This window comes from Lentzea sp. NPDC036955, assembly GCF_055608005.1.
This window is the reverse complement of the sequence record NZ_JBVJRC010000008.1, coordinates 397,520-452,854: the sequence shown is the minus strand read 5'-3', so window position 1 is coordinate 452,854 and position 55,335 is coordinate 397,520. Positions and strand designations below refer to the sequence as shown.

Sequence of the window (55,335 nt, the reverse complement as noted above, 5' to 3'; positions counted from 1 at the left end):
CGCACGGACCGCGGAGGAGTCGGTGCCGAACGAACCGCCGCGCAGCACCTTGTAGTCGGGTCCGAAGAAGACCTCCGAGTACTCGGGGTACGGGAAGACCTCGAAGCCCGGGTAGCCGTGGAAGTCCGTCGAGGTCCACTCCCAGACGTCACCGATCAGCTGGTGCACGCCGTGCGCGGAGACCCCGTCCGGGTACGCGCCGGCCGGTGCGGGGCGCAGGTGTCGCTGACCGAGGTTCGCGTGCCGTTCGTCCGGTGCCGCGTCACCCCACGGGTAGCGGCGGCTGGTACCGGTCGCCGGGTCGTGCCGTGCGGCCTTCTCCCACTCGGCCTCGGTCGGCAGCCGCTTGCCCGCCCACGTCGCGTAGGCCTGGGCCTCGTGGAAGCACACGTGCACAACGGGTTCGTCCGGCACGATCGGCTCCGTCACACCGAACGCGGTGCGGCTGAAGCTCGTGCCCTCGCGGTGCCAGAACCGGGGTGCGGTGAGCTTGGCGCGCGTGCGGTGCACCCACCCCTCGTCCGTCCACAACCGACGGTCGGAGTACCCGCCGGCGAGGACGAACTCGGCGTACTCGCCGTTGGTGACCGGGGTGGTGTCGATGAAGAACGGGTCGACGTGGACGGTGTGCGCGGGGCGTTCGTTGTCCAGGGCCCACGGTTCGTCCGAGGTGCCCATCTCGAACGGTCCGCCCGGGATGAACGCCTCCGTCGCGGCGACGAGGTTCCCCTTCGGCGGAGGGGGCGCGTGCAGCACCGGTTCGCCGGTGCGCAGCTGGTGGGTGGCGAGCATCGTCTCGTCGTGCTGCTGCTCGTGCTGCACGATCATGCCGAACGCGAAGGCGTTCTCGACGAGCCTGCGGCCCTCGAGCGGGACCTCCTCCAGCACGTCGAACACCTTGCCGCGCACGTCACCGACGTACCGGCGGGCCTCGGCGGGGTTGAGCAGCGGCAGCTCCGGCCGCACGCTGCGCCCGTACTTGAACGCGTCGTAGTACTCGTCGATGTCGCTGCGCACCGGTTCACGCCCGCCGACGTCGCGGACGAGCCAGAGCTCCTCCTGGTTGCCGATGTGCGCGAGGTCCCAGACCAGCGGCGACATGAGCTTGGAGTGCTGCCGCACGAGGTCGTGCTCGTCGACGGCATCGGTCAGGGCGGTGGAACGCGCGCGAGAACGCAACAGTTCCTCCGCCACCCGCTCGCGGAGTTCTTCGGTCACAGCTTCCCCTCCAGCTCCCGGCTGATGGTGCTGATCTGCTCGTCGGAGAGACCGGTGCGGGGCAACGCCTCGATGCCGAGGGCGACGACGTCCTTCGCCGCCCGCGCGATGCGGTCGTCCGCCATCCCGTGCCGTGCGGCGACGAGCCACCGCCCGGCCGCCCGTTCCGTCGCCGCCAGCACACCGTCCACAACGGACTGGTCGCTGAACAGCGCGACGAGCAGCGCACTCGGCGCGATCCAGCCGCCCGGCGGCGGCGTGTCCAGGTACCGGATCTCGATGTACCCGCGCGGCCGCACCGGCGGGAACATCAACGACATGTGGTAGTCGAGGTCGTCGCTGGTGGGGCTGCGGTCGAGCGCCCCGTCGATCCAGTCGGCGAACGTGAGCCTCCTGGGCGGGACCCAGTTCGGACCCGGTCCCCTGACGACGATGACGGGCGTGTCGACCACCCGCCGCGCGTAGGCCGCGGCCGGATCGGCGCACACGGCACTCGGCCTGGTGCGCACGGGATCCGTGCCGTACAACGTCCGCATCCGCGCGGAGGCCCAGTCCTGCCGCTGCCCGCCGAGCCCCGGTGAGTTCGCGAACAACGCGACCATCACCGGCCCGAGCTGGTGCACGGCGGCCCACCTGGCCCGCAGGTCCTGCTGTTCGCCGAAGTCGAGGCACACCTGCAGCCCGGCGGTGCTGCACATCATGGAGATGCCGTCGTGGCCGAGGCGGCCGAACTCGTGCTCCATCGCGGCGTAGCGCGGCACCCGCAGCACCCGGCTCGGCGTCCGGTGCGCGTCGGCACCCCTGTCGCCGAGGACGAGGCCCTGGTCCGCGAGCAACGCGGTGAGCTGCTCGACGTCCGTTTCGACGGTGGTGAAGAGCGTGGGGAGGGAGGTGCAGGGAGGTGTGGAGATCTCGACCTGCCCGCCCGGTTCGACGGTCAGCGGCGTGCCGCTGGGAAGCGGCCTCTGCGGGCTGTCCGGAACGAGGGTCGGCGGCGCGTGGTCTCCGAGCGCCGCGGCCAACCTTCGCTGGTCCAGGGGTAACGCGGGGTCTTCTGCGTGGTGGACGGTGAACTCCAGTTCCACGCCGAACAACCTCGGAGGCCCGTGCTTGAAGCAGACCGAGGCGACGTAAGCCTCGGCCTCGGCGCGGTCAGCGAACCTGACCGGCGCCGGTTGGTCACGCAGCGCAGTCGTCACTACACACTCCCCGTGATCGGATAAGCGCATTCGACGCTACACGCGGGCATTGCGGCTCGCACGCTCTCGCGGACGTGCAAATCCTTACAGATCAACGACGTGGCGTGCGCGCACGCGTGTGCCCAGGGGTTTGCGTGGCGGATGTGTCGAGTTGCCCGCTTCGTTCACGTTCACGCCCCGCGCCTCCCCCGCTGCTTCTACTGGCGGTGGAGTCAGCCAGATGTCGACCTCCACCGTGCGCAGGCGGCCGTAGACCTGCTGGTCGACGAGGTGGCGGTGCCGTCCGCGGTCGGCCGAGGTCAGCCGGACCGTTCCCGGTCCCGGTTCTCCGCGAGCGCCGCGATGAGGTCGGTGGTCGTGCGGCTGAGCAGGAGGTCGACCACGTGGACGCCGGTCGAGACGCGCCGCCGCCACCCGAGGCGCTCGGCGAGCGCCGACAGCTTGACGAACTCGTGCGTCTCCATGGCGCAGGAGGATATTGGCGCTCACGCCGCCACCGGGACAGGCCAGGCCGGAGATCCACTCGAAAGGATCACACGGATGGAGCTGTCCAATCCGTACGTACGGATTGGATTTCCGGTCCCCGTCCTGGGACCATCTACCGGTGCCCAGGGTCAGCCAGGACCACCTAGACGCCCGCCGTCGCCAGATCCTCGACGGTGCGCGTGCTTGCTTTGCGCGCCACGGCTACGAGGGTGCCACGGTACGCCGTCTCGAAGAGGCCACGGGACTGTCCCGCGGTGCGATCTTCCACCACTTCCGGGACAAGGAGTCGCTCTTCCTCGCCCTCGCGGAGGACGACGCGCTGCGGATGGCCGACGTCGTGGCCGAGCAGGGCCTGGTCCAGGTCATGCGCGACCTGCTCGACGAGCCGGAGAAGCGCGACGAGGGCCACGCGGCGGACTGGCTGGGCACGCGCCTGGAGGTCTCCCGGCGGCTGCGCACCGACCCCGACTTCCGCGCGCGGTGGGCCGAGCGGTCCGAGCAGTTGACGGCCGCGACCCGGCAGCGCCTGCTCCGGCAGCGGGAGGCCGGCAACCTGCGCGACGACGTCGACGTGACGGTGCTGACGAGCTTCCTGGAGCTGGTGCTGGAGGGCCTGGTGTCGCACCTGGCGATGGGGCTGCCGGCCGACGACATGGAGCCGGTGCTCGACCTCGTCGAAGAAACCGTGCGCCGCCACCGCCGCAGCTCTTGAAGGTTCTTCACGTAAACCCCACTGTGGACGCATGCCGTCCTCGCTGAAGACCACCGTCCAGTTCTTCGCGCTCCGCTCTCTCGTGCGCGGCTATGCGCTGATCGGTGACCCGTACGCCGGTGTCATGGCATCACCGCCGGACCGCGACCCGTACTCGATGTACGAGAAGGTGCGCGCCAAGGGCGACATGGTGCGCAGCAAGATGGGCGCCTACGTCACGCCGTCGCGTGCGTTGTGCGACTCGGTGCTGCGTGACCCGCGGTTCGTCACGGCGACGTTCGACGAGGCGTCGATGATCCCGATCACGCTGGTCAAGGACGGCCACAAGGTCGTGAACCCGGTGCAGGACTCGTTCCTGATGAAGAACCCGCCGGACCACACCCGGCTGCGCAGGCTGGTGCAGCCGTTCTTCACCCCTCGTGCGCTGAAGGACCGCACCGCGTCGATCCAGAAGATCGTCACGGACCACCTCGACCGGCTGGACGACCGGTTCGACGTGGTGGCGGAGTTCGCGTCCCAGGTGCCGATCCAGGTGATCGCGGACCTGCTGGGCGTGCCGGACGACGACAGGGCGCTGTTCGCCCGCTGGGGTTCGTCGCTGGCCGAGACGCTCGACGGCGTCTGGTCGCACAAGCAGCTCAGGGACCTGCACGCCACGATCGTCGAGTACAACGACTTCATCGACGGGCTGATGGACGAGCGGCGGCGCAACCCGCAGGACGACATCGTCAGCCACCTCGTGACCCAGCACGCGGACCTCAGCCGCGAGGACCTGGTCGCCACCACCGGGTTGCTGCTGTTCGCCGGGTTCGAGACGACGGTCAACCTGATCGGCAACGGCGTGCTGAAGGCGTTCGAGAACCCGCACACGGTCGCGCCGCTCGCGCAGAGCCCGGAGTACGCGGAGGGGTTCGTCGAGGAGGTGCTGCGGCTCGACCCGCCGGTGCAGTACACGATCCGCTGGCCGAAGGAACGCCTTGAGCTGGCCGGCGTCTCCCTGCCGAAGGGCATGCCGGTGATGCTGCTGCTCGCGGCGGCCAACCGTGACCCGCGAGTGTTCTCCGACCCGCTCACGTTCGACCCGACGCGGTCCAACGCGCGCGAGCACCTCACGTTCTCCGCGGGCATCCACTACTGCATCGGCGCGGGCCTGTCGCGCATCGAGGGCGCGGTCGCGTTGCACGAGCTCTTCAAGCGCTTCCCGAACCTCGCGCAGGACGGCCCGATGGCGCGGCGCAGGTCGAAGCTCATCCGCGGCGCGTTGCGACTTCCGGTTCGTGCGAACGAGCCCAAACGATCACTGGCGGTGAAGCAGACCTGACGTGGGGCGAAATTCGCGGGCGCACGTGCCCTACTTCACCTGTCCGGAGCAATGTTCGTGCCCCAATGACACATCTCCGTAGTGCATGCTTGAAGGCGAGAGGGAGACCCGCCGCACCGCCGCCGCGACGGGCCTCCCTCTCGCCTTGTGCGCCTCACTCGACGCCCGACATCAGCTTCCTGATGGCAGGGGCCGCCACAGCCAGCGCGATGCCGAAGACCACGGCCGCACCGCCCAGCGTGAGGAAGTACGCCGACGGGCTCGTCGTGTAGAACTTCACGAGCTGCGCGGCCACACCGGTGCCGGCCGAGGTCGCGAGGAACCACAGGCTCATCGTCTGCGAGGCGAACGCGCGCGGCGCCAGCTTCGTCGTCACCGACAGGCCCACCGGCGACAGCATGAGCTCACCGGCGGTCATGATCAGGAACATCAGCACCAGCCACAGCGGCGTCACCTTGCCGTCGGCCGCCGAGTTGCTCGCGAAGTACATGAGCACGAACGACAGGCCGACGAGCACGAGCGCACCGGCGAACTTGCGGGGCGTGGACGGCGCCCGCTTGCCGAGCTTCACCCACAGCAGCGCGAACAGCGGCGCCAAGGCGATGATCATGATCGGGTTGATCGACTGGAACCACGCGACCGGGAACTCCCAGCCGAACACGTGGTTGTCGACGCGGGAGTCGGCGAACTCGGCGATGACCGAGGCGCTCTGCTCGAAGATCAGCCAGAACATGGCGGCGGCGACGAACAGCGGGATGTAGGCGACGACCCGCGGCTTCTCCTCCGGCAGCGTCTTCGGGCTGCGCAGCATGACGGTGAAGTACGCGATCGGCAGGACGATCGACATGATGCTGATCATCAGGATGACGCCCTCGACGTCACCGAGGAGGTAGGAGACCACACCGAGCGCGGCGATGGCGACGGCGACACCGGCGATGAGGCCGTAGACGCGGCCCTTCTCCTGGTGCGGCAGCGGGTTCGGCGCCACGGCCGCGGACCCGCGCAGGTGCTTGCGGCCCAGGCGGTACTGGACGAGGCCCAGCGCCATGCCGACCGCGGCGACGGCGAACCCGGCGTGGAAGCCGATGCCGTCCGCGAGCGCGCCGGTGATCAGCGGCGACACGAAGCCACCGATGTTGATCGCCATGTAGAAGATCGTGAAGCCGGCGTCGCGGCGGGTGTCGGTCTTGTCGTACAGGCCGCCGACGACCGTCGAGATGTTCGGCTTGAGCAGGCCGGTGCCGAACACGATGAAGATCAGGCCGACGTACACGCCGGTGATGCCGATCGGCAGCGCCAGTGCGATGTGGCCGCACATGATCAGGACGCCGCCGTAGAAGGTGGCGCGCTGGCCACCCCACACGCGGTCGGCGAGCCAGCCGCCGGCGACGCCGGACATGTAGACCGCGGTGCCGTAGATGGCCACGACGGACAACGCCAGCGCCTTGTCGACGCCGAGACCGCCCTCGGACACGGCCGTCCACAGGTAGAGGCCGAGGATGGCCTTCATCCCGTAGAACGAGAACCGCTCCCACAGTTCGGTGAAGAAGAGCGTGGACAGGCCTCGGGGGTGGCCGAAGAAGCCCGTGTCCTGCTTGCCGGGGATGCTGGCGCTAGGGGCGCTCACGTCATCGTCCTCTCGTGTCAACGATGTCACGGCGGATCCGGTGCACATTACGCCGAACGCTCGTACTGTTTGCAATCGGGGTTGCGTCCAAGTGGCCCAACTCTCAGGCCGTCGTGCGGGGTCGGGCGGTGTTTGATGCACTGCTGGGGTGGACTTGATCCAGGCGCACGGCCTCGCAATGACGGAGTTCGACCGTCGGGTGCGGGAAATCGCCCCCGACCAGTGGGAGCTGGGTACCCCCTGCCGGGAGTGGTCGGTCAGAGATCTGGTGGGCCATCTGGTCCACGAGCAGCTCTGGGCGCCGGAGCTGCTGGCGGGCTGCACCACCGAGCAGGTCGGTGACCGGTTCGACCACGACAACCTCGGCGACGACCCGCTGGTGTCCTGGGTGGTGGCCGCGGCGGCGGCGCGCGAGGCGTGGCTGGAGCCCGACGCGCTGTCGCGGCCGGTGCACGTGTCGAGCGGGCTGCTGGACGCCGCCGAGTACTGCTGGCAGATGACGACGGACCTCGCGGTGCACGCGTGGGACCTGGCGCGCTCGATCGGCGCCGACGAGCGCATAGACCCGGACCTGGCCGCGACGGTGCTCGCGTACGTGGAGCGCAACGCCGACGAGTGGAGTGCGACGCCGATGTTCGACTCGGCCGTCCCGGTCGCTCGGGACGCGGACGACCAGACCCGCCTGATCGGACTGCTGGGACGCAAGCCGTAGCCCTTCCGGTGTGCAAGCGCCCCGCCCCGCATCCCCCTCGCCTCCTGCGAGGCGGGGCGCTCATCCCCCACTGCGCGGCCGGTGACCCCCCGGTTCCGGCCGCACCGCAAGTTCTACCGCCCGCGGCGTTGTCCGGTGTCGGCGCACGACCACCGGACAACGACCTCCGGACAACCCGCCGCCACGACGCGACGCGCCCCCTGGCACCGGATGTGCCAGGGGGCGCGGGGTGCCGGACGGATCAGCCGACGTGTGATCGACGTCCGCACCGGTGTGTGGTCGTGGGTGGACCGCCCAGGACTCTGCCAGCCGCCCGTGACCGGCACCTGAACCTCAGATGACCTTCCGCTCCAACGTGACGAGTGTGATGCCCAGCCCGTCGACGCGCTCGCTGATCTTCACGAACCCGGCGCTCTCGTACAGCCGGATGTTCTCCTCGCTGCGGGCACCGGTGAACAGCCACAGGACGTCGACCCCGCTCGGCGCGGCACCGGCGGCCGCGTCGAGGAGCTTCCTGCCGGTCCCCCTGCCCTGCTGGTCGGGCGCCACGAACAGGCGGGCGACCTCCATGCGGTCCCCGTCGACGTTGCCGCGCACGCTGCCGACGAGCCGGTGCCCGTCGAACGCGCCGAGCGCGGGCTGCCCGGAGGAGATGTGGTCCCGCACCTGCGCGAGCGTCTCCACCAGCGGCGGCAGGTCCCACGCGCCGTACCGGCGGGCCTCGACCAGGTAGGCGGCCCGCTGCACGGTCATGACCTCACCCGCCCGGTCGGCGTCGAGTGCCCTGATCCGGATGCTCACGGCCCGTTGACCCCCGGCGTCCAGCTCTCCGGCACACCGCTCTCGGTGAGGACGAGCTGGTGGTCGCCGAACCCGGCGGGCGCGTCGGGCTGCCACGGCCAGTGGCCCTGCGGTGTCGGCACGATGATCTGCACGGCGGCGAACTCGGAGCCGTCGTAGAGCAGGTAGGCACTGCCGAGGAACTCCGGGTAGAAGCCCTTGTAGACGCGTTCGAACGTGATCGGCACGCCGTTGAAGAAGTCGAAGTACAGCTGCCCCGGCACGAACCGCTCCCCGGCGCTCGCCCGCTTGACGTACGCGTTGACGAGCGTCTCGCCCATGCCCTGGTCGAGTCCGATCACGACCGCCTCGGCCACCCCGAACCGCCGCCACGCGCCGACCGAGAAGACGTAGCCCGCTCCCTCGGCGTCCGGTGGCACGACGATGGTGGCGTGACCGTGCCGGTCGGCCAGGGAGAGCAGCCGGGCACGCAACTCGATGTCCTCGTCGGAAAGCACGAAACCCACCCTACGCACACGGAACGGGCGGGTGAGCCGTCCGGCCCACCCGCCCGCCCACCGCCGGAAGAGGTCAGCCGACCTCGGCCATGACCTCGTCGGACACGTCGAAGTTCGCGAAGACGTTCTGCACGTCGTCGCAGTCCTCCAGCGCGTCGATCAGCTTGAAGATCTTCTTGGCGCCCTCCGCCTCGAGCGCGACGGACACCGACGGCAGGAAGCTCGACTCGGCCGACTCGTAGTCGATGCCCGCGTCCTGCAGCGCCTTGCGCACCGGGATCAGGTCGCCGGCCTCGGAGACGACCTCGAAGGCCTCCCCCAGGTCGTTGACCTCCTCGGCACCCGCTTCGAGCACCGCCATCATCACGTCGTCCTCGGTCGTGCCCGCCTTCGGCACGATCACGACGCCCTTGCGGCTGAACATGTACGACACCGAGCCGGGGTCGGCCATCGAACCGCCGTTGCGGGTCATGGCCGTGCGGACCTCGGTGGCGGCGCGGTTGCGGTTGTCGGTGAGGCACTCGATGAGCACCGCGACACCGTTGGGCCCGTAGCCCTCGTACATGATGGTCTGCCAGTCGGCGCCGCCGGCCTCCTCGCCGCCGCCGCGCTTGCGGGCCCGTTCGATGTTGTCCAGCGGCACCGAGTTCTTGCGGGCCTTCTGGATCGCGTCGAAGAGCGTCGGGTTGCCGTCGGGGTCGCCACCACCGGTGCGGGCGGCCACCTCGATGTTCTTGATCAGCCGCGCGAACAGCTTGCCGCGCTTGGCGTCAATAGCGGCCTTCTTGTGCTTGGTGGTCGCCCACTTGGAGTGGCCGCTCATTTCTCCTCCGTCGAACTTCGGACCATGTCAACGAACAGTCGGTGAACGCGCTCGTCCCCCGTGAGCTCCGGGTGGAACGCCGTGGCCAGCACGTTGCCCTGCCTGACCGCGACGATCCTACCGGCGGCGTCACCCGCCTCAGCCGTGACGGGCACCGTAGCGAGCACCTCGACGCCGCTGTGCACCGCCTCCACCCAAGGTGCCCGGATGAACACGGCGTGAACCGTCTCGCCCTCCAGGTCCAGGTCGGTCTCGAACGAGTCGGCCTGCCGGCCGAAGGCGTTGCGCCGGACCGTGACGTCCAGGCCGCCGAGCTGGTGCTGGTCCTCGCGGCCGTCCAGGACGGTGTTGGCGAGCAGGATCATGCCCGCGCACGACCCGTACGCGGGGAAGCCCGCCTTGATCTTGGCCCGCAGCGGCTCCAGCAGCTCGAAGTTGTCGAGCAGCTTGCTCATGGTCGTCGACTCGCCACCGGGGAGCACGATCCCGTCCAGCTCGTCCAGCTCCTCGGCGCGCCGCACGGGCCGTGCGGTGACATCGCACTTCGCGAGCGACACGAGGTGTTCCTGGACGTCACCCTGGAGGGCGAGCACGCCGATGACGGGAGGGGCAGCAACCATGCCTGCCAGCTTATTCGAGGTGGTCAGCGCACACCTCGCCGGTCCGCCGCCCGCGTGGGGCAGGATCGGCGCATGACCGGTTCGCACCTCACCGCCGTCGTCGAGGACTGGGTCAGGGGCTGGGCGCTGTCCCGCGGCACCCCTGCGCCCGTCGAGGAGCCCGACGGCTACCGCATCGACGTCGGGCTGCCGGGGCACCGGGTGCGCTACGTCCTGCCGGACCCGGCCGCGGCCGGACCGCGTGCCGCCGGGTTGTCCGAGCCCGGCACGTGGCTGAAGGTCTGCGGTGCGCGCGACCAGGTCGAGCTCGGCCCGGCGTGGGTGGTCGGCGCGCCGGAGCACCTGATGAGCATCGAACTGGGGACGTGGCCGCCGGTGACCCCGCCGGCCCCCTACACCGTGGAGGTGCGCGGCACCGGTGACGTGGCCGAGGCCGTGGTGCTCGCCGGGAGCGAGGTCGCGGCGAAGGGCCGGGTCGCGGTGCACGGGCGCGCCGCCGTGGTCGACGTGGTGGAGACCGGCCCCGCGCACCGCAGGCGTGGCCTGGGCAGCGTGGTCATGTCGGAGCTGACCCGCACCGCCGTGACCCGGGGTGCGACCCGCGCCGTCCTCGTCGCCTCCGAAGCCGGTCGCGCCCTCTACCTGACCCTCGGCTGGACCGCCGTCTCCCCCGTCACAGCGGCCCACCTGCCCGTTCCCTGAAGGCACGCGGGGACCTTTCGTACTCTCAGAGAGTACGAAAGGTCCCCGCGTGCACTGAGCCGAGCAGGAGCTGAGCCGAGGAGGGTCAGTCGACGGGCACGGGCTCCTGCTGCGCCTGCCGCGACTTCACGAACCGCCAGCCGAGGAACAGCACCAGCGCCAGGACGGGGATGGACCAGAACGCGATCCGCTCCGCGTGCCCGGACGAGAACGCCATCTGCCCGACGACGAGCGCGAGGAACCCGAGCGTCAGCCACGACGTGTACGGCGCGCCGGGCATCCGGTAGGAGGGCCGTTCGACCTCACCCCGCAGCGCCTTCTGCCGCAGCTTCATCTGGCAGACGATCAGCGTGGCCCACGTGGACACCACACCGAGCGAGGCGACGGCGATCGCGATGTCGAACGCGTCCTTCGGGACGGTGTAGTTGAGCACCACGCCGAACAGGTAGGCGGCGCCGGTGAACAGGATGCCGCCGTAGGGCACGTGCCGGGAGTTCATCTTGCCGGTGAACGCCGGTGCCTCGCCCTTCTGCGCCAGCGACCGCAGGATGCGGCCGGTGGAGTAGAGGCCGGAGTTGCACGAGGACAGCGCGGCGGTGAGCACCACGGCGTTCATGATGTCGCCGACCGCGGGGATGCCCAGCGCCGAGAACACGGTCACGAACGGCGACTCGGTGCCGGTGTAGTGGTCCCACGGCAGCAGCATCGTCAGCAGCAGCACGGAACCGACGTAGAAGATGGCGATGCGGTAGACCACGCCGTTGATGGCGCGCGGCATGATCTTCTCGGGGTTCTTGGTCTCGCCGGCCGCGATGCCGACCAGCTCGATGGCCGAGTAGGCGAAGATCACGGCCTGCAGGGTCATCAGCGCGACGCCGAACCCAGCGGGGAACAGGCCGCCGTGGCCCAGGGTGTTGGAGACCGAGGCGGTTGTGCCGCCGATGTCCGCGGCGCTGATCACCAGGGCGATGCCGGTGACCAGGAAGACGAGGATCGCCGTCACCTTGATGACGCTGAACCAGAACTCCAGCTCACCGAACAGCTTCACCGACAGCATGTTGATCGCGACGAGGACGACCAGCGCCACCAGCGCGGTGATCCACTGCGGCATGTCCGGGAACCACTTGTGCATGTAGATCGCGACGGCGGTGATCTCGGCGATGCCGGTCATCGCCCAGTTGACCCAGTACATCCAGCCGGAGGTGAAGCCCGCCCACGGGCCGATGAACTCGCGGGCGTACTCCACGAAGCTGCCGGCCACCGGGCGGTGCAGGACGAGCTCGCCCAGCGCGCGCATGACGAAGAACGCCGCGAGGCCGCACACCGCGTAGGACAGGATCAGCGACGGCCCCGCCGCGGCGAGGCGTCCGCCCGCGCCCAGGAAGAGGCCGACGCCGATCGCGCCACCGATTGCGATCATCTGCACCTGGCGCTTGGTCAGCGCCTTGGTGTAGCCGTCCGCATCAGTTTCCACAGAACTCACGAGGAGGTTCCTTCCGAAAACGGAAAATGCCCGCGTCGGAACCTCCCGCGCCCCGACGCGCTGATGCGTCCGGACCTTAGTGAGTGGCGGTCATCACCAAGAAATCAGTTGGGGAAGGCTTAACGTAAGCGACGTCACACAACGCCGCGTCGAGGTCTTCCCAAATGTCCTCGACGTGTTCGAGTCCCACGGAAATGCGCAGCAAATTGTCCGGAACGCCAGAAGCACGCAGTTCTTCTCCCGGAACGAGCCGGTGCGTCAATGCCGAGGGGTGCTCGATCAGGGTGTCGACCGATCCCAGCGAGACGGCGGGCGTGACCAGCTTCAGCCGCCGCACCACCTCGACCGGGTCGCCGTGCACGCCGAACGCGATCATCGCGCCGGTCCCGCGCATCTGCGCCGTCCTGCCGGGGTAGCGCACGAACTCCACCGCGTCGTGCTCGGCCAGCCGCGCGGCGAGGACGGCCGCCGATCGCGACGCCGCCTCGACCCGCAGCGGCAGCGTGGCGAGCCCGCGGTGCAGCAGGTAGCCGCCCAGTGGGTGCAGCACGGCGCCGGTGATGATCCTGACCTGCCGCAACGCCGCCGCGCGCTCCTCGGAGCAGGCCACGACGCCGCCGAGCACGTCACCGTGCCCGCCCAGGTACTTGGTGCCGGAGTGCAGCACGTACGACGCCCCGTGCAGCGCCGGGTTCTGCAGCACGGGCGTGGCGAAGGTGTTGTCGACCATGACCGGGACGGCGCCGGCCTGCCGCACGACGTGCTCGATGTCGACGAGGTCGAGGTTGGGGTTGGCCGGCGTCTCGACAACGACGAGGCCGGTGTCCGGCCGGATCGCAGACGCCACCAGGCCCGCCTCCACGTACGTCGTGGTGACGCCCAGCAGACCCGACGACAGCAGGTGGTCGGTGCCGCCGTAGAGCGGACGCACGGCCACGACGTGCGGTTTTCCCGCCATCACGCAGGCGGCCTGGACGACGGCGGTCACCGCGGCCATGCCACTGCCGAAGGCCACGGCGGCCTCGGTGTGCTCCAGGGCGGCCAGCGCCTGTTCGAACCGCGCCACGGTCGGGTTGTGCAACCGGGCGTACACCGGTGACGCGGCGTGCGCCGCGCCGGTGGCCCACTCCCCCAGCGCCGCCCCGCCGAGCGCCTGGTCGGGCACGGGGTAGGTGGTGGACAGGTCGATGGGAGGAGCGTGCACGCCCAGCTCGGCGAGGTCGTCGCGGCCGCCGTGCACTGCGATGGTCTCCATGCGCGTCATGGCCGGAATGGTGGAGACTTCCTCGGCACAGCGGGCACGGAACCGCACCCGTTTCGGCAGAAGGGCGATTCGCCGTGCTGGATTCGATCGACGAGGCCATCGTGCGGGAGCTGCGGAAGGACGCGCGGCTGCAGAACAAGGACCTGGCCGAACGCGTGAACGTCGCGCAGTCCACGGCCGTGGTCCGGCACCGGGCGCTGCGGGAGCGCGGCGTGATCACCGGCTACCACGCCGAGGTCGACCCGAGCGCGGTCGGGCAGCACGTCCAGGCGATGCTCGCGGTGAAGATCCGGCCGCACACGAAGGAGATCGTCGACCCGTTCATGGCGTACGTGCTGGGCCTGCCGGAAACGCTCGCGCTCTCCCACGTGACGGGTCCGGAGGATTTCCTGGTGCACGTCGCGGTGTCCGACGTCGCTCATCTGCAACGGCTCGTGCTCGACAAGTTCACCAGTCGGCGAGAGGTGACCGAAGTGCACACGAACCTGCTTTTCTCGCACATCAGAAAGCATTAGGCCACGCCGAGCCACCGCAGTCCCGCAGTGGTCGCGGCGGCCAGGACGATTACTGCGACAAAAGGCAGTTTCCGCCACGCCGCGAGACCGCCGACCGCCACTCCGGCGGCGAGCGCCCAGCCGCCGAACTGCTTTCCGCTCGTCAGCGCCGAGATCGCCACCAAGGCGACCAGCAGCACGGTGGCGGAGGCGGACATCAGCTCGCGGACCCGCTCCGGCAGCGTCACTCGGTCGCGCAGCACCGGCCCGGCGAAGCGGATGGCGAAGGTGCCGGCGGCCAGGATCAGGATCGCGGTGACGGGCACGGCTCCTCCTTCGTCGGTGTCTTCTTCTTCGGGGCGCGGAACGCGAAGAGCCCTGCCAGCGCGAGCAGCACGGGCACACCGGCGGGCAGGAACGGCGTCGTCGCCAGCGCGATGACGGCGCCGGCGAGTGCCGCGTTGCGCGTCGCCGCGTCCTTCAGGGCCGGGAGCGTGAGGGCGAGCAGCGCCGCCGGGAAGGCCGCGTCCAGGCCGAACGCCGCCGTGTCCCCGATCGCCTGCCCCACGAGCGCGCCGATGAGCACGCCGGTGTTCCAGCTGAAGAACAACGCCACGCCGCACGCCCAGTAGGCAGCCCGTGCGCGTGCGGGGTCCTTCTGCGCCATGGCGAACGCGGTGGACTCGTCGATCAGCAGGTGGCTGCCGACGACGCGGGCGAGCGGGCTCTTGCCGAGCACGTCCCCGACCGCGAGGCCGAACGGCAGGTGCCGCGCGTTCAGCACGAGACCGGCCAGCACCGCGGCGGCGGGGCTGCCGCCGGCGGCGACCACGCCCACCGCCATGAACTGCGAGCCACCCGCGAAGACCAGCAGCGACATCAGCACCGGCACCCACCACGCCAGGCCGGAGCCCACCGAGATCGCACCGAAGCTGGCGCCGGTCACCGCGGCGCCGAGGGCCACCGCGGTCACGTCGCGCAGGAGGACTGCATCCAGAGTTCGCCAAATCGAACGGACCACCCGATAAGATGAACACCCGGGATCGGTGTTCGTCAAGACGAACGGATGGACTTCTGTGTCGAACGCACCACTCGACCTCATCGCGGCCAACCTCCGGCGGGAGCGCGACCGCAGCGGCATGTCCCTGAGCGAGCTGGCCAAGAAGGCGGGCATCGCGAAGTCGACGCTGTCGCAGCTGGAGTCCGGCGCCGGCAACCCCAGCGTGGAGACCCTGTGGGCGCTCGGCGTCGCGCTGGGCGTGCCGTTCAGCCAGCTCGTCGAACCCGGCGTCCCCCGCGTCCAGGTGATCCGCGCGGGCCAAGGGCCGGTCATCCACTCCGAGCGCGCCCACTACTCCGCGACGCTGCTCGCCGCCTGCCGCCCCGGCACCAAGCACGACCTCTACTGGCTGGCGCTCGAACCGGGCGGCGCCCGCGAGTCGGAGCCGCACGTGCCGGGCAGCGTCGAGCACATGATCGTGGCGACCGGCCGCTGCCTCGCGGGCCTCGCCAGCGACCCGGTCGAGCTCGGGCCGGGCGACTACATCGTGTACCCGGGAGACCTGCCGCACATCTGCAAGGCGCTGGAGCCGGGCACGACGGCCGTGATGGTGATGGAGCACACCGCGTAGCCCGGCAGCGCCGTGGCGGCGCGGTCCGCGAACTACACTCCGCCCCGGAAACCGTCTGGGGGGACACATGTCTGATCCGTTCGCGAGCTTCTCACCCGAGGAACCCGACCTGGCGCCGGAGCGGCGTTCGGCCAGGATCGCCCGCGCCGCACTGGTCGCCGGTGCCGCGCTCGTCGTCGTGCTGGGCGTCGCCTTCTACTACGTGGCAACGAAACCGGCACCCGAGACCCAAGCCGCGCCGACGAGCACGACGCCGTGGACGCCGCCGCAGGACGTGAACGAGCCGCGCCTCGGCGACTGTGCGCGGGTGGCGGGCGGCATGCTCGACTCGACCTACACGCCGGTCGACTGCGCGGCGGGCGCCCACAACTACGTGGTCGGCAGCCTGCAGCGCCAGGGCGAGGACTGCGGTGCGGCGAGCGGCTCGAAGAAGGACAACTACGCGCGGTACCGCTACAGCGGCCGGCTGGGCGTGTGCCTCGTGCCGGTGTTCGCCGACGGCCGGTGCTACGAGTTCTTCACGCTCAAGACCGACCTGGCGGCGGTCGAGTGCACCGGGGTGGGCTTGCGGGTGAGGGTGCTGGCGAACACCGCCGACGGGGCCGCGTGCGGGACGGACGTCCGGCAGGCGCTGGTCTACCCGGAGACCAGGACGACCTACTGCTTCTCCCGGCCCACTTAACCATATAGCAGACAGGGGCCCTTGCCACAAGCCCCCGTTCATCCCTCAAACTCATCGCGCTAAGCCACAACCAGGCGCTTGGGGAACACGTGTCAAACCAGGGGTACGAAGCAGAACTGCAGTCCGAGCGCGCCTACGTTGCTGATCTGTACGCACGGCTGGATGCCGACCGTGCGCGCGTGAAGGGGGCGTTCACCAGCGCGTTGCGCGGCACCGGCGGCACCGTCATGGAGCGCGACCAAGAGGTGCGCGCCCGGCACAAGGAGATGAAGCGGCTGGAGGTGGCCGACGACGGCCTGTGCTTCGGGCGGCTCGACAGCCTCGACGGCGAGGTGTCCTACATCGGCCGCATCGGCATCTTCGACGAGGAGCGCGACTTCGAGCCGGTGCTGCTGGACTGGCGGGCGCCGTCCGCGCGGCCGTTCTACACGGCCACGGGCGCGAACTCCGAGGGCATGCGGCGGCGGCGCCAGTTCCACACGAACCGGCGCGCGCTGGTCGGCTTCACCGACGAGGTCTTCGGCCGGCCCGACGCCGGCGAGCGCGGGGACGCGGCACTGCTGGCGGCGGTCAACGCGCCGCGCGGCGAGGGCATGCGCGACATCGTGGCGACGATCCAGGCCGAGCAGGACGCGATCATCCGGCTCGAGCACCCCGGTGTGCTGGTGATCGAGGGCGGGCCCGGCACCGGCAAGACGGTCGTGGCGCTGCACCGCGTCGCGTACCTGCTCTACACGCAGCGGGAGCGGATGGAACGCCACGGCGTGCTCGTCGTGGGCCCGAACCCGGCGTTCCTCACCCACATCGGGCGGGTGCTGCCGTCGCTGGGCGAGTCCGACGTGGTGTTCATGACCACCGGCGACTTCGTGCCCGGCCTGAAGGTCACCGCGGAGGACCCGGCGGACGCCGCGCGGCTCAAGGGGTCGCTGAAGATGCTCGACGTGCTCGCGGCCGCGATCGCCGGCCGCCAGCGCCTGCCGGAGGAGCCGATCCCCGTCGGCCTGAAGGACGTCACCGTCCACATCAACGCCGAGACCGCCGAGTGGGCCCGCCAGGAGGCCCGCGACACCGGGCTGCCGCACAACGAGGCGCGCGCGACGTTCGTGGAGATCGTCACCTACGTGCTGACCGAGCGCGCGATCGCCCGCATCGGCAAGGGCTGGCTGTCGCGCGAGGACAAGCAGGGCTGGGAGGACATGCGGTCCGGCCTGCTGAAGGACCTGGCGGAGGACGACCGGTTCCTGGCCGCGGTGGACGAGCTGTGGCCGGTGCTGACGCCGCAGTCCCTGCTGTCGTCGCTGCTGTCCTCACCCGACCTGCTGGCCGCGGCCGGCGGCGACCCGGCGCTGCTGCGCGCCGACGGTGCCGCGTGGACGGTCTCGGACGTGCCGCTGCTCGACGAGCTGCACGACCTGCTGGGCCGCGACAAGATCACCGAGATGACCCGCGAGCGGGCGGCGCTGGAGGAGCGCAAGGCCGAGACCGCCTACGCCGAGGCCGTGCTGGACAGCATGACCAACCGCCAGGACCACATGGACGACGAGGACCACCTCTTCGCCACCGACCTGCTGCGGGCGGAGGACCTGGCCGTCCGGTTCGTGGAGCACGACACCCGCACCCTCGCCGAACGCGCCACCGCCGACCGCGACTGGACCTACCGCCACGTCGTCGTCGACGAGGCGCAGGAACTGTCCGAGATGGACTGGCGGGTGCTGATGCGGCGCTGCCCCGGCCGGTCGTTCACCGTCGTCGGCGACCTGGCCCAGCGCCGCACCGCCGCCGGTGCCGTGACGTGGGGCGACATGCTCGACCCGTACGTGAAGGACCGCTGGGTCTACCGCTCGCTGACGGTCAACTACCGCACCCCGGCCGAGATCATGGCCGTCGCCGCCCGCGTGCTCGCCGAGTTCGCACCCGACGTGCAGGCCCCGGAGTCGGTGCGCGCCAACGGTGTCCAGCCGTGGGCCCGCCAGGTGAGCACCGCGGAGCTGCCGGCGGCGATCGAGGAGTTCGTCGCGGCGGAGGCGGCCCTGGAGGGCACGAGCGTCGTGATCGGCCCGCCCGGCGTGCCCGGCACGGTGCCCGCCGCGGAGACGAAGGGCCTGGAGTTCGACTCGGTGCTCGTGGTGGAGCCGGAGCGGATCCTCGCGGACGGCCCGCGCGGGGCGGCGGAGCTGTACGTGGCGCTGACCCGTGCCACGCAACGGCTCGGCGTGCTGCACCACGGCCCGTTGCCGGAGGCGTTGAGCTCGTTGCGGCCGGTGGGCTGACGGACGCGAGGAGGGGCCGCACCCGGAGTGGGTGCGGCCCCTCGGCGTTCCTCGCGGGACCGGTTACCAGCCGCGCTCGGCCAGGCGGTGCGGCTCCGGGACGTCCTCGACGTTGATGCCGACCATGGCCTCGCCCAGGCCGCGCGAGACCTTCGCGATGACGTCGGGGTCGTCGTGGAAGGTGGTGGCCTTCACGATGGCCTCGGCGCGCTGGGCCGGGTTGCCGGACTTGAAGATGCCGGAGCCGACGAACACGCCCTCGGCGCCGAGCTGCATCATCATCGCGGCGTCGGCCGGGGTCGCGATGCCGCCGGCGGTGAACAGCACCACGGGCAGCTTGCCGTTCTGCGCGACCTCCTTCACGAGCTCGTACGGCGCCTGGAGCTCCTTGGCGGCCACGTACAGCTCGTCCTCCGGCAGGTTCTGCAGGCGGCGGATCTCCTGGCGGATCTTGCGCATGTGCGTGGTGGCGTTCGAGACGTCGCCCGTGCCGGCCTCGCCCTTGGAGCGGATCATCGCCGCGCCCTCGGTGATGCGGCGCAGCGCCTCGCCCAGGTTTGTCGCACCGCACACGAAGGGGACGGTGAACGCCCACTTGTCGATGTGGTTGGCGTAGTCGGCCGGCGTGAGCACCTCGGACTCGTCGATGTAGTCGACACCGAGCGACGCGAGCACCTGCGCCTCGACGAAGTGGCCGATGCGGGCCTTGGCCATCACCGGGATCGAGACGGCGTTGATGATGCCGTCGATCAGGTCGGGGTCGCTCATCCTGGCCACGCCGCCCTGCGCGCGGATGTCCGCGGGCACGCGTTCGAGCGCCATGACGGCGACGGCGCCGGCGTCCTCCGCGATCTTCGCCTGGGTGGCGTCGACCACGTCCATGATGACGCCGCCCTTGAGCATCTCGGCCATGCCGCGCTTGACGCGGGCAGTGCCCGTGACCTGGTCAGTGCTCACCCTGGGGACCCTTTCACGAGGGGAAGTCGGTCCCCAGAGGCTACGTCCGACGTGGCCCCCTGACCCAAGCCACTGGAGCCACGAAACAGAAGGCCACTTTCCGGCCAACCGCAGGTGGTGACGCTGCTCACTCCACCGCCGCTGTGAACTGTGTTCGCGCACCGGGCGGCACCCGGTCGGGTTTCCGGGCTTGTGACCACCGGTGAACGGGTGTGAGATCGGACACTACGACTTGACGGAGGTCGCCATGGGAAGCAAGGGCTCCGACAACACCACCTCGGCAGGCGCGGTCGCTGTGGACGACCCGGCCAAGGTCCGCAACGTCGTGCTCGTCGGCCCGTCCGGCTCTGGCAAGACGACGCTCACCGAGGCCCTGCTCGCCGCCACCGGCGTGGTCAGCCGCGCGGGATCGGTCACGGAGGGGACGACGGTCTGCGACCACGACCCGGCGGCGGTGCGGCAACAGCGGTCGGTCGGCCTCGCGGTGGCACCGGTCCGGCACGGGGACATCAAGATCAACCTGATCGACACCCCCGGCTACGTCGACTTCGTGGGGGAGCTCAGGGCAGGACTGCGGGCCGCGGACGCGGCCCTTTTCGTCGTCAACGCCTTCGAGGGGGTGGATGCGGCAACGGTGGCGTTGTGGGAAGAGTGCGCGTCGGTGGGCATGCCGCGTGCGGTCGTCGTCACGCGCACGGACCACCATCGCGCCGATCTCACCACCGAGGTGCTCGCGTGCCAGGCGGCGTTCGGCGCGGGCGTGGTGCCGTTGTACGTGCAGGAGGGCGACCGGCTCGTCGGCCTCCTGACCCAGGGCGGCGACTACCCGGAGGAACGGGCCGCGCTGATCGAGGGGATCATCGCCGAGAGCGAGGACGAGACCCTCATGGACCGGTACCTGGCCGGGGAGGACATCGACCAGGACACGCTGATCGCCGACCTGGAGACCGCCGTCTCGCGCGGGTCGTTCCACCCCGTGATGCCCGTGTGCGCCGCGACCGGCCTGGGCCTGACCGAGCTGCTCGACGGCATCGCGCGGGCGTTCCCGTCACCGCTGGAGCACGCGGTGCCCGACGTGACCTCCGTCGACGGCATCCCGCAGCCCCGCATGGCCGCCGACCCGGACGGGCCACTCGTCGCCGAGGTGGTCCGCACCGCCGTGGACTCCTACGTCGGCCGCGTGTCGCTGGTCCGCGTCTTCTCGGGCACGCTGCGGCCCGAACGGCCGGTGCACGTCTCCGGGCACGGCATGGCCGACCGCGGGCACGAGGACCACGACACCGACGAACGCGTCGCGCACATCTACTCGCCGCTGGGGTCGAACCTGCGCGAGGTGCCGTACTGCGTGGCGGGTGACATGTGCGCGTTGACCAAGCTGACCACCGCCGAGACCGGTGACACCGTGTCCGCGCCCGAGCAGCCGCTGCTCATGGCGCCGTGGGACATGCCGGAACCGTTGCTGCCCGTTGCCGTCGTGCCGCGTACCCGCAGCGACGAGGACAACCTGGCGCGCAACCTCAACCGCCTCGTCGCCGGCGACCCCACGCTGCGGCTGGACCGCAACGCCGAGACGCACCAGCTGGTGCTGTGGTGCATGGGCGAGGCGCACGCGGACGTCGTGCTGGCACGGCTGCGGGCGGGCGGCGCGGAGATCGACACCGAGCCGGTGCGCGTGCCGCTGCGGGAGACCTTCGCGGGACCGGCGAAGGGCCACGGCCGGCACGTCAAGCAGTCCGGGGGGCACGGCCAGTACGCGGTGTGCGACATCGTCGTCGAGCCGCTGCCGCGCGGCTCCGGCTTCGAGTTCGTCGACAAGATCATCGGCGGTGCGGTCCCCCACCAGTTCATCCCCTCCGTCGAGAAGGGCGTGCGCGCGCAGCTGGAGAAGGGCCTGCACGACGGCACGCCGGTGGTGGACGTCCGGGTGACCCTCGTCGACGGCAAGGCGCACTCGGTCGACTCGTCGGACGCGGCGTTCCAGACCGCCGGTGCGCTGGCGTTGAAGGAGGCCGCCGCCACCGGGCGCACGCAGCTGCTCGAACCGATGGACGAGCTCGCGATCCGCTTGCCCGACGAACACCTCGGCACGGTGCTGGGCGACCTGTCCGGGCGGCGCGGGCGGGTGCTCGGCACCGAGGCGGGCGAAGGTGGCCGCACGGTGATCCGCGCGGAGGTGCCGTCGAGCGAGCTGCTGCGCTACGCCGTCGAGCTGCGCGCGCTGACCTCGGGCACCGGCACGTTCACCCGCCGGTTCTCCCGCTACGACCCGGTCCCCGAGGCACTGGCGGCGCGCACGAGCCGGTAGGCCCGGTCGCCCGCGAGCCCGACGCGCAGGTCGGGAGCGCAGCCGAGGCGGGCCGTCTGCACGAGACCCGCCTCCGCCGACGCCGCTGCGTCCCGCGGCTTCCCGCCGGGCTAGGTGTTCTGCGGGAACCCGAGGTTGACCCCGCCGTGCGACGGGTCCAGCCAGCGCGAGGTGACCACCTTGGAGCGGGTGAAGAAGTGCACGCCGTGCGGTCCGTAGGCGTGCGCGTCCCCGAACAGCGACTCCTTCCAGCCGCCGAAGGAGTAGTAGGCGACCGGCACGGGGATCGGCACGTTCACGCCGACCATGCCGACCTCCACCTCGTTCTGGAACCGGCGCGCGGCGCCACCGTCGTTGGTGAAGATGGCGGTGCCGTTGCCGTACCGGTTGGCGTTCACCAGCTCCAGCGCCTCCTCGTAGGTCGAGGTGCGCACGACGGACAGCACCGGGCCGAAGATCTCGTCGGTGTAGACCGACATGTCCGTGCCGACGTGGTCGAACAGGGTCGGGCCGAGCCAGAAACCGCTCGCGTCGCCGTCGATCGGGTGGTCGCGGCCGTCGACCGCGAGCACCGCGCCCGCCTCGACCCCGGCGTCCAGGTAGGACGTCACCTTGTCCCGGTGGGCGCCGGTGACCAGCGGTCCCATCTCGCACGACGGCCCGGAGCCGACCTGGACGTCGGCGATCCTGGACTTGATCTTCTCGACCAGCTCGTCGCCGACCGGGCCGACCGCCACGACCACCGAGACGGCCATGCAGCGCTCCCCCGCCGAGCCGAAGCCCGCCGAGACCGCGGCGTCGGCGGCCAGGTCGAGGTCGGCGTCGGGCAGCACCACCATGTGGTTCTTGGCCCCGCCCAGCGCCTGCACCCGCTTGCCGTGCGCGGTGCCGGTCTCGTAGACGTACTTCGCGATCGGCGTGGAGCCGACGAACGAGATCGCCCTGACCACCGGGTGTTCCAGCAGCCGATCAACGGCCACCTTGTCGCCGTGCACGACGTTCAGCACGCCGTCGGGCAAGCCCGCCTCGGCGAACAGCTCGGCGATGAACACCGAGGCACTCGGGTCCTTTTCGGACGGTTTGAGCACCACCGTGTTGCCGCAAGCGATTGCGGTGGGCACGAACCACAGCGGCACCATCGCGGGGAAGTTGAACGGCGAGATCACGCCGACCACGCCCACCGGCTGCTGGATCGAGTAGACGTCGACCTTCGTGGAGGCGTTCTCGCTGAAACCGCCCCGCAGCAACGTGGGGATGCCGCATGCGTACTCGACGGACTCCAGGGCGCGCTGGACCTCGCCGCCCGCGTCGGACACCACCTTGCCGTGCTCGGAGCTGACGAGCACGGCCAGCTCGCCCTTGCGCGCGTTGAGCAGCTCGCGGAACTTGAACATCACCGTCGAACGCTGCGCCAGCGACGCGTTGCGCCACTGCGCAAACGCTTTCGCGGCCGTGTCGACCGCTGCGTCCACTTCGGACACCGACGCGAACGCGACCTGGTTCGCGACCTTGCCGGTGGCCGGGTCGTAGACGTCACCGGTGCGCTCCGGCGTCTCGGCCCAGCTCTTGCCGCCGATCCAGTGCCTGATCATCCCGGGCCCGGTCATGCGCGCGCCACCGCCTGCGCGAGGATGCCCAGCGCCTCGTCCAGCTCGTCCTCGGTGAGGGTCATCGGCGGGGCGAGGCGGATGACGTTGCCGTAGAGGCCGCCCTTGCCGACGAGCAGGCCCAGCGCCCTGGTCTCGTTCAGCACGGTCGTGGCCGCACCGGGGTTGGGCTCGCCCTCGGGACCGACCAGCTCGACGCCGACCATCAGGCCCTTGCCGCGCACGTCGCCGATCACCGGGTGCCGCTCCGCGAGCTCGCGCAGGCCGCCGATCAGCCGGGAGCCGAGCTTGGCCGCGTTGGCCTGCAGGTCGTGGTCGAGCAGGTAGTTCAGCGTCGCCAGCGCGCCGGCGGTGGAGACCGGGTTGCCGCCGAAGGTGGAGATCGAGTTGGCGGTGATGGTGTCCATCAGGTCGCCGCGGGCGACCACGCCGCCGATCGCGAGGCCGTTGCCGAGACCCTTGGCGAACGTCATCGCGTCCGGCACGACGTCGTGCGCCTGGATGCCCCAGAAGTGCTCGCCGGTGCGGCCCCAGCCGGTCTGCACCTCGTCGGAGACGAAGAGGATCCCGTACTCGTCCAGCACGTCCTTGAACGCGCGGAACAGGCCGTCGGGCGGGGAGGTGAACCCGCCGACGCCCTGGATCGGCTCGGCGATCATGCACGCGACGTCACCGGACGTGGTGGTCTCGATGACCTCGCGCAGGTCGTCGACGCAGGCCTTGACGTAGTCGGCGTCGGACAGCGACCTGAACGGGCTGCGGTAGCGGTAGCCGCCGTGCACCCAGCTGACCTTGATCGGCGACAACGCGGAGGCCGACCAGCCGCGGTTGCCGGTGATCGCGGTCGTGGCGAACGCGCGGCCGTGGTAGCTGTTGCGCAGCGCCAGGACCTGCTCGCTGCGGCGGGCCTGCGTGGCGAGCATGAGCGCCGTCTCGTTGGCCTCGGTGCCGGAGTTCGTGAAGAACACCTTGGCGTCCGGGATGCCGCTCAGCTCCGCGACCTTCTCCGCCAGCTCGACCTGCGACCTGATCAGGTAGAGCGTGGAGCTGTGCAGCACGCCGGTGTCGAGCTGTGAGCGGATCGCGTCGCTGATCTCGGCCACGTCGTAGCCGATGGCGTTGGTCAGGATGCCCGCGAAGAAGTCGAGGTAGGTCGTGCCCTCGCTGTCGGTCACCCGCCGCCCGTCGGCGCTCGCGATCTCGATGGGCTCGTCGTAGTAGAGGGCCAGCCACTTCGGCATCACCGCGCGGTGTCGTGCCAGCAGCTCCTTGTGGGCCATCACGTCCTCCAGGGGTCTCCACCTGCTCGCGAGTCTGCTGGGGTGACGGGTCCGCCGCCATGCACAACCTGTACCCGGATCGGCTGGTTGGCATTACGTTGTGTCCATGTACCCGACGGTCGCCGAAGTCGTCGCCCTCCCGGTGATCCGGCAGGGAAAGCCGCGCCTGGTGGCCGGGTCGGCGGGGTTGTCGCGGCGGGTCCGCTGGGTGCACGTGGCGGAGATCGCGGACATCGCGCCGTTGCTGCGCGGCGGTGAGCTGGTGCTGACGACCGGCGTGATGCTGCCCGACTCGGGCCTCGCCCGCTACGTCGGGGAGCTGGCGGCGGTGGGGTGCGCGGGCCTGGTCGTGGAGCTGGGGCGGCGGTGGCGCGACGACGTGCCCGCCGCCCTGGTCACCGCGGCGGAGCAGCACGGGTTGCCGCTGGTCACCCTCGCCGCCGAGACGCGGTACGTGGCCGTGACGGAGGCGGTGGTGGCGTTGATCGTGGACGCCCAGCTGGCCGAGCTGCGGGCCGCGGAGCAGGTGCACGAGACGTTCACGGCGCTGACGGTCGCGGGTGCCGAGCCGTCCGAGGTGCTGCGCGAGGTGGCGCGCACGTCGGGGCTCGCGGTCGTGCTGGAGACGCTCGGCCACGACGTGCTGGCCTACGACGCGGCCGGGCACGACCCGGTGCTGCTGCTGGACGACTGGGCGGCGCGCTCGCGCGCGGTGGCGGTGGCCGAGCGGACGGCCTACCACGAGGCCTCCGGCTGGCTCGTGACGATCGTCGGCGCGCGCGGCGCGGACTGGGGCCGGCTGGTGCTGGTGTCACCGGAACCGCCCCCGCACCGGCACGTCGTGGTGGCCGAGCGGGCGGCGTCCGCGCTGGCCGTGCACCGCCTGGTGGCACGCGACCGGGAGTCGCTGGAACGCCAGACGCACCGGACGTTGCTGGCGCAGCTGCTGGGCCAGTCCCCCGCCGCACCCGACCTGGGCGCGCGGGCGGCGGCGCTGGGGGTGCCGCTGGAACGCCGGCAGCTGATCGGCGTGGCGGTCCGGCCGGTGTCCGGCGGGCACGGGCAAACGCTTGCGACGCAGGAGGTCCTGCGCGACCTCGCCGAGGCCACGGCGCTGGCGGGGCGGCGGGTGACGGTCGCGGCACTGGTCGGCGTCGTGGACGACACGTCCGTGCGGGCCCTGCTGTCGGTGCCCGTGACCGTCGGGGTGGAAGGTGTGCTGCGCAAGGTCGCACGCGAGGTCCACCGGACGGCGGCGGGCGCGGTGGTGATCGCCGTGGGCACGACCGTGTCGTCCACAACGGACGTTCGCCGCTCGCTGGGCGAGGCAGCACACGTGGCCGGTGCGGCGTTGCGGGCGCCGGGAACCCAGCTGTACCACCGGCTGGACGACGTGCGGTTGCGCGGTCTGCTGCACCTGCTGCGCGAGGACGAACGGGTGCGCGCGTTCGCGGACCGCGAGCTGGGCCCGTTGCTCGCCCGCGACGCGGCGCAGGGCTCACGTTTGGTGGAGCTGCTGCGGTGCCTGTGCGAGAACGGCGGCAACAAGTCGGCGGCCGCCGCGGCGGCCCACCTCTCCCGCACCGCCTACTACCAGCAGCTGGCCCGGATCGAACAGGTGCTCGGGGTCTCGCTGGAGGACCCGGAGTCGGTGCTGTCGCTCCACGTGGCGCTGCTGGTGCACGAAACGGGCCCGTGACGACTCCGGCACGGGCCCGTCCGCTTCGGGCGCTGCTCAGCCGTTGATCGTCGGCAGGATGCCGGACAGCACGGTGTTGGTGGGCAGGTCCGACAGCTGCGGGGTCTGCAGGCCGCCGAACTGCGAACCGGCGAGCAGCGTCTCCGCGCTCGGGGTGCCGGGCAGCGAACCCAGCTCGGGCGCGACCGGGTTCGCGGCGCTGCGCTCCCGCGGAAGGGCCAGCGTCGCCGTCTTCTCGCCCACCGGCGCGCTCACGGTCGGCAGCTTGACGGCCTTGTCCACCTCGAGGATGTCGACGTGCCGCTTGGCGTCGGAGATCAGCTGGTCCGCGCCGACGTCGGGCACACCACCGTCGAGCACGGGGGCCTCGGCCGCGTTGGCCGTACCCGCGAGCAGCGGGGCCGCACCGGCGGCGAGGAGGGCGGCGGCACGGAGGAGTCCGGAACGAGACACAGTTTTCCTCAATCTGGGTTTGGGGACCGATCTTCGATTTCATCGGCTGTTCCGGTTCGGATGTTTAGGCGCTCGATCGTGTGATCCGGGGGTTGAACCTCACCCCACGGGAGGTCCTACCGTCGTCATGTGACCCGCTGGAGCATCGGTGACCTGGCCAGAGCAAGTGGCCTGACCGTCCGCACCCTTCACCACTACGACGAGATCGCCCTGGTCGTCGCCTCGGAGCGCACGCCGTCCGGTCACCGTCGGTACACACCCGCCGACGTCCGCCGCCTCTATCAGGTGAGATCACTGCGCCAGCTCGGTCTCTCCCTGGAGGAGGTGCGGTCCGCACTGTCCTCTTCGGACTCGCTGCGCCCGCTCTTCGAGGCGCAGCTGGCGGCCCTGACGGCCCGGGCGCGGCAGGTGGAGGCATTGCGCTCGCGGATCGCCGGCCTGCTCACCGAGGACTCACCGGAGTCCCTTCTGTCCACTTTGGAGCTGATGTCCGTGTACGAGAGCTACTTCACCGCAGACCAGCTGTCGGACCTGCGTTCCCGTGCCGTCGAGATGGGCGGCGAGGCCGTGGAGGCGCTGAAGGCCTCGTGGCTCGACCTGGTCTCCCGGCTGCGCGACCACCTGGCCGACGGCACCCCCGCGACCGACCCCCGCGTCGTCGAGCTGTCCCGGCAGTGGGACGCGCTGGGCGCGCGGTTCACCGGCGACGACCCGGCGGTCAAGGCGGCGGCGCAGCGGTCGTGGGCGGAGAACCGGGCGGCGACCAGCGCGCAGCTCGGGTGGCCCGCGGACGACGGGCTGCTCGACTACCTGGCACAGGCCCGCGCGGCACGCTGAGCAGGTTGCCAGCTGTTGCGCCTTCGCCGCCCCGAGCTCCCGCTCCTGGCTTCGCTGGCGTCTGCAAGTACCCGGTAGAAAGGTGTCATGTCCGCTGACGACGACACCCGCCGCTTGGCCGCCGCCAACCCCACCGGGTGGTTCGAGGACCTGTACGTGGAGGCCGACGCCGGCACGGCCGCCGTCCCCTGGGACAAGAACACCCCGCAACCGCACCTGGTCGAGTGGGCCGACGGCATCGACGGCAGCGGCCGCACCGCGCTGGTCGTGGGCTGCGGCTACGGCCGCGACTCCGAGTACCTGGCCGCACTCGGCTTCGACGTGACCGCGTTCGACATCTCCCCCAGTGCCATCGCCACGACCCGCGCGCGGTTCCCGCAGACGAAGGTCTCCTACGAGGTGGCCGACCTGCTCGCTCCGCCGGCCGCGTGGCACCGCGCGTTCGACCTGGTCGTGGAGAACATGACCGTGCAGGCGCTGCCGGTGGCGCTGCACGCGCGGGCCACCGGACGCGTCGCCTCGCTCGTGGGGTCGACGCTGCTGGTGCTGGCCGTGGCGCGGGACGAGGGCCCGGAGCCGGACGGCCCACCGTGGCCGTTGACGCCGGCCGAGGTCGAGGCGTTCGCGACGGACGGGCTGAGTGCGCGGTCGATCCGGCGCGCGGACGGGCGGTGGGTGGCCGAGTTCGCGCGCTGAGCATGCGGTCTGGAGCTCACCGCGGCGCATCCGGCGGAGGCGGGCTGCGGCTAAGTGGCCTTGAACTGGCACCTTATGGCCCGTTGCAGGCGCTTAGCGTGAGTCATGCTCGCTCGTCGGCTCACGGCCCGCCTTCTCGACTGGCTCCTCGTGCTGGTCGTGACCTGGCCGCTGGTGCACGAACCGGTGGCCGTGGTGGCCGTCGCCGCTGTCTACGACGCCGCCCTGCTGCGCCTCAACACCCTCGGCAAGGCCCTGACCGGTCTGCGCGTCGTCGGTCCCGCCACGGGCTTCCGGAACAAGAAGGTGCTGGCCCGCGCGCTGATCACGACGGCGTTGCCGGGTGCGGGGGTCGCGCTCGTCCTGACCGGCCTCGGGTGGCGCGAGCCGGCGTTCATGGCGGGGCTGGGGTGGCAGCAGCCGTGGGTCGTGGCCGGTGAGCACCTCGGCACCGGGCAGGCGGGGTGGCTGGGGCCGCTGGTGCTGGTCAGCGGGGTGACGCTGCTGGCGTTATCGGCGGTGGAGAGCCTGGACCTGCGGGGCACGCGGACGTGGCACGACCGGAAGGCGGGCACGGCCGTCGTGCGGGTCAGGGCGGTGCACTCCCACCGAGGCGGTCGCCGATGAACCGCAGCGCCTCCGGCAGCACCCGCCGCCAGTAGTGCACGTCGTGCGCGCCGTGCTCGAACGACCCCACCTGCGCCCGCGCCTTGCGCGCCAGGTCCGCGGCCGCGTCGTGGAACGGGTCCTCCTGCCCGCACCAGATGCCGACGGGCGAGTCGATCGACGTGGCGCGCAGCAGCGGCTCGTTCGCCTCCCACGCCTCGCGTGAGGCGAAGCCGTGGATGCGTTCGGCGTCCTGCCAGGTGGGGAAGACGGCCGGGCTGATCGCCGCCACCGCGCGCAACGGCTGCCTGGTCGCGATGCCGAGCACGCCGAAGCCGCCCATCGAGATGCCCAGCGCGGCGTCGAACGGCACCGGTGGCGTCAGGCCGACCCAGTAGTCGTCGGCGCCGTTGAGGACGGCGAGGCGCAGGCGGAGACCGGAGGCGGCGAGGAACTCGGGCAGGCCCACCTGCTCCCACCACCGCACGCTGCCGCCACGGCCGTGCAGCACGAGCACCACCGGACCGTCACCGCTGCCCATCCACGCACCCCACGGCGCCGGTGTCACGGAAACCGGCGCCACCTCGGGCACCACGCCGTCAGGTCCGGTCCAGCCCAGCAGGCGGCGGCCGCGCGGGGTCAGGGCACCGGCCACTCCGGCGGCTCCGAGCGCGCCGGCTCCCCCGAGCAGCAGCGCGCGGCGCGAGATCCCCATGGGACGAGTCTTCCACGCAACGCACACAATGTGCGCCGATCATGCGAAGCGTGGACACTCTGACACTGCCACGCATACAGCGGTGGACCCAGGATTCCGGGATGGAACCGACCGCGTTCGCGTTGTTTCAGCAGCGTAACAGGGGGTTGAACGATGGCAGTTGAGGCCTCATCGCCCCAGGTCACACCCGATGGCCGCGTCGAGCTCAGCGATGTGCGTCCCATCCAGGACAGCAGGTTCTACAACCCCGAGCTCGCGCCCGTGCCGGTCGAGCAGCGGACGTGGTCGACGTACAACTTCTTCGCGCTGTGGATGGGCATGGCGCACAACATCCCGAGCTACACGCTCGCCGCGAGCCTGATCGCGCTGGGGATGGACTGGGTGCAGGCGTTCCTCACGATCACGCTCGGCAACCTGGTCGTGCTGGTCCCGATGCTGCTGAACAGCCACGCGGGCACGAAGTACGGCATCCCGTTCCCGGTGTTCGCGCGGGCCTTCTACGGCATCCGCGGCGCGAACCTGGTGGCGTTGCTGCGGGCGTTCATCGCGTGCGCGTGGTTCGGCATCCAGACGTGGGTGGGCGGCAAGGCGCTGCACGTCATCATCGGCCGGCTGGCCGGCGAGGGGTGGACGGGAGCGTCCGAAGTGGGCGGTCAGCCGTGGACGCTGTGGTTGTGCTTCCTCGGTTTCTGGGTCGTGCAGATGCTGGTGATCTGGCGCGGCATGGAGGCGATCCGGCGGTTCGAGAACTGGACGGCGCCGCTGGTGAGCGTCGGCTTCCTGGTCCTGCTGGGGTACGTGCTGGTCAAGGCGGGCGGGTTCGGGCCGATCCTGCAGACCGGCAGCAAGCTCGGCTGGGGACCGGACTTCTGGAAGGTGTTCTTCCCCGCGCTGATGGGCATGATCGCGTTCTGGTCGACGCTCAGCCTCAACATGCCGGACTTCACCCGGTTCGGCGGCAGCCAGCGCAAGCAGGTGACCGGGCAGGTCCTCGGGCTGCCGACCACGATGTCGTTCATCGCGATCGTCGCCATCCTCACGACGTCGGGCGCGCAGGCGCTCTACGGCGAGGCGATCTGGGACCCGGCGGATCTCGCGTCCCGGTTCGACAGCACGCCGCTGGTGCTGGTCGCGCTGATCTCGCTGGTGCTCGCGACGATCTCGGCGAACCTCGCGGCGAACGTGGTCAGCCCCTCCTACGACTTCTCGAACGCGTTCCCGCGGCGCATCACGTTCGCGGTCGGCGGCCTGATCACCGGTGTGGTCGGCATCCTGATCCAGCCGTGGCGGCTGATCTCCGACCCGAGCATCTACATCTTCGCGTGGCTCGGGTTCTACGGCGGCCTGCTGGCGAGCGTGGCCGGCGTGTTCGTGGCCGGGTACTGGGTGATCAAGAAGACCCGGTTGCACCTGGAGGACCTCTACCTCGACGGGCGCGGCGCGTACTGGTTCAACGGCGGCTGGAACTGGCGGGCCGTGGTGGCGACGCTGGCCGGCGGCGTGCTCGCGGTCGGCGGCGCCCACGGCGGGCCGTTCCCCGCGGACGGGCTCATCCCGTTCCTCAAGCCGCTCTACGACTACAACTGGGTCGTCGGCTTCGCCGCCGGCTTCCTGGTTTTCCTCGCACTCAAGGACACCAAGGCGAAGGAGACGACCAGGTGAGCAACGTCATCCGGGCGGCGCTCGTCCAGCAGAAGTGGACGGGCGACAAGGAGTCGATGATCGCGAACGCGGTCGAGCACATCCGCACCGCCGCATCGCAGGGCGCACAGGTCCTGTGTCTCCAGGAGCTCTTCTACGGCCCGTACTTCTGCCAGGTGCAGGACGCGGACTTCTACTCCTACACCGAGGAGATCCCGGACGGCCCCACGACGGAGCTGATGAAGGAGGTCGCCGCGCAGAACAACATCGTGCTGATCGTGCCGATGTACGAGGTGGAGCAGCCGGGCGTGTACTACAACACCGCCGCGGTGATCGACGCCGACGGCACCTACCTCGGAAAGTACCGCAAGAACCACATCCCGCAGGTCAAGGGCTTCTGGGAGAAGTTCTACTTCAAGCCGGGCAACCTCGGGTACCCGGTGTTCGACACCGTCGTGGGCCGCATCGGCGTCTACATCTGCTACGAGCGCCACTTCCCCGAGGGCTGGCGCGCGCTCGGCCTCGCTGGCGCGAAGATCGTGTTCAACCCGTCGGCGACGTCGCGGTCGCTGTCGGAGTACCTGTGGAGGCTGGAGCAGCCCGCCGCGGCCGTGGCGAACGAGTACTTCGTCGGCGCCATCAACCGGGTCGGCGTGGAACCGCTGGGCGACAACGAGTTCTACGGCCAGACGTACTTCGTCTCGCCGCGCGGGCAGCTCGTCGGCGAGGCCGCTTCGGACACCGAGGAGGAGCTCGTGGTGCGCGACCTCGACCTCGACCTGCTCACCGAGGTCCGCGACACGTGGGCGTTCTACCGCGACCGCCGCCCGGACACCTACGAGGGCCTGGTGACGCCGTGAGCGTCCTGGTCAAGAACGGCCTGGTGATCAACGCGACCGGTTCGCACGCCGCGGACGTGCTGATCGACGGCGAGCACATCGCCGCCCTCGTGACGCCCGGTTTCCCCGTCCAGGCGGACGAGGTGGTCGACGCGGCCGGGAAGTACGTGATCCCCGGCGGCATCGACGTGCACACGCACATGGAGATGCCGTTCGGCGGCACGCAGTCCGCCGACACGTTCGAGACCGGCACGACCGCGGCGGCGTGGGGCGGCACCACCACGATCGTCGACTTCGCCGTGCAGCCCAAGGGTTCCTCGTTGCTGTCCACACTGGACAGGTGGCATGCCAAGGCCGACGGCAACTGCGCGGTCGACTACGGCTTCCACATGATCATCTCCGACGTGAACGACCAGTCGCTCAAGGAGGTGGAGTCCTGCATCGCTCAGGGCGTGAACAGCTTCAAGATGTTCATGGCCTACCCCGGTGTCTTCTACGCCACCGACGGCGAGATCCTGCGCGCCATGCAGAAGGCCCGCGAGACCGGTGCCACGATCATGATGCACGCGGAGAACGGCATCGCGATCGACCAGCTCGTCGCGCAGGCGCTGGCGAACGGCCTGGGCGACCCGGTGCAGCACGGCCTGACCCGCCCGCCGGAGCTGGAGGGCGAGGCCACGTCGCGTGCCATCCAGCTGGCCCGTGTCACCGGTGCTCCGTTGTACGTCGTGCACCTGTCGGCCGCGCAGGCGCTGGACGCCGTCACGGCCGCGCGGGACACCGGCCAGAACGTGTTCGCCGAGACGTGCCCGCAGTACCTGTACCTGTCGCTGGAGGACATGGCCCGGCCCGGTTTCGAAGGTGCGAAGTACGTGGCGTCGCCGCCGTTGCGCCCCAAGGAGCACCAGTCGTCGCTGTGGCGGGGCCTGCGGACGAACGACCTGTCCGTCGTGAGCACCGACCACTGCCCGTTCTGCTTCAAGGACCAGAAGCAGCTGGGCGTCGGCGACTTCTCCAAGATCCCCAACGGCATGCCCGGCGTCGAGCACCGCGTCGACCTGCTGCACCAGGGCGTGGTGAAGGGCGAGATCACCCGCGAGCGCTGGGTGGAGATCGTGTCGACGACGCCGGCGCGCATGTTCGGCATGTACCCGCGCAAGGGCGTGATCGCACCGGGAGCCGACGCGGACGTGGTGGTCTACGACCCGTCGGCCACGCAGACGATCTCCGCGGAGACCCACCACATGGCCGTGGACTACTCGGCCTACGAGGGCTTCGAGGTCACCGGCCGCGTGGACACGGTGTTCTCCCGCGGCCGCAAGGTGGTTTCGGACGGCGCCTACCGCGGTTCGACGGGCCACGGCCGCTTCGTGTCGCGTGACCTCAACCAGTACCTCGTCTGAGAGGAGTCCGTCGTGGACTTCGGTGTAGTGCTGCAGACCGACCCGCCGGCACGGGACGTGGTGGAGGGCCTCCGCGCGGCCGAGGACTGCGGTTTCCGCTACGGCTGGACGTTCGACTCCTGCGTGCTGTGGCAGGAGCCGTTCGTCATCTACTCGCAGGTCCTGGCCGCCACCCGCGACCTCGTCGTCGGCCCGATGGTCACCAACCCGTCCACCCGCGACTGGTCGGTGACGGCGTCGTTGTTCGCGACCTTGAACGACATGTTCGGCAACCGCACGGTCTGCGGCATCGGCCGCGGCGACTCGGCCCGCCGCGTGATCGGCCAGAAGCCCTCCTCGCTGGCCACCCTGGGCTCCGCGATGCACGTGATCAAGGAACTGGCCGAGGGCCGTTCCGTGGAACACCACGGCACGGCGGTGCAGATCCCGTGGGTGCGCAACGGAAAGCTCGAAGTGTGGATGGCCGCCTACGGTCCGCGCGCGCTGAAGATGGTCGGTGAGCAGGCCGACGGGTTCATCCTGCAGACCGCGGACCCGGACATCGCCCGCTGGACGATCGGCTCGGTGCGCGAGGCGGCGGTCGCGGCGGGCAGGGACTCGTCCGCCATCACGATGTGCGTGGCGGCCCCCGCGTACGTCGGGACGGACCTGGCGCACCAGCGGGACCAGCTGCGGTGGTTCGGCGGGATGGTCGGCAACCACGTCGCGGACCTCGTCGCGCGGTACGGGGACTCGGGCGCGGTGCCGAAGGCGCTGACCGACTACATCAAGGACCGCGAGGGCTACGACTACTCCCACCACGGCAAGGCGGGCAACCGGTCCACGGACTTCGTGCCGGACGCGATCGTGGACCGGTTCTGCCTCGTGGGACCGGAGTCGGCGCACGTGGAACGGTTGCAGGAGCTGAAGGAGATCGGGGTCGACAACTTCGCGCTGTACCTGATGCACGACGAGAAGGACAAGACGCGCGACGCCTACGGGTCGTCGGTGATCCCAGCGGTGTGAGCTGACCTGCGGCGATCCAGAACTGTCAGACCCCGCCGCTACCGTTGCCCCCATGACCACAACGCTGGAAGTCGTGTACTGCGAGGGCTGGGACCCCGACCGGAGGGAGGTCTCGGGCCGGTTGCCGGTGGCGGTCGCACGGGAGCGCGACCGCGCCGGTGAGCAGTACGCGTTCTGCTTGGTGGAGCCGGAAACGGGCCGTGTCACCGTCGTGGCCGAGATCGCGTGGGGCGTCCACTTCGCACGGTGGTGGTTCCTCGACCCGCGGGGCAGACGCCGGCGGATGCACGAGTACCGGGTGCTCGACGGGCGGCTGTTCCTGCTGCGCGGTCGCGAGTGGACCTACTGGGACGACGAGCAGCCCGAGTTCGACGACGGCTGCGGGTTCGCCCAGGTCACCTACTCCCCCGACGGCGACGTGAAGCGGGTGGAGCGCCCGAACGGCAAGCGCGGCGGTTCGCGGAGCGACTGGCAGCAGGAGGACGTCAGCGGGTGCTACGGGGAGGTGCCCGCGTTCTCCGACTGGGCCGGGCTGTCCTCGGCCGATGACGTGGAGCTGGAGCTGGTGCCGGTGGACGTCGCGGAGCAGGAGCCGGCCGATCCGCCGTGGCAGCCCTCGGCACCGCTGCGTCCGCTGGGGATCGACGGCGCGTTCCGGGCGGGGACGCGCTGGACGCTGCCGCGCAGGGACGAGACCGTGGTGGTCGAGCTGGTGGCCGGTGGCACGGTCCGGATGCCGAGCGGTCAGGTGGTCGCGGCTGACCCCTCGTACCTCGGCACGAGCCAGCCGTTCTCGACCGCGGTCGCGCCGGGCGACTACCCGGTCGAGCTGTCGGTGGTGCGGTTCGCGGACCAGCCGGACCACACCCGTGTCGCGGCGGCCAGGCTGGTGGTGTCCCCGGCGCCGGTCGTGTCGTGGGAGTCGGCGCTCAAGGGGGGCCAGGACGTGGTGGTGCTCGGCGAGGGCGAGTTCTACGGGTTCGGCGTCGACGGCGGCGTGGGCTGTTTCACGGACGCAGCGGCGTGCACCGCGCTGGCCGAGCTGATCGAGGAGTCGCAGGAGGCCGAGGACCTGCTGATGACCCCGATGGGCCCGACGACGGCGGTGCTGACCGAGCCGGCGTCGGGCGCCACCCTGGTCGCCTACCACTCGGGCTGGGGCGACGGCACGTACCCGGTGTGGATCGGCCGGTCGGCGGACGGCGAGGTGGCGTGCTTCGTGGCTGACATGCTCGTCCTGCGGCAGGCCACGGAGGCCTTACCCGACGCTGTCGGCGCGGACCGCTAGGCCGCCAGCGGGCCCGCGCGGGTCTGGCGGTCCCGCTCGCTTGCGGCGACGCGACGGGGTTCTTGCCCGACACCGTTGCCGCGGAGCGCCAGACTCTTGGCGGATAGTGCGGACCTGGTGTTCCGCTCGCCCACCGCGAGCGCGGGCAGCACCCGCCAGCTGTGCCGGGCAAACGGCCGTCCGTGGCGGCCACGCTCGTCCCGCGCTGGGCCACGAAGGCCTTGTTCGACGCCACCGCCGCGGATCGCCAGGTGCCGTTGCCGCCGAGCCCCAGGCACAGCCGAGCCGTCAGCGGATCGTGCGGGTTTGGTGTTCCGCTCGCCCGCCGCGGCGCGCGGAACAGCTCCGCCCGACGGACCGGGCAGACGCCCTCCGCAGCAGCGACGCTCGCCCTACGTCCGGCTGCGGAGGCATTGGCCGACGCCGCCGCCCAGCGCCTGGCACGGCCAAGCGGTCAGCGGATCGTGCGGGTCTGGCCGTCCCACTCGCCCGCCGCGAGCGCGGGCAGCAGCTCCGCCAGCTGCACCGGGTAGACGGTGTCCTCAGTGGCGGCCAGCTCCTCCGCAGTCCACCAGCGGAACGCGGAGATGCTGGTCTCCTCGACGTCGTTGAACCCGGACAGGTCCACGGTGAACTCAGGAACGGAGGTGTAGAAGAACCACTCCTCGGCGTCGAACGTCTGCCCGGCGAAGCTGAACACCGCGCGCCGCCGCCACACCGGCCCGACCAGGTCGTCGGCGGCGAGCCGCAGGCCGGTCTCCTCGAACGCCTCGCGCAGTGCCGTGTCGCGCAGCTCCTCGTCCTTCTCGACGCCACCGCCGACCGTGAACCAGAAGAGCTCCTGGGGCCGGGCGGGGTCGAAGCCCTGGAAGAGCAGCACGCGGCCGGCGGGGTCGGTGAGCACGATGCGGGCGGACGGGCGCGGCGTCAGCATCACCGCGTCGGAGGGCGCGGTGGGTTCGGCGATCTCGAAGTAGGACGGCTGCGGTGCGGTGCCGGCCAGACGCAGCCAGCGGACGATGCGCCGGCGGCGCTGCAGCAGCGTGTCGCGGACGGCGTCGTTGTGGACCCGGCGGGCGAGCACGACGCGTTCCTCGGCGTCAGCCAGTTCAGCGAGCGCGGCAGGAGGGAGGGACGAACGGTCGAGCGCACCCAGGAGTCCGGACAGCTCGTTCTCGGCCATCTCGCGGTCGGCACGTGAGGCGGCCTCGGCACGGGAGGCCGCGGCGGACAGCGAGGGGTCGAGCAGGGCACGCGTCACGACGGCGCGGCGGGCCAAGGCGGCGTCGAGGGCGGCCCAGGCGGCATCGGTGCGGACGTGGAGGCGGTCGAGGCGGTTGGCGATCGCCAGGATCCAGGCGGCCAGCACCAGTGCGATGGCGATGGCGACGGCGACGGTGGTCATGAGGCGCTCACCTGGGTGGTGGGGTCCGCGACCGCGCGGCCGGTGCCGTCGCGGCGGAGGCTCGGCGCAGCGGTCGGGAGCACAGCCATCGCACCCGCTGTGCGACGGCAGAGGCGGGGGCTCGGCGCAGCGGTCGAAAGCGCGGCCAACGCAGCCGCGGTACGACGGCAGAGGCGGTGGCCGAGAGCGGGACGGCGGCCGTGTGCACCGGCGGACGCGGCACCCGCCATGGCCGGGACCACGGACGCCACCCGAGCCGTAGCAGCCGGAACCGCGGCAGCCCGAACAGCGGCAGCCCGAGCAGTGGCAGCCCAAGCAGTGACACCCGGAACCGCGGCGGCCGGAGCCGCGGCGGCCGGAACCGCGACCACGCGGGCACCCGGCACCGCGAGCGGGCAGCGGTCGGCGCGGGTCATGCCTCGGCCACCCGGCGCGGGTCGGCGGCGATGGCGGTCTCGTACACGCGCAGGACCTGGCTGGCGACCACGGACCAGTCGAAGGTCTGCACGCGGTCGGAGGCGGCGGCCACGTACTCGGCGCGCAGCGCGGTGTCGCGCAGGACGGAGCGGAGGGCGTCGGCCAGGGCCGCGGCGTCGCCGACCGGGAACAGCGCGCCGGCCTTGCCGTCGTCGAGGACTCGGCGGAAGGCGTCGAGGTCGGAGGCGACGACCGCGGTGCCCGCCGACATGGCTTCGGTGAGGATGATGCCGAAGGACTCGCCGCCGGTGTTCGGGGCGACGTAGACGTCGATGCTGCGCAGCATGCGGGCCTTGTCCTCGTCGCTGACCTGGCCGAGCAGGTCGACGCGGGCGGCGAGGGGGCCGGTGAGCTCGTGTTCGCCGCGGCCGACGACGAGCAGGCGGAGGTCGGGGAACTCGTCGGCGATCAGGCCGAAGGCCTCCCAGAGGATCGGCATGCCCTTGCGGGGTTCGTCGTAGCGGCCGACGAAGCCGATGGTGCCGCCGGGGCGCGGGTAGCCGTCCAAAGTGGAGGCGGAGGCGAAGAAGTCGACGTCGACGCCGTTCGGGATCTCCACGGCGTCGCCGCCGAGGTGTTCGACCTGGACGCGGCGGGCCAGTGCGGAGACGGCGATGCGGGCGGTGACCTTCTCCAGGAACGGCTGCAGCACGCCCTGGAACGCGGCCAGCATCTTCGAGCGCGGGGTGGAGGTGTGGAAGGTGGCGACGATCGGGCCGTCGGCGACCACCAGTGCCAGGAACGACAGGGACGGGGCCGTCGGCTCGTGCAGGTGCAGGACGTCGAAGGAGTGCTCGTCGATCCAGCGGCGCACGCGCGCGTAGGACACCGGGCCGAACGACAGGCGTGCGACGGAGCCGTTGTAGGGGATGCCGACGGCGCGGCCCGCGGAGGTGACGAACGGGGGCAGCGACTGGTCGTCGTCGGCGGGGGCGAGGACGTTCACCTCGTGGCCCAGGCCGATCAGGGCGCGGGCCAGGTCGACGACGTGGGCCTGCACTCCGCCGGGCACGTCCAACGAGTACGGGCAGACGATTCCGATCTTCACCGGGGCACGACCTCCACCTGGGCGGGATCCCGTGGTCTCACCGGACGTGCCGGCGGGCCAGCGCGGCGCGGCGGCTCTCCGGCAGGTCCGCGAGCCAGAGCTTCTGGAGCATGTGCCAGTCGGTGGGGTGCGCGGCGATGTCGGCGGCGAAGACGTCCGCGAGGGCCTGGGTGGCGGCGGGGACGGTGCTCACCTTGATCGGCGGGTGGATGCGGAACTGCCAGCCGTCCTCGGTGTTCCAGCAGCCGACCGGCAGCAGGGCGGCGCCGGTGGTGGCGGCCAGGTGCGCGGGGCCCGCGGGCATCAGGGTCTGCTCGCCGAAGAACGTCACGGGCACGCCGGAGGAGGTCAGGTCGCGGTCGCCGAGCAGGCACACGACCTTGTTGGCGCGCAGGCGTTCGGTCAGCACGGCCGTGGGCGGGCGGTCGCCGCCGGTCAGCGGCAGCACCTCGAAGCCCAGGGTCTCGCGGTACTCCACGAACCGGCGGTACAGCGACTCGGGCTTCAGCCGCTCGGCGACGGTGGTGAACGTGCCGGAGTGGGCGACGAGCCAGACACCGGCCATGTCCCAGTTCCCGCTGTGCGGCAACGCCACCACGGCGCCGGTGCCCTCGCGCAGTGCCGCGTCCAGGTTTTCCGTGCCGGAGATCAGCTGGTCGCACTTCTCGGCCACCGCGCGGTGGTCCATCGTCGGCAGGCGGAACGCCTCGCGCCAGTAGCGCGCGTACGACCGCAGCGACTCCCGCACGAGCTCGTCGAGCTCCTCGTCGCCCGCCCGCGGGACGACCCGGCTCAGGTTCTTGCGCAGCTGCTGCACGCTCGCGCCGCCCCGGCGGGCCGCGTGGTCGGCGCCCGCCTGGAACAGGCCGCGCGCCCACGGCTCCGGCAGCAGCCGGATCAGCTGCCAGCCGGCGGTGTACCCGAGCGTCGCGAGGTTCACGCTGCCTCCCGCGCTGACCTCGACACGGCGAGGACGCGCTGCACCACCGTCGCGACCGTCATGACCGCGAGCAGCCACAACGCCACGTCCAGCAGGTGTGGCACGCCCAGGCCCTGCACACCGGCGCCGACGAGGGCCACGATGAACCGCTCCGCCCGCTCGGCGATGCCGCCGTCGGCGGAGAGCCCGGTGGCCTCCGCCCGCGCCTTCACGTACGAGATGACCTGCGCGGCGACCAGGCAGACGAACCCGGCGGCCGCCGTCCAGCGGGCGCCGGAGTCGAGCGCGTACCAGGTGAGCGCCGCGAACAGGGCGCCGTCGGCGATGCGGTCGCAGGTGGCGTCGAGGACCGCGCCGAACTTCGTCGGGCCGGCCGCGCGGGCCATCGCGCCGTCGATCAGGTCGAGCAGCACGAAGAACGCGACCAGCGCGCTGCCGAGGAACAGCTGCCCGCGGGGGATGAACCACAGCGCGCTCGCGACGGCGCCCACGGTGCCGACGACGGTGACGACGTTGGGTGTGAGGCCACGCGCCAGCAGCCACGCCCCGATCGGATCGGTGACGCGCGAGACGGACGCGCGAGCGAAGATGTTCAGCATGGCGGTTCGCAGCCTAGCTGGACTGCTGAAACGTGCCTCCCGCGGGTGAGCGGGCGCCGGCCGCAGCGGCTGCCGCGGCCCCTCGGCCGCTACGTGAACCTGCGGTGGTCCTCCGCGATCTTCTTCAGCAACCCCTGCAGCTCCTCTCCCCGCACCGCCGTCCGCTCCAGCCGGCCGAACAGCGCGAGGTACTCGCGCACGTCCAGCGGGTCGGTGATGGTGGCGTTGCCGGTCAGCACGCTGACCGTGACGACGCGCTCGTCGTAGATGTGGAAACCGTGCAGCGCCACCACGTTCGTGTCCGCCGACCAGGGCACGACGCCGAGCCGGACGTTGGGCCGGCGCTGGATCGCGGCCAGGTGCTCGACCTGCTCCGCCATCAGCTCCGACGACCCCATCCGCCAGCGCAGCGCGCTCTCGGTGAGCACGAACACGAACTGCTTCGCCAGGTCGTCCATCCGGGACCGCCGCACCCGCAGCGCCGCGACGGCCGCCTCCTGTTCGGACGGCGGCATCGTCGCCAGCACGGTGCGCAGGTAGGCCTCGGACTGCAGCAGCGACGGCACGAGGTTCAGCTGGAAGAACCTCGACGTCGCCGCGCGGGCCTCGACCCGGCTGATCGTCTGCTGGTGGCGGTGCGCACCCCGGTGCAGCACGACGCGGCGGGTCTCCGCCTCCGCGTGCAGCGACCGGGCGAGTTCGACCAGTTCGACCCGCGTCTCCCTCGTCGCGGCGAGCTCCGCGACGAGGCGCTCCACGTCGGTGACGGACGGGAGCAGCATGCCGTTCTCTATCTTCGACAGCTTGGACTGGCTCATCCCGGTGGCACGGGCGGTGGCCGTGCCGGTCATCTTCGCCTCGGTGCGCAACCGGCGTAGTTCACGCGAAAGCCGTTCTCTCGCTAATCGCGAACGCTCAGGTGCGGTCATGTTCGCACCGTAACCATTCGGACACGCTGAGACGATCGGCCATAGGCGGGGACTTGACTTCCAGTTGACACCTCCAGGTGGGTGATCTCACCTACCTGGAATCGCTATGCGCTGGCCGAATGTCTCGATCACCCGACTAAATGCACCCGAAAGTTGCAACGCAACCTATTCCGCACCGCATGGAAACTCCGCCGATTGTCCTACCAGGACAACGGGGGTGCTTTTTGTCACTTTTTTGTCCAAGAAATGGTACGGGTTTCAAGCACGCGCGGCCGCGCGCTCATACCGGCTTTCGCCAGCGCAATACCGCGCGCACACCCAGTCCGATGCCGCCGAACACGAGGGCGAACGCGATGAGCCCGAGCCCCGGCGCGTCGTCGGCCTGGGCGTACAGGAGCGCGCTCACGCCGAGCGCGATGAGCAGGACACAGCCCAGCAGGGGCAGCAGCAGTCGAGGCATAGATCGACTATCACTCAGCAGCTATCGAAAGTCAATAGATAGCGAGTGGTAGTCGATCTATGCCCGCAGCGTCAGTCGAGCGCCCGCCAGCCGTCGGCCAGCAGTTGCCTGGTCTCCCCCAGCAGCTGCGGCAGCACCTTCGTGTGCCCGATGACCGGCATGAAGTTCGCGTCCCCGCCCCACCGCGGCACCACGTGCTGGTGCAAGTGCGCGGCGATCCCGGCACCGGCGACGACGCCCTGGTTCATGCCGATGTTGAACCCGTGCGGCGCGGCCACCCGACGCACCACGCGCATCGCCTTCTGCGTGAACGCGGCGAACTCGGCGGTTTCGGAAACCGTCAGGTCCGCGTAGTCAGGCACGTGCCGATACGGCAGCACCATCAGGTGCCCCGGGTTGTACGGGTAGAGGTTCAGCACCGCGAACACTTCCGACCCGCGGGCGATGATCAGGCCCGATTCGTCGTCCAGTTCGACCACTCGGCAAAACGGACAACCGGCCGGTTCATCGCCGACCGCTTTGCCCTCGCCCTTCACATAGGACAGGCGGTGCGGTGTCCACAACCGCTGCAATGCGTCGTGGACACCGACACCCTCCTGACCGGAAAGTTCCGGCTGCTCGAACTCGGACGTCACGAGAGCAGTTCCGCCGTCGGCGAGGCGTTCTCGCGGCGACCGACCCACTCGACGATCTGCTCGACGGCGCGCTCCACCGGGACGCCGTTGATCTGCGTGCCGTCGCGGAACCGGAACGACACCGCGTTCGCCTCCACGTCCTTGGCGCCGGCCAGGAGCATGAACGGCACCTTCTGCAGGGTGTGGTTGCGGATCTTCTTCTGCATCCGATCGTCCGAGGCGTCGACCTCGACCCGGATGCCCTGGCGCTTGAGGACGTCGCGCACCGCGAACAGGTGGTCGGCGTTCTCGGAGGTCACCGGGATGCCCACGACCTGCACCGGCGCGAGCCACGCCGGGAACGCGCCCGCGTAGTGCTCGGTCATCACGCCGAAGAACCGCTCCACCGACCCGAACAGCGCGCGGTGGATCATGACCGGGCGCACGCGCGAGCCGTCGGGCCCGGTGTACTCCAGCTCGAACCGCTCCGGCAGGTTGAAGTCGAGCTGGATGGTCGACATCTGCCAGGTGCGGCCGAGGGCGTCGCGGCACTGGACGGAGATCTTCGGGCCGTAGAACGCGGCGCCACCGGGGTCGGGCACCAGCTCCAGGCCGGACTCCCGCGCCACCGACGCGAGCGTCTCGGTCGCCTCGTCCCAGATCTCGTCCTCACCCACGTACTTCTCCGGGTTCTTGGTCGAGAGCTCCAGGTAGAAGTCGTCGAGGCCGTAGTCGCGCAGCAGGCCGAGCACGAACTCCAGCAGCGAGGCCAGCTCGTCGCGGACCTGGTCGCGGGTGCAGAAGATGTGCGCGTCGTCCTGCGTCATGCCGCGCACGCGGGTCAGGCCGTGCACCACGCCGGACTTCTCGTACCGGTACACGCCGCCGAACTCGAACATGCGCAGCGGCAGCTCGCGGTACGACCGCCCGCGCGACTTGAAGATCAGGTCGTGGAACGGGCAGTTCATCGGCTTGAGGTAGTAGTCCTGGCCCGGCTTGCGGACGGTGCCGTCCTCGTTCAGCTCGGCGTCGAGGTGCATCGCCGGGTACATGCCGTCCTTGTACCAGTCGAGGTGGCCGGAGACCTCGAACAGGTTGCCCTTGGTGATGTGGGGCGAGTAGACGAACTCGTAGCCCTCTTCGGTGTGCCGCTGGCGGGAGTAGTCCTCCATGGCCTTGCGGATGATGCCGCCCTTGGGGTGGAACACCGCCAGGCCGGAGCCGATCTCGTCAGGGAACGAGAACAGGTCCAGCTCCACGCCGAGCTTGCGGTGGTCGCGGCGCTCGGCCTCGGCCAGGCGCTCCAGGTGGGCGTCCTGGGCCTCCTGCGACTCCCACGCGGTGCCGTAGATGCGCTGCAGCTGCGGGTTGTTCTCGTTGCCGCGCCAGTACGCGGCGGCCACGCGGGTGAGCTTGAACGCCGGGATGTGCTTGGTGGTCGGCACGTGCGGGCCGCGGCACAGGTCGCCCCAGACCTGCTCGCCGGAGCGCGGGTCGAGGTTGTCGTAGATCGTCAGCTCGCCGCCGCCGACCTCCATGACCTCGCTGGTGTCGACGTCGCTCTTGAGGTCGACCAGCTCCAGCTTGAACGGCTCGGACGCCAGCTCGGCCTTCGCGGCGTCGACCGACTCGACGACGCGCCGGGAGAACCGCTGCGAGGACTTGATGATCTGCTTCATGCGCTTCTCGAGCGCCTGCAGGTCCTCGGGGGTGAAGGGCTTCTCGACCTGGAAGTCGTAGTAGAAGCCGTCCTTCACCGGCGGGCCGATGCCGAGCTTGGCCTCGGGGAACTGCTGCTGCACCGCCTGCGCCAGCACGTGCGCGGCGGAGTGGCGGATGACGCTGCGGCCGTCCTCGGTGTCCGCGGCGACCGCTTCGACCTCGACGTCGACCTGCGGGGTCCACGACAGGTCGCGCAGGTGGCCCTCCGCGTCCTTCACGACGACGATCGCGTCGGCGCCCTTGCCGGGCAGACCTGCCTCGCGCACGGCCGTGCCCGCCGTCGTCCCAGCCGGAACCACCACGCGCGGCGGGTTCTGGGCGACTGCTGGGCGCGACTCGGACACGATGACTCCTCGGTGTGACTCTCGGGCTGGAACTTTGTGTTCAGCAGGTCAGATGTTATCGGTGCTCAAAACCGACATGACGATCGCGTCGTGGAAGACGCCGTCCCAGAGCAGCACGTCGCGCAGCCGGCCCTCCTCGCGGAAGCCGCACTTGCGGTAGACGTGCAGCGCCCGCTCGTTGAACTCGTACACCTCCAGGTCCACCCGGTGGAGGTTGCGCTCGGTGAACGCGTGGTGCAGGACGTGCTTGACCGCCGCCGTGCCGTAGCCCTTGCCGAACCCGTCCTGCAGCGCGATCCGCAGCCCGGACTTGCGGTTGACGTCGTCGATCGGGCTGAGCACGACCTCGCCCAGGTACCTGCCGTCCACGGTGATGGCGCGGGTGTAGCGGTTGGGGTCGGCCAGCGTGCGCTCGATGTAGGCCTCGTAGTCCTCCAGGGTGAACGTGCCGTGCGTGCCGGTGAACCGGTTGACCTCGTCGGCGTGCGGCCCGCCGTCGGCCATGGCCTGGGCGAACTCCTTGCGGAGGGGTACGAGTTCCATGCCTTCGATTGAAGCCGGTCGACGCAACCGGTTTGTCATACGCACGCTCGTCTGAGTGGTTTTCCGGATGCGTTCCAGCGGCCGGGGCGGGCACGCTGTGGGCCCGTCCGCCGATGTGAGGAGCGCTGACATGCACGATCCCGTGGTCGAATGCCCCGTCCGCCGCACGGCGTCCAACCGGGACGAGCTGCGCCTGCTCTACGCCGACCTGCGCGACCACTACGCCCGCCGCGACGCCCGGGACGGCACCCGCACCACGCTGCACTTCCTGTGGTCGGGTGTGCTGGACGCCGAGCTGTTCGGCGCCACCTACGCCGACCAGCGCCACGTCTTCGCGGCCTCCCGGCCGATCATGAACTCGCGGCTTCAGGAAACGAACAGGCAGCTGTCAGGCTGTGCTCAGTCGAGCGGCGCATCGTTGGTGCCATGAGCGAGCAGGGACAGGCGCCTCCCCCACCGGAGCCGCCGCGCAACGAACCACCGGAGGACCGGCCCGCCGCGGACCAGCCGACGACGCCCCACCGGGCACCGCCTCAGCCGGACCCGGCCGCGGCCACACCGGCCGCTGCCCCGCCTCCCCCGGCGCCGCCGGTCACGCGGTCCCGGTTGAGGGGGTTCGCGCGCCACCGGGCCACCCAGCTGGTCGCCGTGGGCCTGCTGGGCCTGGTGCTGGGCGGCGGCATCGTCGGCGCGGTGACCGCCAACCGCTTCGACGACCGCGGCGGACCGGGTCACCACCGCGTGCACGACCGCGGCGAACGCGGGCCGGACCGCTTCGACCAGCGCGGCCCGCTCGACCAGCGGGGCGACCGCTTCGAGCGGTGACACCGGCCGAGCGCGCGACTCGCGCACCGAGTCCCCGACCGCGGGTCGCGCGCTCACCCGGGGCCGGGAACGCACGCCGCCGGCTACTGGGCCTGCGGTCCCAGCCGGATCGCCAGCAGCTGGCGCCGCACCACCTTGCCGGTCGCGTTGCGCGGCAGCTTCGGCACGACCACGACCTCGCGCGGGACCTTGTGCCGCGCGAGCCGGGTGCGCACGAACTCGCGCAGCTCCCGCACGTCGATCCGCGTGCCGGCCACCGGCACCACGAACGCGCGCAACCGTTGCCCGTACTCGGGGTCCGGCACGCCGAGCACCGCGGCGTCGCGCACCCGGTAGTGCGTCATGAGCAGGTTCTCCACCTCGACCGGGTACACGTTCTCGCCGCCGGAGACGATCATGTCGTCCTCGCGGCCGTCGAAGTGGAGCCGGCCGTTGGGATCGAAGTGCCCGAGGTCGCCGGTCGCGACGAGCCCGTCGATGGACTCCTTCTGCGTGCCGTCGGTGTACAGGTCGACGGTCAGCGAGCCGCGCACGTAGATGCGGCCGGTCACGAACGAGCGGGTGATCCGCTGCCCGGACTCGTCGTAGATCCGCACGAGGCAGTTGTGCGGTGGCATGCCGACGCTGGACGGCGCGGCGGCCAGGTCCTCGGGGGTCGCGACGGTGGCGACGGCGACTTCCGTTGAGCCGTAGAGGTTGTAGAGCACCGGGCCGAGCACGGCCATGGTGCGCTGGACGAGCTCGGGCGCGATGGGCGAGCCCGAGGAGAACACCACCCTCAGGTGGCCCAGGTCGAACGAGTCGATCACCGCGCGGTCCAGCTCCATGATCCGCTGCAGCATCGTCGGGACCAGCACCAGCGTGGTGCAGCGCTGGCCCTGCACCGACCACAGCGTCTTGCGCGGGTCGAACCGGCGGTGCAGCACCGCGCGGGAGCCCAGCGACATCGCGAGCGTCAGGTGCGAGTAGCCGACGGAGTGGAAGATGGGGGCGGCGATGAACGTCGACTCGTTCGCCCTCATCGGGATGCGGTCGAGGAAGTCCGACGCCGTGAGCACCGACTTGATCTCCCGCGCGGTGCCCTTGGGGACGCCGGTGGTACCGGAGGTCAGCTGGATCACCACACCGGGCTCGCGCGGCGGGTCGAGCTCACCGCGCGGTGCCTTGGCGACCAGCTGGTCGAGCGTCGGCGTGCGCCGGTCGAGCCCGTCGCGCGACCAGGCGAGCCAGCGCGGGACCGACGGCGGCAGCTGGTGGAACAGCGGGGTGAACTCCTCGTCGTGGATGACGACGGACGCGCGTTCGCGCTGCAGGAGGTCCAGCACGACCGGCGCGCCGAAGCCGGTGTTGACGAGCAGCACCCGGACGCCGAGCTTCGCGCACGCCAGCAGGGACTCGACCATGCCGCGGTGGTTGCGGCACATCAGCGCGACGACGTGGGTGTGCTGCACGCCGAGCGACCGCAGGCCCTGCGCGATCGCGGTGGACCGCCGGTCGAGCTGCCGGTACGTGACGGACCCGCGGTCGTCGACCAGCGCGATGCCGTCCGGGTTCAGCCGCACCGCACGGCGCAGCGCCGTGACGTTCGGGCCCCAGACCGCCACCTCGCGCAACGCCTGCACGGACATCTTGACGTTCGTGAGGTTGACCATGCCCGCTTCGGACAAGACGCGGAGTGAGTGCACCCGGCCCACGGCGTCGCGGAACACCTTGCGCAACCCTGGCATCAACAGCTCCTCGCGCTGCAAGTCCCCCGAGGTGTTCGGACGGTAACTGTCGGCAAGCCGGACGCCAAGTGTTGTTCCACGCGGAATGAGCATGACAACACGACAACCGAACCTGCAAACGTTTTCATGTTAGCGGAGTGGCCGGACCGGCGCGCTGTGAGCGCCCCAAGAGGCGGTCTGGGCGGTCAGACCAGGAAGCCCCGCAGCAGTGACGCCGTCCCGTCGAGGTGCTCGGCCATCTCCCTGCGCGCCGCGGCCGGGTCACCGTCCAAAATGGAAGCGATGATGCGCTCGTGCTGGGCGTTGGAGTGGGCGAGGTTCGGTTCGAGCAGCGGGATGGTGTCGAGCAGCTCGTTGACCCGCATCCGCGAGTCCGCGACCGCCGCGGTGAGCGAGGCCGACCCGGTGGCCTCCGCGATGGCCAGGTGCAGCCGCGAGTCCTTGCGCCGGTACTCGGCCAGCGCCGCCGTGGACGCCTCCGCCAGCCTGCTCCGCAGACCGCGGCGTTCGGCGGGGCCCAGCGACCGGCCGGCCGCCGCCTCCGCCGCACCGGTCTCCAGGACCTTGCGCAGCGTCAGCGCGTCGTGCAGGTCGCCGAGCTCCTTGCCGGGCGCGGACTCCGGGACCTCCTCGGTCACGAACGTGCCGCCGTAGCGGCCGCGGCGCGACTCGACGTAGTTGTTCTCCTGCAGCGACCTGATGGCCTCGCGCACGGTCACCCGGCTCACGCCGAGCCGGGTGGCGAGCTCCCGTTCGGACGGCAGCCGCTCGCCCGGCGCGACGACGCCGAGCCGGATGGACTGCATGAGCCGTTCGACGGTCTCCTCGAAGGCGTTGCCCGCCCGCACCGGGCGGAACAACGCCTCCTGCGCGTGCTCCATCTGCTGTGACGTCCCTTAGAGGGGGGTCACGTAGGCGCCGGAGATGCCGCCGTCCACGAGGAAGTTCGACGCGGTCATGAACGAGGAGTCGTCGGAGGCCAGGAACGCGACCGCCGCGGCGATCTCCTCGGGTTCGGCGAACCGGCCGAGCGGCACGTGGACGAGCCGGCGCGCGGCCCGTTCCGGGTCCTTCGCGAACAGCTCCCGCAGCAGGGGCGTGTTGACCGGGCCGGGTGAGAGCGCGTTCACGCGGATGCCCTCGCGTGCGAACTGCACGCCCAGCTCACGCGACATCGCGAGCACGCCGCCCTTCGACGCCGTGTAGGAGATCTGCGACGTCGCCGCGCCCATCGTCGCCACGAACGACGCCGTGTTGATGATGGAGCCCTTGCCGTTGGCCTGCATGTGCGGGATGGCGTACTTGCAGCACAGGTAGACCGACGTGAGGTTCACCTTCTGCACGCGTTCCCACGCCTCAAGTCCCGTCGTGAGGATCGAGTCGTCGTCGGGCGGCGAGATCCCGGCGTTGTTGAACGCGATGTCCAGCTTGCCGTACGTGTCCACTGTGGTCTGGAAGAGCGCCTTGACCTGCTCCTCGTCGGTCACGTCGACCTGGACGAACAGCCCGCCCACCTCGTCGGCCGCTGCCTTGCCGGTCGCCGGGTCGAGGTCGGCGACGACGACCTCCGCGCCCTCGCTCGCGAACCTGCGCGCGGTCGCGAGACCGATGCCGCTGCCGCCACCCGTCACGACGGCCACGCGGCCCTCGAGTCGCTGCACCATGTGTTGTTCTCCTGTCAGACGTGCCGGAAGTCAGGTGGCGATGAAGACGTTCTTGACCTCGGTGAAGGCGTCGAGCGCGTCGGGTCCGAGCTCACGGCCGAGCCCGGACTGCTTCACCCCGCCGAACGGCGTCCAGTAGCGGACGGACGAGTGCGAGTTCACCGACAGGGTGCCGGCCTCCACGGCCCGCGACACCCGGATCGCGCGGCCGACGTCGTTCGTCCAGATCGAACCGGACAGGCCGTACTCGGAGTCGTTCGCGATCCGGACCGCGTCCTCCTCGTCGGTGAACGGCAGGACGACGACGACCGGCCCGAAGATCTCCTCGGTGACCGTGCGGTGGCCGTAACCCGGTGTGAGGACCGTCGGCGGGAACCAGAAACCGGGACCGGCCGGGGCTTCGCCGCGGAACGCGACATGCGTGTCATCGGGCACGTAGGACGCCACCTTGCCGAGGTGCGCCGCGGAGATCAGCGGCCCCATCTCGGTCGCCTCGTCGCCCGGTGCGCCGACCTTCACGCCCTTGACCGCGGGCTCCAGCAGTTCCATGAACCGGTCGTAGACGCTCGCCTGCACCAGAATCCGGGACCGGGCGCAGCAGTCCTGCCCGGCGTTGTCGAACACCCCGTACGGCGCGGTCGCGGCCGCCTTCTCCAGGTCGGAGTCCGCGAAGACGATGTTGGCCGACTTGCCGCCGAGCTCCAGCGTCACCCGCTTCACCTGGTCCGCGCAGCCGGCCATGATCTGCTTGCCCACCTGCGTGGAGCCGGTGAACACGACCTTGCGCACCAACGGGTGCGTGACGAACCGGGTGCCGACGACGCTGCCCTTGCCCGGCAGCACCTGGAAGACGCCCTCGGGCAGGCCCGCCTCCAGCGCGAGCTCGCCGAGCCGGATCGCGGTGAGCGGCGTGACCTCCGCCGGCTTGAGCACCACCGTGTTCCCCGCGGCGAGCGCGGGTGCGAAGCCCCAGCCGGCGATGGGCATCGGGAAGTTCCACGGCACGATCACGCCGACGACGCCGAGCGGTTCGTGGAACGTCACGTCCAGCCCGCCGGCGACCGGGATCTGCTTGCCGAACAACCGCTCCGGTGCCGCGGAGTAGTACTGCAGCACGTCGCGGACGTTGCCGGCCTCCCAGCGGGCGTTGCCGATGGTGTGCCCGGAGTTCTCGACCTCCAGCCGCGCCAGCTCCTCGACGTGCGCGTCGACGACCTCGGCGAACCGGCGCAGCAACCGCGCGCGGTCACCGGGGGCGACGGCGCGCCAGCCCTGGAACGCCTTGTGCGCCCGGCCGATCGCCGCGTCCGTGTCGCCGAGGGTGGTGTGCGGCACGGACCGCACGACCTCCTCGGTGGCCGGGTTGATGACGTCAAAGGTCACAGCGTTGCGCTCCTTGCCACGTCCACGAGTGCTTCGAACAGCCTCAGGTCCTCGATGTCCTGCTCCGGGTGCGACTGCACGCCGACGACGAACCGCGCGCCCTCCAGCTCCACGGCCTCGACCGTCCCGTCCGGGGCCAGCGCCGTGACCCGCAGGCCGTCGGCGACCCGGTCCAGCGCCTGGTGGTGGTGGCACTGCACGGTGGTCCGGTCGCCGAGGACCCGGTGCAGCGCGGTGCCCGGTTCGACCGCGACGTCGGTGTGCTCGAACACGCCGGGCGCCGGGTTGTGGCCCTCGACGTGCTGGTGCAGCGTGCCGCCGAGCGCCACGTTGAGCACCTGCATGCCGCGGCACACGCCCAGCACCGGCAGGTCGAGCTTCAGCGCCGCCTCGACCAGCGCGAACTCGGCCTCGTCGCGGTCGCGGCGCGGTGGCCCGGTGCGCGGGTCCGGTTCGGCACCGTAGGTGGCGGGGTCGACGTCGGCGCCACCGGCGATCACCAGCGCGTCGAGGAACGCGACGCTCTCGGCGGTCCACGTGCCGACCGGAGGCAGCATCACCGGGTTGGCACCGGCCGCGACCACGCAGTCGAGGTAGCCGCGGTGGAGCACGGCGGCCTCCACGTCCCAGTGGCCGAACCGGGTGCGCTCCAGGTAGGTGCTGATGCCGACGAGGGGCTCAGAGGCGCTCAAAACCGCGCACCTTCTCCCAGTCGGTGACCGCCGCGTCGAACGCCTTCAGCTCCACCTTCGCGGCGTTGAGGTAGTGGTCGACCACCTCGGCGCCGAACGCGTCGCGGGCGAGCTCGCTGGCCGCCAGCAGGTCCGCCGCCTCGCGCAGGGTCGTCGGCACGGTCGGCCGGTCGGAGACGTAGGCGTTGCCGACGAACTCGTCCTCCAGCGGGAGCTTCCGCTCCACACCGCGCAGGCCCGCCGCGATCAACGCCGCCACCGCGAGGTAGGGGTTCACGTCACCGCCGGGCACGCGGTTCTCGAACCGCAGCGACTGGCCGTGGCCGACGACCCGCAACGCGCACGTGCGGTTGTCCCGGCCCCACGCCACCGCGGTCGGCGCGAACGAGCCCTCGACGTACCGCTTGTAGGAGTTGACGTTCGGGGCGAGGAAGTAGGTGAGCTCGCGCAGCGCGGCCAGCTGGCCCGCGAGGAAGTGCCGCATCAGCTCCGACATGCCGTGGCCCTGCGCGAAGACCGGGTCGCCGTCCCGGGAGCGCAACGACAGGTGGATGTGGCACGAGTTGCCCTCGCGCTCGTTGTACTTCGCCATGAACGTGAGCGACTTGCCCTGCTGCGCGGCGATCTCCTTGGCGCCGTTCTTGTAGATGGCGTGCTGGTCGCACGTGCGCAGCGCCGTGGTGTAGCGGAAGGCGATCTCGTGCTGGCCGGGGTTGCACTCGCCCTTGGCGGACTCGACGACCATGCCCGCGCCCGTCATGCCGTTGCGGATGGCGCGCAGCAACGGTTCCACGCGCGCGGTGCCCAGCAACGAGTAGTCGACGTTGTACTGGTTGGAGGGCGTGAGGTTGCGGTAGCCGGAGTTCCAGGCCTGCTCGTAGGTGTCGTCGAAGACGATGAACTCCAGCTCGGTGCCGACGTGGGCCTCCAGGCCGAGCTCGGAGAGCCGGTCGAGCTGTCTGCGCAGGACCTGCCGCGGCGAGGCGACGACCGGGTCGCCGTTCTCCCACACCACGTCGCACATGATCAGCGCGGTGCCCTCCTGCCACGGCACCCGGCGCAGGGTGTCCACGTCCGGCTTCATCACGAAGTCGCCGTACCCGTGCTCCCAGCTCGACATCGCGAAGCCGCTGGCCGGGTTCATCTCGACGTCGACCGCCATGAGGTAGTTGCAGCCCTCCGCGGAGTGCCCGAGGACCTCGTCGAGGAAGTACCGCGCCGCGCACCGCTTGCCCTGCAGGCGCCCCTGCATGTCCACGATCGCGACGAGGACGGTGTCGATCTCCCCGGCGTCCACGGCCGCGCGCAACTCCTCGACGGTCAGCATTCCGCGTTCCTCCAAAGGTATGCATGCGAGCCATTGGCGGCATCATCTTGACACCGCCGGGTGATGAGCGCCACCCTCAACCACTGCTTAAAGGACTAATGGGAGTCCATATGGCCAAGCATGTCGAGTACGAGAAGGTGAGCAGCGACTACCTGGAGCACCGGCAGCTGAAGCGAGGGGCGGCGGGCTGGGTCCTGCTCGCCGGGCTGGGTGTCTCGTACGTGATCTCCGGTGACTTCGCCGGGTGGAACTTCGGCCTCGCGCAGGGCGGCTGGGGCGGGTTGCTCGTCGCCACCGTCCTGATGGCCACGATGTACACGTGCATGGTGTTCGGCCTGGCCGAGCTCGCCTCCGCACTCCCCGTCGCCGGTGCGGGCTACGGCTTCGCACGGCGCGCGCTCGGCCCGTTGGGCGGCTACGCAACGGGTATCGCGATCCTCATCGAGTACGCCATGGCGCCCGCGGCGATCTCGGTGTTCATCGGCGACTACATCAAGGCGCTCGGCCTGCTCGACGCGACGTGGCCGGTGTACCTGGCGTGCTACGTGGTCTTCGTGGGCATCCACCTGTACGGCGTGGGCGAGGCGCTGCGGCTGATGTTCGTCATCACCGGTGTCGCCGTGGTCGCGCTGGTGGCGTTCGTGGCGGGCATGATCCCGAAGTTCGACTCCGCGAAGCTGTTCGACATCGGCGACGGCTCGTTCCTGCCGATGGGTGTCACGGGGGCGTGGGGCGCGATCGTGTTCGCGATCTGGTTCTTCCTGGCGGTGGAAGGGGTTCCGCTCGCCGCGGAGGAGGCCCGCGACCCCAAGCGCGACATGCCGCGCGGCATCATCGCCGCGATGATCGCGCTGCTGGTGTTCGCGGCGGCGATCCTGCTCGTCGCACCGGGCGGTGCGGGCGCGAACGCGCTGAAGGAGTCGGGCAACCCGTTGCCGGAGGCGGTGCGCGCGGCCTACGGCGGGGACACCTTCCTGGCACAGCTCGTGAACTACGTCGGCCTCGCCGGTCTGGTGGCGTCGTTCTTCTCGATCATCTACGCCTACTCGCGGCAGCTGTTCGCGTTGTCGCGCGCCGGGTACCTGCCGCGCTGGCTGTCGAAGACCGGCAGGCGCAAGACGCCGTACCTCGCGTTGATCGTGCCGGGCACCATCGGTTTCGTCCTGGCCACCACGATGAAGACGGTCGACCCGGTGAACGGCGGCGCGCGGATCATCAACATCGCGGTGTTCGGCGCGGCGCTGTCGTACGTGCTGATGATGGTGTCGCACATCGTCCTGCGGAAGACGGCACCGGACCTGCCGCGGCCCTACCGGACCCCCGGTGGCACCGCGACCACCGGTGTGGCGCTGGTGCTGGCGGTCGCGGCGGTCATCGCGACGTTCTTCGTGGACGAGGTCGCGGCGGGCGTCACCGCGGGCATCGTGCTGATCGCGGTGGCGTACTTCTGGTTCTACAGCCGGCACCACCTCGTGGCGAACGCGCCGGAGGAGGAGTTCGCCGCCATCGCCAAGGCGGAGGCGGAGCTGGATTAGGGCCTGGGCCGGCCGCCGCGCGGTTTCGTGCGGCGGTCAGCCCTGCAGGTAGCGCACGATCGCGAGCACCCGCCTGCTGTAGGCGGCGCTGTCGGTGAGGCCGAGCTTCTCGAAGATCGCGTTGATGTGCTTCTCCACGGCGCTGCGCGAGATGCTGAGCGCTTGGCCGATGCCGGGGTTGCTGTGCCCCTGCGCCATCTTCTCCAGCACGTCGCGTTCTCGCGCGGTCAGTCCGGCCAGCGGGTCGGCGTGCGCGCTGCGGGTGATCAGCGCGCGGACCACGTCCGGGTCGAACGCCTCGCCGCCGGCGGCCACCCGTTCCAGCGCGCCGAGGAACTCGCCGACGTCCATCACCCGGTCCTTGAGCAGGTACCCGACGCGACCACCCCCGGTGGTGATCAGCTCGGTCGCGTAGCGCTTCTCGACGTACTGCGACAGCACCAGGACGGCGACCTCCGGCCAGCGCCGGCGGATCTCCAGCGCCGCCCGCAGCCCCTCGTCGGTGTGGCCGGGTGGCATCCGCACGTCGGTGAGCACCAGGTCGGGCCGGTGCTCCTCGGTCCGCTCCAGCAACGCGGTGGCGTCACCGACGGCGGCCACCACCTCGTGCCCCTCCTCGGCCAGCAACCGGACCAGGCCCTCGCGCAGCAGCGTCGAGTCCTCGGCGATCACGACGCGCACGGCAGCTCCGCGGTGATCACGGTCGGGCCACCGGGCGGACTGTCCACTGTGAACACCCCGTCCACCGCGGCCACCCGCCGCGCCAGTCCGGACAGCCCGCTGCCCGCCGGGTCGGCGCCACCCGCGCCGTCGTCCTCGATCCGCACGACGACCATGCTGCCCCGCCTGCTCACCGACAGGTCGACCTGGGTGGCGCCGGCGTGCTTGCCGACGTTGGTGACGGCCTCGGAGGCGACGAAGTACGCGGGCACCTCGACGGTGCCGGGAGGGCGTTCGGTGAGCGCGTAGCGCAGGCGCACCGGAACGCCGGCGCGTTCGGCCAGCGACTCCAGTGCCGCGTGCAGACCGCCGCTGTCCAACCCGGCCGGGTACACCCGCCAGCTCACCTCGCGCAGCTCCAGCAGCACCCGTCCGGCCTCCTCGCGGGCCTGCTCCAGCAGTTCCGGCGCCTGGTCGGCACGGCGGCTCGCCCTGCCCAGCAGCACGCCCAGCGCGACCACCCGCTGCTGCACGCCGTCGTGCAGGTCGCGTTCGATCCGCCGGCGCT

Annotated in this window: 55 protein-coding genes (2 of these 55 only partly in view); 21 read left to right on the top strand and 34 right to left on the bottom strand. The window is 70.8% G+C overall.

Annotated features, from left to right (window positions below; genetic code table 11):
• The 3 genes from egtB to ACZ7CF_RS28895 all read right to left on the bottom strand — a co-directional run.
• A protein-coding gene (gene egtB, locus ACZ7CF_RS28905) for an ergothioneine biosynthesis protein EgtB (RefSeq protein WP_458431187.1) crosses the window boundary here: on the bottom strand, positions 1 to 1,218 show its 5' portion. It extends 72 nt beyond the left edge of the window; only the first 1,218 of its 1,290 coding nucleotides appear in the window; it begins with the start codon at positions 1,216 to 1,218; its stop codon lies beyond the left edge, outside the window.
• Positions 1,215 to 2,417: a glutamate-cysteine ligase family protein gene (locus tag ACZ7CF_RS28900; RefSeq protein WP_360400112.1), complete on the bottom strand. Its 1,203-nt coding sequence runs from the start codon at positions 2,415 to 2,417 to the stop codon at positions 1,215 to 1,217. The genes egtB and ACZ7CF_RS28900 overlap by 4 nt, the downstream gene beginning before the upstream one ends.
• A gap of 299 nt (positions 2,418 to 2,716) precedes the next feature.
• A complete protein-coding gene (locus tag ACZ7CF_RS28895; protein ID WP_360400109.1) occupies positions 2,717 to 2,881 on the bottom strand; it encodes a hypothetical protein in 165 nt (54 codons plus the stop codon).
• 140 nt (positions 2,882 to 3,021) lie between these two features.
• Here ACZ7CF_RS28895 and ACZ7CF_RS28890 point away from each other — a divergent pair, with 140 nt between their 5' ends.
• Positions 3,022 to 3,615 carry a TetR/AcrR family transcriptional regulator gene (locus tag ACZ7CF_RS28890; RefSeq protein WP_360400106.1) on the top strand — a complete coding sequence of 198 codons (594 nt, stop codon included), beginning with the start codon at positions 3,022 to 3,024 and terminating at the stop codon, positions 3,613 to 3,615.
• 31 nt (positions 3,616 to 3,646) lie between these two features.
• Positions 3,647 to 4,936, top strand: coding sequence for a cytochrome P450 (locus ACZ7CF_RS28885; RefSeq protein WP_470371031.1), 1,290 nt, complete (start codon positions 3,647 to 3,649; stop codon positions 4,934 to 4,936).
• A gap of 154 nt (positions 4,937 to 5,090) precedes the next feature.
• On the opposite strand, the gene ACZ7CF_RS28880 is transcribed toward ACZ7CF_RS28885, so the two are convergent.
• A complete protein-coding gene (locus ACZ7CF_RS28880) occupies positions 5,091 to 6,563 on the bottom strand; it encodes a peptide MFS transporter (protein WP_360400100.1) in 1,473 nt (490 codons plus the stop codon).
• 178 nt (positions 6,564 to 6,741) lie between these two features.
• Here ACZ7CF_RS28880 and ACZ7CF_RS28875 point away from each other — a divergent pair, with 178 nt between their 5' ends.
• On the top strand, positions 6,742 to 7,275 hold the full coding sequence (locus ACZ7CF_RS28875; RefSeq protein WP_360400097.1) for a TIGR03086 family metal-binding protein: 534 nt from the start codon (positions 6,742 to 6,744) through the stop codon (positions 7,273 to 7,275).
• Between the two features lie 333 nt (positions 7,276 to 7,608).
• On the opposite strand, the gene ACZ7CF_RS28870 is transcribed toward ACZ7CF_RS28875, so the two are convergent.
• The 4 genes from ACZ7CF_RS28870 to pdxT all read right to left on the bottom strand — a co-directional run bounded on the left by ACZ7CF_RS28870 (position 7,609) and on the right by pdxT (position 10,016).
• Positions 7,609 to 8,076 (bottom strand): GNAT family N-acetyltransferase, encoded by a 468-nt coding sequence (locus ACZ7CF_RS28870; RefSeq protein ID WP_470371030.1) that lies wholly within the window; start codon positions 8,074 to 8,076, stop codon positions 7,609 to 7,611.
• Entirely contained in the window at positions 8,073 to 8,573 is a 501-nt protein-coding gene (locus ACZ7CF_RS28865) for a DUF4262 domain-containing protein (RefSeq protein WP_470371029.1), read from the bottom strand. The genes ACZ7CF_RS28870 and ACZ7CF_RS28865 overlap by 4 nt, the downstream gene beginning before the upstream one ends.
• 73 nt (positions 8,574 to 8,646) lie before the next feature.
• Positions 8,647 to 9,396 (bottom strand): YebC/PmpR family DNA-binding transcriptional regulator, encoded by a 750-nt coding sequence (locus tag ACZ7CF_RS28860; protein WP_360391528.1) that lies wholly within the window; start codon positions 9,394 to 9,396, stop codon positions 8,647 to 8,649.
• Positions 9,393 to 10,016 (bottom strand): pyridoxal 5'-phosphate synthase glutaminase subunit PdxT, encoded by a 624-nt coding sequence (pdxT, locus tag ACZ7CF_RS28855; protein ID WP_458431183.1) that lies wholly within the window; start codon positions 10,014 to 10,016, stop codon positions 9,393 to 9,395. Before pdxT ends, ACZ7CF_RS28860 begins: the two co-directional genes overlap by 4 nt.
• A gap of 72 nt (positions 10,017 to 10,088) precedes the next feature.
• On the opposite strand from pdxT, the gene ACZ7CF_RS28850 reads away from it, so the two are divergent.
• Positions 10,089 to 10,718 carry a GNAT family N-acetyltransferase gene (locus tag ACZ7CF_RS28850; protein WP_470371028.1) on the top strand — a complete coding sequence of 210 codons (630 nt, stop codon included), beginning with the start codon at positions 10,089 to 10,091 and terminating at the stop codon, positions 10,716 to 10,718.
• Between the two features lie 85 nt (positions 10,719 to 10,803).
• On the opposite strand, the gene ACZ7CF_RS28845 is transcribed toward ACZ7CF_RS28850, so the two are convergent.
• Positions 10,804 to 12,138, bottom strand: coding sequence for an amino acid permease (locus ACZ7CF_RS28845; protein ID WP_360392666.1), 1,335 nt, complete (start codon positions 12,136 to 12,138; stop codon positions 10,804 to 10,806).
• 139 nt (positions 12,139 to 12,277) lie between these two features.
• A complete protein-coding gene (locus ACZ7CF_RS28840; RefSeq protein WP_360391535.1) occupies positions 12,278 to 13,465 on the bottom strand; it encodes a trans-sulfuration enzyme family protein in 1,188 nt (395 codons plus the stop codon).
• Positions 13,466 to 13,539: 74 nt separating this feature from the next.
• Here ACZ7CF_RS28840 and ACZ7CF_RS28835 point away from each other — a divergent pair, with 74 nt between their 5' ends.
• Positions 13,540 to 13,980: an Lrp/AsnC family transcriptional regulator gene (locus ACZ7CF_RS28835; protein ID WP_360391538.1), complete on the top strand. Its 441-nt coding sequence runs from the start codon at positions 13,540 to 13,542 to the stop codon at positions 13,978 to 13,980.
• Here the strand turns inward: ACZ7CF_RS28835 and ACZ7CF_RS28830 are convergent.
• Together ACZ7CF_RS28830 and ACZ7CF_RS28825 are read right to left on the bottom strand one after the other, a co-directional pair.
• Positions 13,977 to 14,285: an AzlD domain-containing protein gene (locus ACZ7CF_RS28830; protein ID WP_360391540.1), complete on the bottom strand. Its 309-nt coding sequence runs from the start codon at positions 14,283 to 14,285 to the stop codon at positions 13,977 to 13,979. The genes ACZ7CF_RS28835 and ACZ7CF_RS28830 overlap by 4 nt on opposite strands.
• Positions 14,264 to 14,932, bottom strand: a complete 669-nt coding sequence (locus ACZ7CF_RS28825) for an AzlC family ABC transporter permease (protein WP_458431181.1) — start codon at positions 14,930 to 14,932, stop codon at positions 14,264 to 14,266. Before ACZ7CF_RS28825 ends, ACZ7CF_RS28830 begins: the two co-directional genes overlap by 22 nt.
• A gap of 103 nt (positions 14,933 to 15,035) precedes the next feature.
• On the opposite strand from ACZ7CF_RS28825, the gene ACZ7CF_RS28820 reads away from it, so the two are divergent.
• From ACZ7CF_RS28820 to helR, 3 genes are all read left to right on the top strand, one after another.
• On the top strand, positions 15,036 to 15,590 hold the full coding sequence (locus ACZ7CF_RS28820; RefSeq protein WP_360391546.1) for a helix-turn-helix domain-containing protein: 555 nt from the start codon (positions 15,036 to 15,038) through the stop codon (positions 15,588 to 15,590).
• 67 nt (positions 15,591 to 15,657) lie between these two features.
• Positions 15,658 to 16,272 carry an LppU/SCO3897 family protein gene (locus ACZ7CF_RS28815; protein WP_360391549.1) on the top strand — a complete coding sequence of 205 codons (615 nt, stop codon included), beginning with the start codon at positions 15,658 to 15,660 and terminating at the stop codon, positions 16,270 to 16,272.
• An 89-nt stretch (positions 16,273 to 16,361) separates the two neighbouring features.
• The gene (gene helR, locus ACZ7CF_RS28810; RefSeq protein ID WP_470371027.1) at positions 16,362 to 18,542 is read left to right on the top strand and encodes an RNA polymerase recycling motor ATPase HelR; all 2,181 of its coding nucleotides are present in this window, start codon (positions 16,362 to 16,364) and stop codon (positions 18,540 to 18,542) included.
• Between the two features lie 63 nt (positions 18,543 to 18,605).
• On the opposite strand, the gene pdxS is transcribed toward helR, so the two are convergent.
• A complete protein-coding gene (gene pdxS / locus ACZ7CF_RS28805) occupies positions 18,606 to 19,499 on the bottom strand; it encodes a pyridoxal 5'-phosphate synthase lyase subunit PdxS (RefSeq protein WP_179953702.1) in 894 nt (297 codons plus the stop codon).
• A gap of 247 nt (positions 19,500 to 19,746) precedes the next feature.
• On the opposite strand from pdxS, the gene ACZ7CF_RS28800 reads away from it, so the two are divergent.
• A complete protein-coding gene (locus ACZ7CF_RS28800) occupies positions 19,747 to 21,804 on the top strand; it encodes an elongation factor G-like protein EF-G2 (RefSeq protein ID WP_470371026.1) in 2,058 nt (685 codons plus the stop codon).
• Positions 21,805 to 21,914: 110 nt separating this feature from the next.
• Here ACZ7CF_RS28800 and ACZ7CF_RS28795 read toward each other — a convergent pair whose 3' ends face one another.
• A complete protein-coding gene (locus ACZ7CF_RS28795; RefSeq protein WP_458431177.1) occupies positions 21,915 to 23,411 on the bottom strand; it encodes a CoA-acylating methylmalonate-semialdehyde dehydrogenase in 1,497 nt (498 codons plus the stop codon).
• Positions 23,408 to 24,691: an aspartate aminotransferase family protein gene (locus ACZ7CF_RS28790; protein WP_360391563.1), complete on the bottom strand. Its 1,284-nt coding sequence runs from the start codon at positions 24,689 to 24,691 to the stop codon at positions 23,408 to 23,410. Before ACZ7CF_RS28790 ends, ACZ7CF_RS28795 begins: the two co-directional genes overlap by 4 nt.
• A 106-nt stretch (positions 24,692 to 24,797) precedes the next feature.
• On the opposite strand from ACZ7CF_RS28790, the gene ACZ7CF_RS28785 reads away from it, so the two are divergent.
• The gene (locus ACZ7CF_RS28785; protein ID WP_458431175.1) at positions 24,798 to 26,390 is read left to right on the top strand and encodes a PucR family transcriptional regulator; all 1,593 of its coding nucleotides are present in this window, start codon (positions 24,798 to 24,800) and stop codon (positions 26,388 to 26,390) included.
• A 36-nt stretch (positions 26,391 to 26,426) separates the two neighbouring features.
• Here ACZ7CF_RS28785 and ACZ7CF_RS28780 read toward each other — a convergent pair whose 3' ends face one another.
• Entirely contained in the window at positions 26,427 to 26,843 is a 417-nt protein-coding gene (locus tag ACZ7CF_RS28780) for a hypothetical protein (protein WP_360391569.1), read from the bottom strand.
• A gap of 129 nt (positions 26,844 to 26,972) precedes the next feature.
• On the opposite strand from ACZ7CF_RS28780, the gene ACZ7CF_RS28775 reads away from it, so the two are divergent.
• From ACZ7CF_RS28775 to ACZ7CF_RS28765, 3 genes are all read left to right on the top strand, one after another.
• On the top strand, positions 26,973 to 27,680 hold the full coding sequence (locus tag ACZ7CF_RS28775) for a MerR family transcriptional regulator (protein WP_470371025.1): 708 nt from the start codon (positions 26,973 to 26,975) through the stop codon (positions 27,678 to 27,680).
• Between the two features lie 87 nt (positions 27,681 to 27,767).
• The gene (locus ACZ7CF_RS28770; protein ID WP_470371024.1) at positions 27,768 to 28,376 is read left to right on the top strand and encodes a class I SAM-dependent methyltransferase; all 609 of its coding nucleotides are present in this window, start codon (positions 27,768 to 27,770) and stop codon (positions 28,374 to 28,376) included.
• A gap of 105 nt (positions 28,377 to 28,481) precedes the next feature.
• Complete coding sequence (locus tag ACZ7CF_RS28765) at positions 28,482 to 29,003, top strand: hypothetical protein (RefSeq protein ID WP_470371023.1); 522 nt, start codon at positions 28,482 to 28,484, stop codon at positions 29,001 to 29,003.
• Here the strand turns inward: ACZ7CF_RS28765 and ACZ7CF_RS28760 are convergent.
• On the bottom strand, positions 28,966 to 29,697 hold the full coding sequence (locus ACZ7CF_RS28760) for an alpha/beta hydrolase-fold protein (RefSeq protein ID WP_360391582.1): 732 nt from the start codon (positions 29,695 to 29,697) through the stop codon (positions 28,966 to 28,968). The genes ACZ7CF_RS28765 and ACZ7CF_RS28760 overlap by 38 nt on opposite strands.
• A gap of 153 nt (positions 29,698 to 29,850) precedes the next feature.
• On the opposite strand from ACZ7CF_RS28760, the gene ACZ7CF_RS28755 reads away from it, so the two are divergent.
• Genes ACZ7CF_RS28755 through ACZ7CF_RS28735 form a run of 5 tightly spaced genes read left to right on the top strand, consistent with a single transcriptional unit; the run spans position 29,851 to position 35,873 of the window.
• Positions 29,851 to 31,359 carry an NCS1 family nucleobase:cation symporter-1 gene (locus ACZ7CF_RS28755; RefSeq protein WP_360391585.1) on the top strand — a complete coding sequence of 503 codons (1,509 nt, stop codon included), beginning with the start codon at positions 29,851 to 29,853 and terminating at the stop codon, positions 31,357 to 31,359.
• Complete coding sequence (locus tag ACZ7CF_RS28750; RefSeq protein WP_458431168.1) at positions 31,356 to 32,198, top strand: nitrilase-related carbon-nitrogen hydrolase; 843 nt, start codon at positions 31,356 to 31,358, stop codon at positions 32,196 to 32,198. Before ACZ7CF_RS28755 ends, ACZ7CF_RS28750 begins: the two co-directional genes overlap by 4 nt.
• A complete protein-coding gene (gene hydA, locus ACZ7CF_RS28745; RefSeq protein ID WP_458431167.1) occupies positions 32,195 to 33,580 on the top strand; it encodes a dihydropyrimidinase in 1,386 nt (461 codons plus the stop codon). The genes ACZ7CF_RS28750 and hydA overlap by 4 nt, the downstream gene beginning before the upstream one ends.
• Positions 33,581 to 33,592: 12 nt before the next feature.
• A complete protein-coding gene (locus ACZ7CF_RS28740) occupies positions 33,593 to 34,585 on the top strand; it encodes a TIGR03842 family LLM class F420-dependent oxidoreductase (RefSeq protein WP_458431166.1) in 993 nt (330 codons plus the stop codon).
• A gap of 52 nt (positions 34,586 to 34,637) precedes the next feature.
• Positions 34,638 to 35,873 carry a DUF4241 domain-containing protein gene (locus tag ACZ7CF_RS28735; RefSeq protein WP_470371022.1) on the top strand — a complete coding sequence of 412 codons (1,236 nt, stop codon included), beginning with the start codon at positions 34,638 to 34,640 and terminating at the stop codon, positions 35,871 to 35,873.
• 454 nt (positions 35,874 to 36,327) lie between these two features.
• On the opposite strand, the gene ACZ7CF_RS28730 is transcribed toward ACZ7CF_RS28735, so the two are convergent.
• The 9 genes from ACZ7CF_RS28730 to ACZ7CF_RS28690 form a co-directional block, all read right to left on the bottom strand.
• On the bottom strand, positions 36,328 to 37,278 hold the full coding sequence (locus tag ACZ7CF_RS28730; protein ID WP_470371021.1) for an NUDIX hydrolase: 951 nt from the start codon (positions 37,276 to 37,278) through the stop codon (positions 36,328 to 36,330).
• Between the two features lie 412 nt (positions 37,279 to 37,690).
• Positions 37,691 to 38,803 (bottom strand): glycosyltransferase family 4 protein, encoded by a 1,113-nt coding sequence (locus ACZ7CF_RS28725; RefSeq protein WP_360391605.1) that lies wholly within the window; start codon positions 38,801 to 38,803, stop codon positions 37,691 to 37,693.
• Positions 38,804 to 38,840: 37 nt separating this feature from the next.
• Positions 38,841 to 39,743 carry a phosphatidylinositol mannoside acyltransferase gene (locus ACZ7CF_RS28720; RefSeq protein ID WP_470371020.1) on the bottom strand — a complete coding sequence of 301 codons (903 nt, stop codon included), beginning with the start codon at positions 39,741 to 39,743 and terminating at the stop codon, positions 38,841 to 38,843.
• Positions 39,740 to 40,342: a phosphatidylinositol phosphate synthase gene (pgsA, locus tag ACZ7CF_RS28715; RefSeq protein ID WP_360391610.1), complete on the bottom strand. Its 603-nt coding sequence runs from the start codon at positions 40,340 to 40,342 to the stop codon at positions 39,740 to 39,742. The genes ACZ7CF_RS28720 and pgsA overlap by 4 nt, the downstream gene beginning before the upstream one ends.
• An 89-nt stretch (positions 40,343 to 40,431) precedes the next feature.
• Positions 40,432 to 41,271, bottom strand: a complete 840-nt coding sequence (locus tag ACZ7CF_RS28710; protein ID WP_360391613.1) for a helix-turn-helix domain-containing protein — start codon at positions 41,269 to 41,271, stop codon at positions 40,432 to 40,434.
• Between the two features lie 280 nt (positions 41,272 to 41,551).
• Complete coding sequence (locus ACZ7CF_RS28705; RefSeq protein WP_470371019.1) at positions 41,552 to 41,731, bottom strand: hypothetical protein; 180 nt, start codon at positions 41,729 to 41,731, stop codon at positions 41,552 to 41,554.
• Between the two features lie 71 nt (positions 41,732 to 41,802).
• Positions 41,803 to 42,366: an HIT family protein gene (locus tag ACZ7CF_RS28700; protein ID WP_360391619.1), complete on the bottom strand. Its 564-nt coding sequence runs from the start codon at positions 42,364 to 42,366 to the stop codon at positions 41,803 to 41,805.
• The gene (thrS, locus tag ACZ7CF_RS28695) at positions 42,363 to 44,411 is read right to left on the bottom strand and encodes a threonine--tRNA ligase (protein WP_470371018.1); all 2,049 of its coding nucleotides are present in this window, start codon (positions 44,409 to 44,411) and stop codon (positions 42,363 to 42,365) included. The genes ACZ7CF_RS28700 and thrS overlap by 4 nt, the downstream gene beginning before the upstream one ends.
• A gap of 48 nt (positions 44,412 to 44,459) precedes the next feature.
• Positions 44,460 to 44,954: a GNAT family N-acetyltransferase gene (locus ACZ7CF_RS28690; RefSeq protein ID WP_470371017.1), complete on the bottom strand. Its 495-nt coding sequence runs from the start codon at positions 44,952 to 44,954 to the stop codon at positions 44,460 to 44,462.
• Positions 44,955 to 45,084: 130 nt separating this feature from the next.
• Here ACZ7CF_RS28690 and ACZ7CF_RS28685 point away from each other — a divergent pair, with 130 nt between their 5' ends.
• Positions 45,085 to 45,384 (top strand): hypothetical protein, encoded by a 300-nt coding sequence (locus ACZ7CF_RS28685; protein ID WP_360391627.1) that lies wholly within the window; start codon positions 45,085 to 45,087, stop codon positions 45,382 to 45,384.
• On the top strand, positions 45,381 to 45,779 hold the full coding sequence (locus ACZ7CF_RS28680; RefSeq protein ID WP_360391630.1) for a hypothetical protein: 399 nt from the start codon (positions 45,381 to 45,383) through the stop codon (positions 45,777 to 45,779). Before ACZ7CF_RS28685 ends, ACZ7CF_RS28680 begins: the two co-directional genes overlap by 4 nt.
• A gap of 83 nt (positions 45,780 to 45,862) precedes the next feature.
• Here the strand turns inward: ACZ7CF_RS28680 and ACZ7CF_RS28675 are convergent, their stop codons facing one another.
• The 6 genes from ACZ7CF_RS28675 to ACZ7CF_RS28650 form a co-directional block, all read right to left on the bottom strand.
• Positions 45,863 to 47,506 (bottom strand): AMP-binding protein, encoded by a 1,644-nt coding sequence (locus ACZ7CF_RS28675; RefSeq protein ID WP_470371016.1) that lies wholly within the window; start codon positions 47,504 to 47,506, stop codon positions 45,863 to 45,865.
• 185 nt (positions 47,507 to 47,691) lie between these two features.
• The gene (locus tag ACZ7CF_RS28670) at positions 47,692 to 48,387 is read right to left on the bottom strand and encodes a FadR/GntR family transcriptional regulator (protein WP_470371015.1); all 696 of its coding nucleotides are present in this window, start codon (positions 48,385 to 48,387) and stop codon (positions 47,692 to 47,694) included.
• 15 nt (positions 48,388 to 48,402) lie between these two features.
• The gene (locus ACZ7CF_RS28665; protein ID WP_360391640.1) at positions 48,403 to 49,170 is read right to left on the bottom strand and encodes a 3-oxoacyl-ACP reductase; all 768 of its coding nucleotides are present in this window, start codon (positions 49,168 to 49,170) and stop codon (positions 48,403 to 48,405) included.
• A 30-nt stretch (positions 49,171 to 49,200) separates the two neighbouring features.
• Positions 49,201 to 50,553 carry an aldehyde dehydrogenase family protein gene (locus ACZ7CF_RS28660; protein ID WP_470371014.1) on the bottom strand — a complete coding sequence of 451 codons (1,353 nt, stop codon included), beginning with the start codon at positions 50,551 to 50,553 and terminating at the stop codon, positions 49,201 to 49,203.
• Entirely contained in the window at positions 50,550 to 51,245 is a 696-nt protein-coding gene (locus tag ACZ7CF_RS28655) for a gamma-glutamyl-gamma-aminobutyrate hydrolase family protein (RefSeq protein ID WP_470371013.1), read from the bottom strand. The genes ACZ7CF_RS28660 and ACZ7CF_RS28655 overlap by 4 nt, the downstream gene beginning before the upstream one ends.
• Positions 51,232 to 52,572, bottom strand: a complete 1,341-nt coding sequence (locus tag ACZ7CF_RS28650; protein ID WP_458431156.1) for a glutamine synthetase family protein — start codon at positions 52,570 to 52,572, stop codon at positions 51,232 to 51,234. Before ACZ7CF_RS28650 ends, ACZ7CF_RS28655 begins: the two co-directional genes overlap by 14 nt.
• Before the next feature lie 110 nt (positions 52,573 to 52,682).
• Here ACZ7CF_RS28650 and eat point away from each other — a divergent pair, with 110 nt between their 5' ends.
• Complete coding sequence (gene eat / locus ACZ7CF_RS28645) at positions 52,683 to 54,107, top strand: ethanolamine permease (protein WP_360391650.1); 1,425 nt, start codon at positions 52,683 to 52,685, stop codon at positions 54,105 to 54,107.
• Positions 54,108 to 54,143: 36 nt separating this feature from the next.
• Here the strand turns inward: eat and ACZ7CF_RS28640 are convergent, their stop codons facing one another.
• A complete protein-coding gene (locus tag ACZ7CF_RS28640) occupies positions 54,144 to 54,788 on the bottom strand; it encodes a response regulator transcription factor (RefSeq protein ID WP_360391653.1) in 645 nt (214 codons plus the stop codon).
• A protein-coding gene (locus ACZ7CF_RS28635; protein ID WP_470371012.1) for a sensor histidine kinase crosses the window boundary here: on the bottom strand, positions 54,776 to 55,335 show its 3' end. The gene runs 577 nt beyond the window's last position; 560 of the gene's 1,137 nt are visible here — the last part of the coding sequence; the start codon falls outside the window, past its right edge — the gene reads right to left on this strand; its stop codon occupies positions 54,776 to 54,778. The genes ACZ7CF_RS28640 and ACZ7CF_RS28635 overlap by 13 nt, the downstream gene beginning before the upstream one ends.

What these genes read in the sequence shown, in the direction of transcription:
- ACZ7CF_RS28895 (WP_360400109.1), bottom strand. Translation starts at nt 2,881, where the DNA reads ATGGAGACGCACGAGTTCGTCAAGCTGTCGGCGCTCGCCGAGCGCCTC.
- ACZ7CF_RS28885 (WP_470371031.1), top strand. Translation starts at nt 3,647, where the DNA reads ATGCCGTCCTCGCTGAAGACCACCGTCCAGTTCTTCGCGCTCCGCTCT.
- ACZ7CF_RS28875 (WP_360400097.1), top strand. Translation starts at nt 6,742, where the DNA reads ATGACGGAGTTCGACCGTCGGGTGCGGGAAATCGCCCCCGACCAGTGG.
- ACZ7CF_RS28860 (WP_360391528.1), bottom strand. Translation starts at nt 9,396, where the DNA reads ATGAGCGGCCACTCCAAGTGGGCGACCACCAAGCACAAGAAGGCCGCT.
- pdxT (WP_458431183.1), bottom strand. Translation starts at nt 10,016, where the DNA reads ATGGTTGCTGCCCCTCCCGTCATCGGCGTGCTCGCCCTCCAGGGTGAC.
- ACZ7CF_RS28850 (WP_470371028.1), top strand. Translation starts at nt 10,089, where the DNA reads ATGACCGGTTCGCACCTCACCGCCGTCGTCGAGGACTGGGTCAGGGGC.
- ACZ7CF_RS28845 (WP_360392666.1), bottom strand. Translation starts at nt 12,138, where the DNA reads ATGATCGCAATCGGTGGCGCGATCGGCGTCGGCCTCTTCCTGGGCGCG.
- ACZ7CF_RS28840 (WP_360391535.1), bottom strand. Translation starts at nt 13,465, where the DNA reads ATGACGCGCATGGAGACCATCGCAGTGCACGGCGGCCGCGACGACCTC.
- ACZ7CF_RS28815 (WP_360391549.1), top strand. Translation starts at nt 15,658, where the DNA reads ATGTCTGATCCGTTCGCGAGCTTCTCACCCGAGGAACCCGACCTGGCG.
- ACZ7CF_RS28800 (WP_470371026.1), top strand. Translation starts at nt 19,747, where the DNA reads ATGGGAAGCAAGGGCTCCGACAACACCACCTCGGCAGGCGCGGTCGCT.
- ACZ7CF_RS28795 (WP_458431177.1), bottom strand. Translation starts at nt 23,411, where the DNA reads ATGACCGGGCCCGGGATGATCAGGCACTGGATCGGCGGCAAGAGCTGG.
- ACZ7CF_RS28790 (WP_360391563.1), bottom strand. Translation starts at nt 24,691, where the DNA reads ATGGCCCACAAGGAGCTGCTGGCACGACACCGCGCGGTGATGCCGAAG.
- ACZ7CF_RS28785 (WP_458431175.1), top strand. Translation starts at nt 24,798, where the DNA reads ATGTACCCGACGGTCGCCGAAGTCGTCGCCCTCCCGGTGATCCGGCAG.
- ACZ7CF_RS28770 (WP_470371024.1), top strand. Translation starts at nt 27,768, where the DNA reads ATGTCCGCTGACGACGACACCCGCCGCTTGGCCGCCGCCAACCCCACC.
- ACZ7CF_RS28765 (WP_470371023.1), top strand. Translation starts at nt 28,482, where the DNA reads ATGCTCGCTCGTCGGCTCACGGCCCGCCTTCTCGACTGGCTCCTCGTG.
- ACZ7CF_RS28760 (WP_360391582.1), bottom strand. Translation starts at nt 29,697, where the DNA reads ATGGGGATCTCGCGCCGCGCGCTGCTGCTCGGGGGAGCCGGCGCGCTC.
- ACZ7CF_RS28755 (WP_360391585.1), top strand. Translation starts at nt 29,851, where the DNA reads ATGGCAGTTGAGGCCTCATCGCCCCAGGTCACACCCGATGGCCGCGTC.
- ACZ7CF_RS28735 (WP_470371022.1), top strand. Translation starts at nt 34,638, where the DNA reads ATGACCACAACGCTGGAAGTCGTGTACTGCGAGGGCTGGGACCCCGAC.
- ACZ7CF_RS28730 (WP_470371021.1), bottom strand. Translation starts at nt 37,278, where the DNA reads ATGACCACCGTCGCCGTCGCCATCGCCATCGCACTGGTGCTGGCCGCC.
- pgsA (WP_360391610.1), bottom strand. Translation starts at nt 40,342, where the DNA reads ATGCTGAACATCTTCGCTCGCGCGTCCGTCTCGCGCGTCACCGATCCG.
- ACZ7CF_RS28710 (WP_360391613.1), bottom strand. Translation starts at nt 41,271, where the DNA reads ATGACCGCACCTGAGCGTTCGCGATTAGCGAGAGAACGGCTTTCGCGT.
- ACZ7CF_RS28705 (WP_470371019.1), bottom strand. Translation starts at nt 41,731, where the DNA reads ATGCCTCGACTGCTGCTGCCCCTGCTGGGCTGTGTCCTGCTCATCGCG.
- ACZ7CF_RS28690 (WP_470371017.1), bottom strand. Translation starts at nt 44,954, where the DNA reads ATGGAACTCGTACCCCTCCGCAAGGAGTTCGCCCAGGCCATGGCCGAC.
- ACZ7CF_RS28685 (WP_360391627.1), top strand. Translation starts at nt 45,085, where the DNA reads ATGCACGATCCCGTGGTCGAATGCCCCGTCCGCCGCACGGCGTCCAAC.
- ACZ7CF_RS28680 (WP_360391630.1), top strand. Translation starts at nt 45,381, where the DNA reads ATGAGCGAGCAGGGACAGGCGCCTCCCCCACCGGAGCCGCCGCGCAAC.
- ACZ7CF_RS28675 (WP_470371016.1), bottom strand. Translation starts at nt 47,506, where the DNA reads ATGCCAGGGTTGCGCAAGGTGTTCCGCGACGCCGTGGGCCGGGTGCAC.
- ACZ7CF_RS28670 (WP_470371015.1), bottom strand. Translation starts at nt 48,387, where the DNA reads ATGGAGCACGCGCAGGAGGCGTTGTTCCGCCCGGTGCGGGCGGGCAAC.
- ACZ7CF_RS28665 (WP_360391640.1), bottom strand. Translation starts at nt 49,170, where the DNA reads ATGGTGCAGCGACTCGAGGGCCGCGTGGCCGTCGTGACGGGTGGCGGC.
- ACZ7CF_RS28650 (WP_458431156.1), bottom strand. Translation starts at nt 52,572, where the DNA reads ATGCTGACCGTCGAGGAGTTGCGCGCGGCCGTGGACGCCGGGGAGATC.
- eat (WP_360391650.1), top strand. Translation starts at nt 52,683, where the DNA reads ATGGCCAAGCATGTCGAGTACGAGAAGGTGAGCAGCGACTACCTGGAG.